The organism is [Actinomadura] parvosata subsp. kistnae (assembly GCF_900323885.1).
Lineage (GTDB): Bacteria > Actinomycetota > Actinomycetes > Streptosporangiales > Streptosporangiaceae > Nonomuraea > Nonomuraea composti.
Genome location: NZ_OOHJ01000018.1, coordinates 3,523,206 through 3,577,311, shown reverse-complemented (window position 1 = coordinate 3,577,311; position 54,106 = coordinate 3,523,206). Strand labels below are relative to the sequence as shown.

Here is a 54,106-nt window from a genome sequence, read left to right as displayed (position 1 = left end):
CGGCTGGTGGGCGGTGAGCCGGGCATACGACTGCGCACCGCACCGCCGCATGACGGAGCACGGTCAGATGGTCCCGACGGCTCTCGGCAATCCATCGGCGGCGTCGACCACGCGCTATGGGCTGGGAACGCGGTGGAAGCCTCAATGCTGTCGGCTGAACGACGAGCCCGACCGGCGGTGGACCTCGCCCGAGCCCACGCACAACGCCGCCAGGTAGACGAAGCGGTCGCTCGACTGCTGGAGGCCGAGAACATCGCTGCCGAGCAAATCCGCAACCACCGCGTCGTGCGGCAACTCGTCTTCGACCTACTGACCATGCAGGAACCGGCATCCCCTGACCTGCGGGAGCTGACCGAAAGCGTCGGAAGCAAGCAGGACTATGCCATATGAGCCGGGTAATCGAGCTCCCAAGCGGCGCAGCGGGGTTTGAGCTGGGGGTTTGGGGGCCCCCAATGTCACAGCCCGAACCCCAAGGCACGAAGCGCCTCATAGGAGGACCGAGCTTTGGGACTGGGAGCTTGGGGGCGGTACCCCCCAATGTCACTGCCTGAGCTGCCCGCGCGAAGCGCTCCTCTTGCGAAGACCATGCCCCTTGGACGCCGAAAGGCCCCTGAGGGCGGTTCGCCTGTTCAAGGGCCTTCTGGTTGTAGAGCCGACGAGGGGAATCGAACCCCTGACCTTCTGTTTACAAGTGAGCCGAAGATCGTCCATAGCAGTCCACAGATGACATCTCACCCAACTCAGCGGCCTGGTCATACTGATCACCTTCTATCGCTGTCCATGGCCGTCCACGCAAGGTGTTAGCACGTCCATTAGCAAGATCACGTCGTGGTAACTGGTGCCTCCACGCTGCTGCGAGATCCTTCGTGTCCCGGAGGACACCCCACGATGCCTCCGGCCTACCCGTCCCTGCCAAGCGTCATCTCACCTGTACGAACGGCAAGGGAGGAGCTGCAGCAGGTTGGGGCGCGTCACCGCATCCACGCCCGATCGAAGAAAATCGTCCTCCGACGGCGGCAGGGTGATGTCGAGGCCCGGCGTGTCGCCCAGTCCGGCGGACACCCAACTATCTGTAACCGTCTTCCGCTAAAGGCGTGCGGCAGCTATCCGGCTACACGGCGGAGCCAGCCTCCGGTTCGGAGATCCGCGAAGCCACAAAGTCGGTGAAGCGGCCCGTGTCCGCGAAGTAGTTCGGGTACGCGTCTCGCAGCTGGCTGATCCGCGCGATGTTGATGAGGACCGCGTCTAGGTTGTCGTCGTCCTGGGCTTCCAACTCGGTCAGCCGCGCCTCGGCCTCGGCCAGCGTCTCGTGGACCGTCACCGTCAGGAGGCCTTCACGCCGCCGGAGTTCTAGCGTTAGGGTGTTGCGGCGGTCCGTCTTGGCGTGCTCGCCAACGATCGAGGCGTAGCCGCGCAGCCGATCTAGGACGCCAACGTTGGCCTCTAGCCGCCGCAACTCGTCGGCTAGTTCCTGGGCCGACCCTTGGGCGCCAGGCACCAGGGCAGTCTTCTCCTCGTAAGCCATGAGAGAGCCGACCAGGACGAAGAACCGGAGCACATCTGGGTCGCCCTTGCCGTACTTCAACTCGCTTCCCGAGAACAGGTCCATCGTCTCGACGGCGGTCGCCCAGGCGTGCTGTAGCAGTGTGCGCACCTGCAGTTCGATCCGGAGGCCCTGGTACTCCTTCTTTGAGGCCCCGTACTCGTACACCAGGTGAATACCCCGATAGCCAGAGTCGCGCGGTCCCGGGTCATCGCGCAGGTAGTCATAGACGCGCTTGACGCGGTTCTTGCTCCTCGGCAGGTCACGCAGAACGGTAACTAACTCCTCGACTTCAGCAACACTCTCGAGAACGACGCGGCATCCTCCAAGGTCTTGCATGGTCGTAACGCTCATCGTGGGGTGGCGCCTGAGTTTGTCGAGGATGGTAGGAAGTCGCTTGCGCCGCTCAGCGACGACGGCGTTCGGGTTCACGTTGAGCGCGCGCTGCCGCACGGTCACGGTCACGGCATTCAGGGGGAAGGCATGCGCGAGGCGGTAATTACTCAGGATGTTTCGCGCCGCCCGGATCTCTTCGGGTGTGCCCGTTCCCTTGCCGATCGTCCGACTCGCCCGCTGGACCGCCTTGTTGGAGTGCTCTGGGATCACCCACGTCTTCATGGCGTGACCGTACCCGACCCTGCCGACGCCCGCTGACATCAACCAGATCCAGAGGAACATGCGCATTGTTTGAGGCACATACGTGCCGAGCCCCGCGAACCAACGAGTGTCACTTGGTGAGGCGTGACCTGCCCACCGTCACGGCAGCCCGACCTTCCGCCTCTCAGGCGCCCTGCTCGGGCGACGGAGGCCGAGGTCAGGCGCGTGTGGACGGTGACGCAAATGCGCCGTTGTGTGGAGACGTTGCTGTCAGTGCTGCTGTCACCTCAACCAAGGCCACCCGGTGGCAAGGCCCGACGGAGGAGGGCCTTGCCCGCGATCGCCCCAGCCCGTCCGACGGGTACCGAAGTCAGCGATCGTCACGGCCCTAGCTGTCCGCATGCTGGCCCTACAGGTCATGCGGACGCCAACTGGTCGACGCGAAGCCTAGTCATCACTCGTGAAGGAGTCGCCCGGATGCTCCCAAGACGTACCGTTACAATCGACACTTGCAGCAGCCGCCTCTTGCCAGGCTGCGGGCACTCGGCGGTAAACTAAGAACTCTATGACGGTGAACAGCGCACCACCACCTTCGAATCCATCTTCGACACCCGAAGACGCGCTGCTCCGTATAAGTAAAGCGGATAAAAAGACGCTTGGGCTTTTCATCGAAGGCGTCGGTCTAATAAGTCGCACTGCGCGGCCGATAGATGAGCTCAAGCAGCAGGCTTGTGCAGACCGCCTAAAGCTTGCCACGAGATTTCTAGACAGCGGCAACAAGTTACTTAAAATGAGACCCGCCGAATACAGAAGCGCAATCAGTCGATTCTATTACGCCATGTATCACGCGGCACGAGCTGTTGTATATTTTTCGCATGGTGGAGACGATCATGAGTCGCATTCAAAGCTGCCTACGATGCTTCCGAACGATTTCATCGATGCAGCCCTGTGGGGGAATGCCCTCAAAGATGCCCGCAACCATCGGAATGCTGCCGACTATGATCCATACCCACTAAATAGTAAATCTTTGCGCCTGGTCGCCTTGGATCTTGCAGCGGAGGCCCCTCGTTTTTTGACACAATCAAGGCAGTACTTGCATTCGAAGGGCTGTGGTTATCTATGACCGCCCAAAGCATCTCCGATGTACCATCATTCATTCGTCGCGAATTCCGCGACCGAGGCAACATAAAGGTGCTTGACGTCGAAATACGCCCCTATCCAGACGAAATCAACTATATCGTCTTCGTAGAGGCGTCCGACCTTCCCAGCGCTGCACAGATAGGCAATGACCTCGATAGTGAGATAACCACTAGCGAAGTCAGGGCCTTTATAATCGTAAGAAAGGCGCCGCCGGAACTCGTAGACAAGTCCTCAGATCCGATTGTCAATGGCGTTCAGGACGAGCGCGCCTCCGAGCTGACTCGGCTGACTAGCGCCCGATCACGAGTGTCGGAAGCCCAACCCAGCTTGTCATATATTCGTGACGCGCACATCAACCTCGCTGCCATTACCACGCCCAGGCACCACCTCATCTTCGGAAGGCGAGGAGCAGGAAAGACGGCGCTCCTTGTCGAGGCACGAAGCACTCTCCCCGATGACAGCGTCATCTCATGCTGGGTTAACGTGCAAACTCTTCGAAATGAGGAGCCGAACCGCGTTTTCCTACACATGATTGAAGAAGTGCTCACGGCCGTTGTGAGCCGACAGCAGCAGGTTAGAGCGCAATCTTCTATCTCAGTAGCTGCGGTGAAGCTGTATGAACGAGTAGGGCAAATGCTGGCCCTACCTGAGAATGAGGAATCTTCCGTTGTGCGACTCATTCCTGAGATTCAGCGCACAATCAAACGGTTTCTCTCGATAAATGGCCTCCGCCTTTTCATCTTCGTGGATGACTTTTACTACATCACACGTGGTCAGCAGCCGAAGCTACTCGACATGCTTCATGGGTGTATCCGCGACTGCGATGCATGGCTCAAAATTGCCTCGATCCGGCATCTAACGAGGTGGTATCAATCGTCTCCCCCGCTGGGGCTGCAGACCATGCACGATGCGGATCTTCTCGACCTTGACGTCACTCTGCAAGATCCCGAATGGGCGAAGAAGTTTCTCGAAAACATCCTACTTCAGTATGCGAAGCATGTAGGGGTCCCAGCTCTCTCCAGGCTATTTCATGCCGCAGCGCTTGATCGGCTTGTTCTCGCATCTGGTGCAGTGCCGCGGGATTATCTAATCCTTGCCGGAAGCTCCATCGAGAAAGCCAAAAGGCGCCCAAACGCCAAACTGGTAGGCGTGCAGGATGTAAATCAAGCTGCCGGCGATGCAGCTCAGGTAAAGGTTCAAGAACTTGAAGAAGACATGGCGTCGAATGTACAATCGGCCGCCCGCACCCTAGAAGCGCTCAGAATTGTGCGCTCCTTCTGTCTTGACGAAACCAGTCACACTTATTTCCTCATCAGCTACCGAGAAAAGGAAGAATTCGCGGATCGCTACAACGTGCTGACTGATCTTCTGGATCTCCGACTTATTCACCTAGTCGATGGTGGCGTTTCCGATGCTCACGCAGCGGGTCACCGACTAGAAGCCTTTATGCTGGATCTAAGCCAGTTCTCCGGGTCGCGTCTCAAGCAGGGTATTCGCGTCCTCGATTTCGCCAACGGTCGTATGCTATCTCGGAAAACAAAGGGCGCTAAGGTCGGAGGCTCAGACAAATCCGGCGATACGCCTCTGAAGCTGATTGCCATCCTTCGGACGGCGCCGAAGTTTGGCTTGGAGCGGCTCGCTCACCTCGTCCAAAAGTAGCCCTGCCATCACCATCGAGGCACCCCATCGAACGTCTGATGGGTGGAGGACGTGCGTGGGTGGCGCTGGTCGCGACCGGCCGAAGAGCCGCAGCGCGGCCAGCGACCGCCCGACGCGCGGCAGGCCGCCGTAGGCGGGCTGCCGCTGAAGACGTAGAGAAGTTCTCATTCAGGCTGTGCTGCCGCGTTGTTGATCTTGCGCAGTTCTACCGCGCTCGACCTTGAAGGAGCGCCTGCCACAAGGCGTCACCGTCTCGGATGCGCATGCGATGGGTCTGCTCAAGCCACGCGTTGACCACGCCTGGGAGCTGACGCATCAAAGCCGCTACGTCGAACTGACGGAGCTGCTGCGTGGGCTCGTCCCGACGCTGGAGAACGCGGTGCGGTCCGCGCCCGCCGAGCGCCAAGCCGACTTGTTCGAGCTGCTGGCCATCACCTACCAGGCGCGTTCGGCCTCGTTGGCGAAACTGGGTGAGCCAGAGGCGGCATGGATCGCAGCCGATCGGGCCATCAGCGCGGCCGAGCGTGCCGGTAACCCGTTGATGATGGCGGCCGGGGCATTCAGGCTCAACTTCGTGTTCCTGAACGCGCGTCACTTCGACCAGGTGGAGGAGACAGCGCGGACTGCTGCCGAGGCGCTGTGGTTCCTGACCGATCAGGGCAACGTGGAAGCGATGTCGCTGTGGGGCGGACTGACGTTGCAGCGGGTGACGGCGGCCTCACAGCTCAATCGGGCCGATGTCGCCTACGAGCACCTGTCCCGAGCCCGCGAGATGGCCATGCGAGTCGGTAAGGGCCGCAACGACTACAACACCGAGTTCGGGCCGACCAACGTGGCGCTACATGAGGTGGCCGTGGCGGTGGAAGTTGGCGACGCCGGCCACGCACTGCGGGCCGGAAGCGCGGTGGACACCTCCGCACTGTCAGCCGAACGACGGGCACGACTCGTCGTCGACCTCGCCCGAGCCCACGCCCAACGCCGCCAGGTAGACGAAGCGGTCGCCCGACTGCTGGAGGCCGAGAACATCACCCCTGAGCAGATTCGCAACCATCGCGTGGTGCGGCAACTTGTCTCCGACCTGTTGACGATGCAGGACCTGGCATCGAATGAGCTGCGGGAGCTCGCCGAACGCGTCGGAAGCTAGCAGGGTTACCTATATGAGCCGAGTAATCAGGCCAACCAAGCGGCGAAGCGGGGTTTGAGCTGGGGGTGTGGGGGCCGCGCCCCCAATGTCACAGCCCGAACCCCCAAGGCGCGAAGCGCCTCCCACGAGAGGACCGCGCCTTTGGACTGGGGGCTTGGGGGGCCGTGCCCCCCAATGTCACCGCCTGAGCTTCCCCGCGCGAAGCGCTCCTCTTGCGATGACCACGCCTTGAAAGCCGAAAGGCCCCTGAGGGCTGTTCAGGGGCCTTCTGGTTGCAGAGCCGACGAGGGGAATCGAACCCCTGACCTTCTGTTTACAAGACAGATGCTCTGCCGATTGAGCTACGTCGGCACGGCCTACCAGTGTAGACGCTAGAGACGCCTGTGACGAGCGGCTTCATACAGCGCCACCCCGGCCGCCACCCCCGCGTTGAGCGATTCGGCGGCGGCGCGCATGGGGATGCGGGCGAGGACGTCGCAATGCTCGCGTACGAGCCGCGAAAGCCCCTTTCCTTCGGAGCCGACGACGATGACGAGGGGCTCGGTGAGGAGTTCGACGTCGGAGATGTCGGTGTCGCCGGTGCCGTCGAGGCCGATGATGAACAGGCCGGCTTCGCGGTATTCGCGCAGGGCGGCGGTGAGGTTGGCGGCGCGGGCGACGCGGAGGTTGGCGAGGGTGCCGGCCGAGGTCTTCCAGGCGCCGCCGGTGACGCCGGCGGAGCGGCGGGACGGGATGAGCAGGCCGTGGGCGCCGAACGCGGTGGCGGAGCGGGCGATGGCGCCGAGGTTGCGCGGGTCGGTGACGGAGTCGAGGGCGACGATCAGCGGGACCTCGGCGGCCTCGTGGGCGAGCTCCACGAGCTCGGACGGGTGCGCGTAGTCGTAGGCCGGGATCTGCAGGGCGATGCCCTGGTGGACGCCGCCTTCGGTGAGGCGGTCGAGCTTGTCGCGGCTGACTTCGAGCAGGGCGATGCCGCGCTCGGCTGCGATCTTGATGGAGTCGCGGACGCGGTCGTCGTTGTCGATGCGCTGGGCGATGTAGAGGGCGCTGGCCGGGACTCCGGCGTGCAGGGCCTCCAGGACGGGGTTGCGGCCGCCGATGTGCTCGGGGGCGTCTTCGGAGCGGCGCTGCTGCCTGGCGGGCGCGGGGCGGCGGGTGCCGCTCTGCTCCTCGCGGGCGATGCGCTCGGCGCGTGCCTTGTCCTTGTACCAGTGCCGCATTTCGGCGGGCGGTGTCGCGCCCCGGCCTTCGAGTGACCGGCGCTTCTGCCCCCCGGTGCCTTTGGACGGGCCCTTTTTCTTCGCGGGCCTGCCCGATGCCCTGCCGCCTGCTGCCATGTGTTCAAGGGTACTGGGGCCGCCGGTCAGCTCTGCCCAATCCGGATTCAACAAATGTCGCGTCAAGTCCGTCTCTGGGGTGACGTACGACGGGAAAGGCGATGACAGGTGGATGACGACTCCCGGTTCACGGAGTTCGTCGCCGAGCGGGCCAACGCGTTACTGCGCTACGGCTTCGCGCTCAGCGGCAACCCGCATGACGCGGCCGACCTGACGCAGGAGGCGCTGGTCAGGCTGCACCGGGCCTGGCCGAGGGTGCGCAGGAAGGAGGATCCGGAGCGGTACACGAAGGTCATCATGGCGCGGCTGCACATCAGCGTCTGGCGGCGCCGCCGGCGCGAGCAGCTCGCGTGGGCGCTGCCGGAAACGCCCCTGCACGACGTGCTGCCGTCCGACGGCGACCAGGAGCTGTGGCAGGCGCTTTCGGGGCTGCCGCGCAAGCAGCGGGCCGTGCTGGTCCTGCGCTTCTACGAGCAGCTTCCCGACGCGGAGATCGCGGACGTCCTCGGCATCTCCCAGGGGACGGTACGCAGTCACGCCTCGCTCGGCCTGGCCAGGCTGAGAACCCTGATCCCCCACCGTTCGCCCGCCGAAGGGAGCGCCTCATGAGCAACGATCTGGAATCCGACCTGGCCAGGGTCATCGGCCGCGCGGCCGAGGGCGCGCCGCAGGCCCCGAGCGACCTGCCCGCGCGCGTCGTGATCCGCTCGCGCCGCCGCAGGTCCCGCACGCTGGCGGCGGCGACGGCGGCGGCGGTGGTGGTCGTGGTGGCGGGCGGGGGCGCCCTGTCGGTACGGGGCCTCCAGGGCGCTCCGGAGGTGGCCGTGAATCCGGCGCCGGTCACCCCCACGACACGGCAGCAGGCGACGATCCCCGGCCCCGTCGAGCAGGTCTGGCCGGACGCCGTCTGGAAGATCCCGGCAAAGCTGAAGGAAGGAGGCCGCAAGCTCCGCCCGGTCATCTTCATCGACGACCGCACGTTGCTGCTGGAGACGTGGGCGAGCCACGAGAAGGCCGACGCCCTGTACGCGTACGATCTGGACACGAATCAGATCCGCAAGATCACCGACATCCGCACCCCGAAGGGCGTGTTCGCCTCGGCGTTCACGGCCGGAGCGGGCCGGATCTTCTGGCAGACGATCGAGGACACGCGGACGAGGCTCTGGTCGGTGCCGGTCGAAGGCGGCGAGCCCATGGAAATCCCCACCGACGCCCCGATCAGGAAGGGTGCGGACAAGCTGGTGGTGACCGGCGACCGCCTGGCCTTCTCGGTCTTTCAGGGCGGCGGCGTCTTCACCGTCCCCCTGGAAGGAGGCGCCGTGACCCCGGTGCAGAACGCCGGCGAGCACCACATCCTGACCTGGCCGTGGGTGGGCATGCCCGGCGAGTACACGCCCGACAACGAGCCCAGCTTCAAGGAGCTCTACAACGTCGAGAACGGCGACATGAGCATGGCCCTCGTCCGCCCCGGCGACGAGTACGTCAGATGCGGCGTGACCACCTGCGTCGGCGTCGGGGCGGACAGGAAACCGTTCGTCCGCCTGCGCGACGGCTCTCAGGAGCGCGAGCTGCCGGAGACCGCGATGCACGGCCTGTCGATGGACCGCTTCATGACGGTGAGCCTGCCCACGCGAGGTCAGGCCCTGGTCGACCTGGTGACCGGGAAGTCGGGCGACCTGGGCCTGCGTCCCGACGCCAAGGGCACGATGACGAGCGTCCAGCCGGGCATCACGAACGACCGGCTGGTCTGGTACGACCTCAAGGGCCGGCTCGTGATCATCGACCTGGCCCGGATCACGAGAGGTTAGCGGCTGAGCTCCCGCTCGACCTGGGCCCGGATCGCGGGACGTCAGCGGCTGAGCTCCCAGCGGGCGCCGTGGGGCGTGTCCTCGACGGTGATGCCGGCGGCGGCGAGCTGGTTCCTGATGGCGTCGGCGGCCGCGTAGTCCTTGCGTTCCCTGGCGGCCTTGCGCTGCTCCAGCGCCACCGCCACCAGCGCGTCGACGACCGGCGTGAGGTCGGAGCCGGCGCCGCGCCACTGCGGGGAGCGGGGGTCGAGGCCCAGGACGTCGAGCATGTTCTGGGTCTCGGCCAGCAGCCGGGCCACGGCCTCCTTGTCGCCGCGCGACAGCGCGACGTTGCCCTCGCGCACGACCTCGTGCACGACGGCCAGCGCCTGCGGCGTGCCGAGGTCGTCGTCGAGCGCGTCGGCGAACGCCTGCGGCAGCGGCGCGTCGGCGTCGACGTCGTGGATGACCTCGGCGGCGCGCGTCACGAACCCCTCGATGCGCTGGTACGCGGCGGCGGCCTCCAGCAGCGCCTCCTCGGAGTACTCGATGGAGGAGCGGTAGTGGGGGCCGGCGAGGTAGTAGCGCAGCTCCACGGGCCGGACCTTCTGCACCATCTCGGGGATCAGCAGCGAGTTGCCGAGCGACTTGCTCATCTTCTCGGCGCCGATCTTGAGCATGCCGTTGTGCATCCAGTATTGAGCGAAGCCGTCGCCGGCCGCCTGCGACTGGGCGATCTCGTTCTCGTGGTGCGGGAAGATCAGGTCGATGCCGCCGCCGTGGATGTCGAACGTCGGGCCCAGGTACTTCGTGGCCATGGCCGAGCACTCAAGGTGCCAGCCGGGCCGCCCGGGGCCCCACGGCGTGGGCCAGGTGGGCTCGCCGGGCTTGGCGCCCTTCCACAGGGCGAAGTCGCGCGGGTCGCGCTTGCACGACTCGTCGTCGGTGTCGGCGGCGGGCCGCATGTTCTCCAGCTTCTGGTTGGAGAGGGAGCCGTAGCGGTCGGCGTAGGACTGCACGTCGAAGTAGACGTCGCCGCCGGACGCGTACGCGTGCCCGCGCTCGATCAGCCGCTCCATCAGCGTGATCATCTCGGGGACGTGCCCCGTGGCGCGCGGCTCGACGGTCGGCGGCAGGCAGCCCAGCGTGTCGTAGGCCCAGGTGAAGGCGCGCTGGTTGCGCTCGGCCACGACGAACCAGGGCACGCTCTCCTCGGCGGACACCCTGATGATCTTGTCGTCGATGTCGGTGACGTTGCGGCAGAACCGCACGTCGTAGCCGGAGCGCGCCATCCAGCGCCGGAGCACGTCGAAGTTGACGCCGGAGCGGATGTGGCCGATGTGCGGCGGAGCCTGCACGGTGGCCCCACACAGGTAAATCGACGCCCGGCCGGCTTCGACCGGAACGAATTCACGGATGGCGCGCGTGCTGGTGTCGTAGATGTGCAGGCTCACGAAGGCAAGGCTAACGCCTCCGCGCCGTTACCACCCCTATAAATCAGGTCCGCAAGAACACCCGGTCCGGAGAGATCCGAACGATAAGTCGCTCAGTGCCCGGTTTGTCCTCCCAGGAGGTGCCCTGGTACTTCTGCGAGAGCTCCTCGATGAGCGCGCCCTCGGGGTCGGGCGTCATGGTCACCCGGCCGCGCACCTCGACATACCGGTTCGGGTCGTCCGGGTCCATCACCAGGAGGCTGACCCGCGGGTCCCGCTCGAAGTTGCGCGGCTTCCTGCGCCCCTTCACGGTCGAGAACAGGATCTCGTCGCCGTCCGTACGCACCCACACCACCGAGGACTGCGGCCCGCCATCGGGGTTGAGGCTCGTCACCGTGGCGTGATTGGGCGCGTCCAGGAGTTTCCGGACATCTTCCGTCAGCAGTGGCATGCTCGAGTCTCCCTTGATCGGTCTGCGCCCATCATTGTTCTGTAGGCTCGAAACCGCCATGGACGTGACTCCCCCCTCTACGCTTCGCCGCCTGGGCATCGCCCTGGCCGGGCTCGCGGTCGCCGCACTCGCCGGGGCCGCGTGCGCGCTGTCGTTCGACGACCTGCGCGCGCTGGCCCTCACCGGCGAGGCCAGGCCCGACCTCGCCTTCCTCTACCCGGCGGCCTTCGACGCGCTCCTGCTGATCGCGCTGCTCGGCGTGCTGCTGCTGCGCCCGGCCCGGATGCTGGTCCGCGTGCAGGCGGCGTTCGTGCTGGTCCTGCTGATCGCCGCGGCCGCCGCGGTGAACGTGGCCGGCGCGGTGCGCTTCACGTTCGGCGTGCGGGAGACGGCCGTGGGCGTCGCCCTGGCGCCGTGGGTCATGCTGGCGCTGGCGCTGTGGTTGTGGTTGCTGCTCATCAAGCACGTACGCGGGCCGGAGCGCGCCCCCGACGACGACCGTACGGCGGAGCGCGACATCGTGCCCTTCCACGGCCCGGAGGCGGCTCCGCCGCTGGAGGCCGAGGCGTCCGTGCCTCCCGTCCTGGAGCCCACGCCGCTGGTCGGCCCCACAGCCGCCCCTGAGACCCCTCCGGTCTCGGCCCGGGTCTCCGAGTGGCCGATGCGCGAAGAGGAGCTCCGGCAGGCGTCTGAGCCCGTACAGAAGGAGTTAGAGCCGGAGCTCGCCCCCGAGCCCGAGCCGGAGCCTGCCCCTGAGCCCGAGCCCGAGCGTGACCCTGAGCCAGAGCCTGAGCCGCTGAAGCGCCCGGTCCGCTGGGGCGACCGCGTCAAGCCCACCGACGTGCTGGTCCACCCCCGCCCTGAAGAACAGGAAGAGGACGAGCAGGACGATCAGGACGCCGACACCCAGCCGCACCCCGTCATCGAGGACGAGCCGGAGCGTCAGGAGGAGATGGAGGACACCGCCCCGCACCCGGTGATCCACGACGACACCCCGGCCCCGTCCGGCCGCCTGAGGAGCACTCCGCGCCCGCCCGAGGGCTGATCCCGGGCATGGGCGGGCCCGCCCGGAAGCGTTTCCGGGCGGGCCGATGTATCCCGCCTTGCGCCGGCTGTCAGACGCGGGATCCGCGCTTGAGCCCGGCGACCAGGCCAACGCCGACGACGGCGAGCACCACCTGCATCACCAGCTCGATCCAGTCGATGCCGGGTGTCGTCTCCACGCCCAGCACCTGCGCGAGCAGCGTGCCCACCAGGGCCGCGACGATACCGACGACGATGGTGAGGATCCACCCGATGGCCTGCCTGCCGGGAAGCAGCAGGCGACCGATTGCGCCAATCACGGCGCCGATCACGATGGCGCCAAGGATGGATTCGATGGTCATGATGTGAAACCTCCCCATGAGGGTGAGCGGTTCATCCTCACGGGGAGGTGGCTACCCGATCTACGGCGATTATGCATCGCCTTGACGAAGCCCCAGGTCAGGTCATAGTTCGGCCGCTTCTGCCACCGCCGCGGCCCATGCCCATCCGGGTCACGAGCAGCACGCCGATGACGGCCAGGGCGAGCTGGAGTATGTGCTCGATCCAGTCGATCCCTCGTGTGTCGGCCCAGCCGAACGCATGGGCGATCAGCGTGCCCAGCAGCGCGGCCACGATGCCCACGATGAGGGTCAGGCCGATGGACATGTTCTGCCTGCCGGGCACCAGCAGCCTGGCCAGCGCACCGACGATGGCGCCGATGACTACTGCGGAAACAATCGCGCCGATCATGTGTAGCTCCCCCCGAGACGTTCACATGTCTTGGGGGGACACATACCCCCTGAGCAGGCAAACTACCCAAGGGGAAGGCGGCGGTCCGTACCGCGCCAGTGACGAACCGCCGCCTCCGAACGGAGCGGGCCAGGCGCGACCCGCCGAGGACACCCTCACGCGTCCCTACGTTATGACGCGGGAAGCTCAGGAAAGGTTGACGACCAGCGCCGTCGCGATGGCCGCGATGCCCTCGCCGCGCCCGGTCAGCCCGAGTCCGTCGGTGGTGGTGGCGGACACGCTGACCGGCGCTCCCGCCGCGGTGCTGAGTGCCTTCTCGGCCTCTTCGCGGCGCGGCGCCAGCTTGGGCCGGTTGCCGACGACCTGGACGGCGATGTTGCCGATCTCGAAGCCGGCCGCGCGCACCTGGCGCGCGGTCTCCTCCAGGAGAGCGGCACCCGAGGCGCCGGCCCAGCGGGGATCCGCGGTGCCGAACAGCCGCCCCAGATCGCCCAGCCCGGCCGCCGACAGCAGCGCGTCGCAGGCCGCGTGCGCGGCGGCGTCGCCGTCGGAGTGGCCTTCGAGGCCGGTCTCTCCCGGCCAGTGCAGGCCCGCGAGGTTGAGCTCGCGGCCTGACTCACTCGATGAGAACGGGTGGACGTCGACTCCGACGCCCACCCGTGGAAGATTCGTCTTCAGGAGTTGAGAACCTCGTCGAGCAGGGCCTCGGCCTTGTCCTCATTGGTCTTCTCGGCCAGAGCCAGCTCGCTGACCAGGATCTGACGAGCCTTGGCGAGCATGCGCTTCTCGCCCGCGGACAGGCCGCGCTCGCGGTCCCTCCGCCACAGGTCCCGAACCACCTCGGCGACCTTGTTCACATCCCCGGAGGCGAGCTTCTCCAGATTGGCCTTGTAGCGACGAGACCAGTTGGTCGGCTCCTCGGTGTGCGGCATCCGAAGGACGTCGAAAACCCGCTCAAGGCCTTCCTGGCCCACAACATCGCGCACGCCGACGAGTTCTGCGTTTTCAGCTGGCACCTGGACGGTAAGGTCGCCCTTGTCGACCTTGAGCACCAGGTAGGTCTTTTCCTCACCCTTGATGGATCGCGTCGTGATTGCTTCGATCCGAGCAGCCCCATGGTGGGGGTAGACGACAGTGTCGCCGACCTGGAAAGTCATGTGACAAGTACCCCTTCCGCTGTACTCCAGGGTACCACGCATCCACAGCCTCCCGGAACAGTGAAATCCTCATAACTGCAGGTCAAAGCCGCATATTGGGGCTTGACAAGCGCTCAACTCTATGAATCGCATTTCCGGACATAGCGAATGACCTGCGGGGGTGTGGATATGACCTTGCATTGGGGTGGATATGGTGGGCGCTGCAACATCACGCACGCGCGACACCTGCGCAAGACCAAGGAGTACCCGCCCGTGACCAGCCGTCGCTGGATTGCTGTAGCCGCCGCCTTCTTGGCAGCCCCCGCGCTCGCGGGCTGCGCGGCCGGTTTCGACGCCACCACCAACAAGGCCTACGCCCCCAACGAAGCACAAGTGCTGATCGATAAGGGCGCATACGGCAAGAGCGACATTCACATCCCGCAGGCGTTCATCCTCGGCCCCGACTCCGGAGCGCAGCTCCCCTGGCGCGGATCCGCCCCCATCTACCTCAACATCCTCAACACCGCGGGCACTCCCGACACCCTCCAGGCGGTCTCCGCGGGCAACATGGGCACGGTCAAGGTCGCGGCCCCGATCCAGCTCCCGAGCAACACGCTCGTCAACACCGGCAAGCCCAGCCCCCAGCTCATGCTCGAGGCGATCCCCAAGAGCCTCAGGGGCGGCGAGACCATCAAGCTGGACCTCCAGTTCGCCAACGCCGGGGTCGTGTCCATGAACGTGCCTGTGGTGACGCGCAGCCGCGAGTTCAAGGACTACCCGCCGGCCCCGGGCGCCACCGCGGCTCCCACGCCCACCCCGACCCCGTCCGCCACCGCGGCCGAAGAGGGTCACTGACGACATGAGAGAACCCCGGCGCCTCCATCGAGACGCCGGGGTTCTTCGCTTTCGCGCACTCCTCGACGGAGCTTTCGGTCACTCCTCGACGGCGTCGAACTTGTAGCCCAGGCCGCGCACGGTCAGGATGCAGCGCGGGTTCGACGGGTCGGACTCGATCTTGGCGCGCAGGCGCTTGACGTGCACGTCCAGCGTCTTGGTGTCGCCCACGTAGTCGGCGCCCCAGACGCGGTCGATGAGCTGGCCCCTGGTGAGCACCCGCCCCGCGTTGCGCAGCAGCACCTCCAGCAGCTCGAACTCCTTCAGCGGCAGCTGCACCTGCTCGCCCCGCACCGCCACCACGTGCCGGTCGACGTCCATGCGCACCGGGCCGACCGCCAGCACGGCCGTCTCCAGCTCCTCCACCACGTCGCCCTGGCGGCGCAGCACCGCGCGGATGCGGGCCACCAGCTCGCGCGAGGAGAACGGCTTGGTGACGTAGTCGTCGGCGCCCAGCTCCAGGCCCACGACCTTGTCGATCTCGCTGTCCTTGGCCGTCAGCATGATGACCGGCACCTTGGAGCGCTGCCGCAGCGAGCGGCACACCTCCGTGCCGGGCAGACCGGGCAGCATCAGGTCGAGCAGCACCAGATCGGCGCCGTTGCGGTCGAACGTGTCGAGCGCCTCGGGCCCGGTCGCCGCGACGGACACCTCGAAGCCCTCCTTGCGCAGCATGTAGGACAAGGCGTCGGAGAAGGACTCCTCGTCTTCGACGACGAGCACTCGGGTCATTTGGCTGCCTCCAGGGGAATCGAGGGTGGTACTGCCACCGCCGTGCCGCCGAAGGCGGGCAGGCGGAGGGTGAAGGTGGAGCCGGACCCTTCCTTGCTCCAGACGGACACCTCGCCGGCGTGCGCGGCGGCGACGTGCTTGACGATGGCCAGGCCGAGGCCGGTGCCGCCGGTGGCGCGCGACCGGGCCGCGTCCACGCGGAAGAACCGCTCGAAGATGCGCTCCAGCGCCTCCTCGGGGATGCCGATGCCCTGGTCGCTGACGCTGATCTCGACGGAGTCGCCCGCGGGCCGCACGCTGACGACGACCCTCGTGTGCTCGGGGCTGTAGGCGACCGCGTTGTCGATGAGGTTGCGCAGGGCCGTGACGAGCAGCTCGTCGTCGCCCCAGATCCGCAGGCCCTCGGTGCCGCCGGTGACCAGCGCGATGTCCTTGGCGGACGCTCTGGTGTTGCAGTACTCGATGGCGTCGTGGATGGCCTCGTCGATCGAGACCTGACCCGGCGTCGGGATGGGCTCGGCGCCCTGGATCCGGCTGAGCGTGATCAGGTCCTGGATGAGGTAGTTGAGCCGGGCCGCCTCGTGCTGCATGCGCCCGGCGAAGCGGCTGACCGCCTCGGGGTCGTCGGCGGCGTCCTGGATGGTCTCGGCCAGCAGGCTCATGGCGCCCACCGGGGTCTTCAGCTCGTGGCTGACGTTGGCGACGAAGTCGCGGCGCACGGCCTCGACCCGGCGCCGCTCGGTCTGGTCCTCCGCCAGCACCAGCACCTGGCCGTAGGAGCCGAGGGGCGCGACGCGGACGGCGAAGTTGGTGGTCTCCTGGCCGAACTTGTGGCCGGCGACGTCGATCTCGCTCTCGCGGATCTCGCCGTCGCGGCGTACCTGCCTCGCCAGGGCGAGCAGCTCCGCGGCCATCAGGCGATCGCCCTTGACCAGCCCGAACGCGCGTGCGGCCGAGCTGGCGCGCAGCACGCGGTCGTGGGCGTCAAGGACCACGGCGGACGAGGGCAGCACGGCCAGCACCGACGCGACGCCCTGCGGCAGCGCGGCACCGGTCTCCACGCCGTCCGCGGCGGCGGCACGGTTGGGGGCCTCGATCTGGTTGCGGTAGAACAGCACCGCCAGCGCGCCCACCACGAACCCGGCCAGGGCCGCGAAGCTCATGGCCATCTCACTCATGCCTCCGATGGTAGGTGGCCTTCCTGCACGGACAGACCCCCTCATCAGGGGATGAACGGCTCTTTCCTGGAAAGTTCATCTTGCTGTAGGGGTTCGTTCATCGACCGGGCCGTACGGTGACGACATGCGCGACGCGTACCATGAAGAACTTGATGCACTGACTGACAAGCTGGTGGAGATGACCCGGCTTGTCCGCTCGGCGATCTCCCGTGCCACCACGGCCCTCCTCGACTCCGACCTCCAGCTCGCCGAGAGCGTCATCACGCGGGACGAGGAAGTCAACTCGGTGTTCGCCGACATCGAGACGACCATCTTCGAGCTGATGGCCCGGCAGCAGCCGGTCGCGGTGGACCTGCGGATGGTCATCACGGCGCTGCGCATGGGCACCGACCTGGAGCGCATGGGCGACCTGGCGGTGCACGTCGCCAAGGTGGCCCGCCTGCGCCACCCCGACTCCGCGATCCCGCCGGAGCTGCGCTCCACCATCCTGGAGATGGGCCAGATCGCCGAGAACCTGGTCACCAAGGCCGGGAGCTGCGTGGCGTCGCGTGACGTGGACTCGGCGATGGAGCTCGAACAGGACGACGACGCGATGGACCGCCTGCATCGCAAGCTGTTCAGGAGCATCCTGGCCAAGGACTGGCAGCACGGCGTGGAGCCGGCCATCGACATCACGCTGGTCGGGCGCTACTACGAGCGGTACGCCGACCACGCGGTACGGGTCGCCCAGGACGTCGTCTACCTCGTCACCGGCACCCGCCCGAGCTGACGGCCGGCCGAGCTGGGCGAAGGAGGCTCCCTCCGCCCAGCTCTCCAACCGGTCTGCCCGTGGGAGATGCTAGGGCCGCGCCCGCCGGACGCACGCCACTTCGCCGAAGCCCGGATCACTATGGGTGCTTAATTCCCGCTTGGCGGCCAGGTCGGCCACTGGGGCGGCGGCGGAGGGTCCAGCCGCGCCCCGTACCGCTCGGCCCGCTCGTGGCAGTCGGGGCACAGCGGCTCGTCCCTCGACCGGGCCACCGCCTCCGGCGTGGCCGGGCGCATGGTGCCCAGGGCGGTGAAGCCCGGCGGGAACCCCGTCTGAGGGTCGATCAGGAAGGTGACGACCTCCTTCGGGTCGAAGGTGAACTCGCGTTTACAGACGAAACAACGGCCTGTCGCCGTCTCCCGCTCCTGCGGCATGGTGTCCTCCTGAGCGTGCGCGCCGTTCCATCCTGGCCGATGGATCGATCAGGAATCGAGAAGCGGCGCCTGCCCGGTCCCGCCTAGCGTGACCGCCATGGACATCTCCATCCATTCGAGTTTCCTGCCGCACGACGACCCGGACGCCGCCCTGGCGTTCTACCGCGACGTCCTCGGCTTCGAGGTCCGCGACGACGCCGGCTACGACGGGATGCGCTGGATCAGGGTCGGCCCCCCGAACCAGCCCGGCACCTCCGTCGTCCTGCAGCCGCCGGCCGCCGACCCGGGCGTCACCGACGACGAGCGCCGCGTCATCGCCGAGATGATGGCCAAGGGCACCTACGCCGGCATCAACCTCGCGACCACCGACCTCGACGGCCTCTTCGAGCGGCTGCAGGCCGCCGACGCCGAGATCGTCCAGGAGCCGATCGAGCAGCCGTACGGGGTGCGTGACTGCGCCGTGCGCGACCCGGCGGGCAACCTGATCCGCATCCAGGAAGTGCCGTCGGCCTAGGAGGCTCCTCATGAGATCGAGCAAGTGGGTGCGGCAGAGTCACCGCTGGCTGTCGGTCGCGTTCACGGTGACCGTGCTCGCCGCCATGGTCGCCGTCTCGCGGGAGGAGCCCGCGATGTGGGTGGTCTACCTGCCGCTGTTCCCGCTCGTCCTGCAGTTCCTCACCGGATTGTTCCTGTTCGTGCTGCCGTACGCGTCGAAGCGGCGAGCCGCCCGCGAGACCTGAAGGGGCCGCCCCCGCGTCAGGCCGGCCTGCGCCAGGGTACGAAGGCGTGCGGGAGGCCGTCGAGCGCGGGGGCGAGCTCGGGGTGGTGGCGCAGCAGGACCTCGGTCATGCCGGTCCGGTCGATCCAGTCCAGCCCTTCCGGGCTGTAGACCTCGGGGGTGAACAGGTCGGTGAAGAACGGGTCGCTCTTGAGCCTGCGGGACGCCATGAGCACGAACACGCGGAAGGCCGTGTCGGACATCGCGAAGCCGGGCGGTTTGGGCTCGGCGAGCAGGCCGACGGTGACGTCCACCCGCTCCGGGTCGCCGTCGTAGACCTCCTCGATCTCGCGCGCCCACCCCGGATCGTCCGACAGCCGCGCGAAGTCGGTGACCGGGCGTTTGCGCAGCATGCGGCGGAAGTCGTTGTAGCGGGGGACGCCGCGCTCGCGGTCGCGCAGCAGGTCGAGGGTGCCGATGTCGATGCGCTCGCCGCTGGTGCGCACCAGGTCGCGCATCGAGCGCGGATGGTTGTGCAGGGTCAGCGCCCCCGGGTTCATGGCGCCGAAGGAGTAGAGCCAGTCGGACATGCCGTGCCGGTCGACGGCGGCGCGGGTGTGCTGCCCCTGGATCGGGAGCAGCTCCTCGACGGTGATCAGGCTGCCGTCGCGGTGGGAGCGCACCGGGTAGTCGTCGCGGATCAGCGGGTGGAACCGGTAGGAGGCGACGAACTCCTCCGTCATCGAGTACGGGGCGGCGTGGTGGTTCATGGGTGAGCCGAGGATGCCGGAGACGACCTCGCCCCGCCCGACCCGGCCGTAGCGGCGGCGGAAGCCGGGGCCCAGCAGGCCCGCCCAGTTGGCGTTCATGGCCAGGCGGACGGCGCGGTTGCCGAGGATGGCCGGCGTCCACTCGACCGTGTGGATCCGCGCCATGACGGCGACGTTGACCAGGCGGGCCGTGTGGAAGAGCCGCTCGTCGTCCCACGACGGGTACGCCGCGCGCAGCCTGCCGCAGATCGCGTTGTGCTCCTTGACGAACAGCGTGTGCAGCAGCGCCAGGCCGACCCAGTAGTTGTCGTTGAACCCGGTCAGGTCGATCCCGGCCAGGCCCGGGGCGGTCTCCTCCGGCAGCCGGCCGTCGTGGAGGAGCATCCGGCCGTCCTCGCCGGTGCGCAGCGCGCGGCAGTGCCGCTCCGAGCTGCCGTAGAGCTGCGAGCCGTCCCACCAGTGGGTGACGGTGTTCTCGTAGGTGGGCGGGGCGTCCGGCTCGGTGTGGGGGGTGGGGTCGGGGCGGCTCCTTCGTACGCACATGTCCGGCTCGTACCAGTGGTCGCCGTCGGGGATCGGCACCCTCATGGGCTCGGTCAGGCGGTTGTCGCCGTGGCTGAACCAGTCGTGGTTCTGGAACTGGATCCAGGCGGCGGCCAGCATGTTCAGCGACGTGGCCGGGATGAGGTCGTGCCTGGTCAGCAGGCGGTTGGCGACGTCGCGCGGGTTGGGCGACAGCAGCCCCTCGGGATGCGTCATGGGCAGCGGGGCGTTGCGGTCGAAGCGGGTGCCGGCCCGGCCCATGTCGGCGTCGCCCGGGTCGTAGCCGGAGCCGTCGTAGCTGCGGTGGCGCGGGCGGGGCCCGGAGATCCGTGGCCGTTCGCCGCCCGCCGGGCGGGTGTCGTACAGGTTGTGCCGGCGCAGCGCCGCCCGCATCCTGGCCAGCGCCGCGAGCTGGAGCGGGAACGGCAGCTCGTGCCACTCCGGCGCGGACAGGCCGCCGATCCTTGCCTGGGACATGGCCGATCACCGCCTTTCACGGTCTTCACTGATAGTAACTCTTTAACTACAATTTGTGATATCCCCAAGGTCTGGAGGCCGGGCGATGGGTCAGCCGCCGCACGCGAGCCGGATGGAGAGCCTGGCGTTCTCCGTGCTCTACACGCTGCCGGAGTTCGCTCGCGGCGTGGTCATCCGCAGGCCCGCCATGGTCGGGCTGATGGCCCGGCTCCGCACGTACGACGCGGCGCAGCGCTTCTGCATGCGGCTGCGCGTGCGTCACGGCGGCCGGTCCGTGTACGTGCGGAGCCTGCGCGGGAAGGTGCTCCTGCTGCTCTCGCAGGGGGACGTCGAGCGCGTGCTGAGCGGCAGCGACGAGGTCTTCTCCCTGCGGACGAAGGAGAAGGCACGCGGCTTCTCGCCCTCCCAGCCCGACAGCCTGCTGCTCTCACGCGGGGAGGCGCGGCTCGACCGGCACCGGTTCAACGACGCGGTGCTCCAGCCCGGCACGGTGCCGCACAGCCTCGCCCCGCGGGTCGAGCGGGTGGTCTCCGAAGAGCTCGACGGGATCTTCGGCCGGGAGCCGGGCGCGGTGGACTGGGGGCGGCTGCGTGCCGGCCACTCCCGGGCGGTCCTGCGGCTGACGCTCGGGGACGCGGCCCGTGACGACGTACGGATCCTGGACGCCCTGAACGCGTTGCGCCGCGAGGGCAACTGGCTCGGCCTGCGGCCGTGGAGGAACGGGAGGGTGCGCAGGCTGCGGCGGGTCATGATGACGGGCATCGAGCGCCACCTGGCGGCGGCGGGCGGGGAGAGCCTGGCGGAGACGGGCGAAGGGAGCTTGGGCGGTTCGGCGGAGACGGGCGAAGGGAGCCTGGCCGGGCTGGCCGCGAGCGCGCCCGCGACTGCGGGCACCTGTCCGGCCGGGCAGGTGCCGCACTGGCTGATGGCCCTGGAGGTGCTCGGCACGACGGTGTTCGGCCCGACCCTGGCGCTGCTCGCCGGCCACCCCGAGCACTACGAGCGGGCGCGGCCGAGGCGCTCGACCCCGCCGGCGACCGCGCGTTCCTGCGCGCCTGCCTGTACGAGGCGCTGCGCCTGTGGCCGATCGTGCCCACGATGCCCCGGGTCGTCACCGCACCCGTCGCCTGGCACGGAGCCACGCTCCCGGCCGGCACCGATCTCGTGATCCCGGTCGGCCTCCACACCCGCAACCCGCAGATCGACTACGCCGACGCCTTCACCCCCGAGGCGTGGCTCGACGGGCGGGCCGCCGCCGACTGGTGGATCGTGCCGTTCTCGGCCGGGCCCGGCCGCTGCCCGGGGAGCGATTTCGGCGGCACGGTCGGGGCCGCCGCGCTGGCCGCCCTGCTGCGCCAGTACGACTTCCGCCCGGTCGCCCCGCGCCTGGGCCCCGGCCGCCCGCTGCCCAAGGCTCTCGACCCCTTCACCCTGCGGCTGTACGCCGCGCCGGCGATGCGCTGACCGCTCTTGTATCGGGGCCGGGTGGCGCGGTAGAAACGTCCGAACCCGTTCTGCATGCCTCGACCCCAGCCCCTCCCCATCCGAGAGAGCGCTCTCTCGGATGGGTTTCTCCATGGAAGGGACGGCCCGCCATGACGACGACCCAGCCCCCAGGCGGCCGGGCGCCGCGCTACGGCCGCGCGCTGTTGACCGCCCTGTTGACCGCCCTGTTGGCCGCCACCGTTCTGTCACCCTTATCGGCGGCCCCCGCCTCCGCCAGCACCGCACCGGACCTCGGCCCGAACGTCACCGTCTTCGACCCGAGCATGCCGGTCGCCGACATCCAGGCCACCCTCGACGCCGCCCACGCCGCCCAGGTCGACGACGAGATGGGCACCAACCGCCACGCCTACCTGTTCAAACCCGGCACGTACGGCACCGCCGAGCAGCCGCTCCAGATCAAGGTCGGCTACTACACCGAGATCGCCGGCCTCGGCGCCTCCCCCACCGACGTCGTCATCAACGGCAAGGTCGAGGTCTACAACCGCTGCCTCGCCGACGGCGGCACGAGCAACTGCCTCGCGCTCGTCAACTTCTGGCGCACGCTGTCCAACCTGTCCATCACCATCAACGCCGCCGGCCAGGACGGCTGCCGCTCCTCCGCGAACTTCTGGGCCGTCTCCCAAGCGGTCTCCCTTCGCCGGCTCAACGTCACCGGCGGCACCCTCTCCCTGATGGACTACTGCACCGCCGGCCCCCAGTACGCCAGCGGCGGCTTCATCGCCGACTCCCGCCTCCCGTCCGTCACGAACGGCTCCCAGCAGCAGTGGCTGACCCGCAACAGCGAGGTCGCCGGCTGGTCGAACGGCGTCTGGAACCAGGTCTTCTCCGGCGTCGTCGGCGCCCCGGCCGAGACCGGCTTCCCCAGCCCGCCGTACACCACCCTCGACACCACCCCCGTCAGCCGCGAGAAGCCCTACCTGTACACCGACGCGCGCGGCAGGTACACCGTCCGCGTGCCCGCCGCCAGGAGGGACACCCGCGGCGTCACCTGGTCCGACGGCCTCACCCCCGGCCGCAGCGTGCCTCTCACCGACTTCTACGTCGCCAAGCCGTCCGACTCCGTGCAGGACATCAACCGGCAGCTCGCCCGCGGCAAGAACCTGCTGCTCACCCCCGGCGTGTACGACGTCGCCCGCAGCATCGAGGTCAAGCGGCCCGGCACCGTCGTCCTCGGCCTCGGCCACGCCACCCTCACCGCCGCCCGCGGCGCCGTCCCGCTCGACGTGGCCGACGTGCCCGGCGTCGTCGTCGCCGGCGTCACCATCGACGCCGGGCCCGACAAGTCGCCCGTGCTGCTGCGCGTCGGCAAGCGCCACGGGCAGCACCACGGCTCGCCCGACAACCCGACGACCCTGTCCGACGTGTACTTCCGCGTCGGCGGCCCGCACCCCGGCAGCACGGACGTCGCCCTCGAAGTCAACAGCGACCACGTGCTCATCGACCACACCTGGGTGTGGCGGGCCGACCACGGCGTCGAAGGGCTCAACGACACCCAGCGCTGGAACACCAACCTGGGCCGCAACGGCGCCCTCATCAACGGCGACCACGTCACCGCGACCGGCCTGTTCGTCGAGCACTTCCAGCAGTACAACACGATCTGGAACGGCGACGACGGCACCACCATCCTCTACCAGAACGAGCTCCCCTACGACCCGCCCACCCAGGCCGACTGGATGAACGGCGCCGTCGAGGGCTGGGCCGGCTACAAGGTCGGCGACCGCGTCCGCCGGCACCGGCTGTACGGGGGCGGCGTGTACGTGTTCAACCAGAACAACCCGCAGATCCACACGGAGAACGGGTTCGAGGTGCCGCGGCGGGCGGGGGTGCGCCTGCACCACATCATGACCGTCAACCTCAGCGCCGGCGTCATCGACCACGTCGTCAACGGCACCGGCGACGCCGCCGACACCACCAAGGTCGGCACCCCCATCTACATCACGGACTACCCGACCCCATAGGACCGCGCCGCCGGCCTTTACTGCGAGGCCGATCCTGCGGCGGGCCGGCCTTGGCTGCGGGGCCGGCCCTGTGGGGGCCGGCCTTTGTCGCGAGGCCGGCCCGCCTCATGACTGGCTCTCCTGCCACCGCCGGAAGATCGCCGGGTTCCGGCGCACGTCCCATCGGGCGAGCATCGACTCGCTGCCCACCTCGATCTCGGCCACGACCAGCTCCGGCACCGCCCGTCCGCCCGGCTCGGCGACGATCCGGCCGTCCGGGGCGATGACGCGAGTCGCCCCGACCCCCTCCCGCCCCGGCGCCGTCCCGGCCACGTCCGCCGCCTGCCGGTTCAAGCCTCCCCGGCCTGCCGGGCGAGGGCCGCCTCGCGTTCGAGCGCGATGTCCCGGAGGAGCGCCGTGTCCTGGTAGAACGACCGCTTCTTGGTGATCTTGCCATGGATCACGTCGACCAGCTCCAGAACGGTCATCCGCCACGGATTGCCGTGCACGTCGGTGCCGCTGTTGGTCGCCACGACGACCACGCGGGTGGGGCCGTCGGCGATGAGCTCGTCGATGCTGATGGCCCGGATGTCCAGCCCGGTCAGCTCGTGCATCCGGTGCCGCGCCGGCCCGATGGCGGCGCCCCTGTGGACGCCGCTGTCGGGATGCCCCCAGTTGAGCTCGACCTCCTGCTCGTCGGCCAGCTCCTTGATCGTGGCGAAGTCCGGGCCGCCGGGCACGCGGAGCACGGCTTCGTAGAAGCGGCGGACCACCTCCTTGTTCAGCTCGGACTGGGCGGGGCTCTCACTGAACAATGGACGTTCCTTTCTGCCGTGGATTCGGGACGCGGTCTCGCGCGCCCGTCGCGTACCGACCGGACCTGAGGCGGAGTGTCAGGGTGTCGGGGCGCCGAACCAGCGGGTCGCGGCCTCCTGGAACGCCTCCCGATCGGGGTCATGGTCACCTGCCCAGGCGACGACGCCGTCCGGCCGGACCAGCAGGGCGCCGAACCCGAGGTCGTCGCTCGCCGGCCCGCCCGCGTACCGGATCCGCCCCTTCCAGCTCAGCGCCGCGTCGTGCAGGAGCTGCCGGCTGGTGAAGTCGAGCGCGACGCCCTGCCCGTCCTGAAGCAGGTCCCCGAGCCGGGTGCCGTCGGCCAGCCGGAAGTCGGGGGCGGTGTGACCGATGAGGGGCTGGTCGCTGCCCAGGTCGTAGCGGTGGAACAGCCCGGACGTGCTGCGGAACACGTGGGTGGTCCCGTCGCGGGTGGTGAGCAGATCGTGGATCAGGCGGCGCAGGGCGGGGGTGTTGGGGCCGGGGTTCATGGTGGCGACCTGGGCGCGGGACCAGTCGAGTATGGCCGCGCCGACGGGGTGGCGTTCGGTGGTGTACGTGTCGAGCAGGCCGGCGGGCGCGGTGCCGTGGATGGTGGCGGCGAGTTTCCAGCCGAGGTTCATGGCGTCGCCGATGCCGAGGTTGAGGCCCTGGCCGCCGAGCGGGGAGTGGATGTGGGCGGCGTCGCCGGCGAGCAGGACGCGGCCGTCGCGGTAGGTCGTGGCCTGCATCGCGCGGTCGGTGAAGCTGGAGGCGAGGTGGACCTCGGTGAGGGTCGCGTCGGTGCCGGAGACGCGGCGCAGGACGGTCTGGAGGTGCTCGCGGGTCAGCGGCTGGGAGCGGTCGAAGGCGCCGCCGTCGAAGTCCATCATGCCGAGGTATCCCTCGAAGGGCGCGCGCATGTACATGCCGGTCGGCGTCCAGGTGAAGCCCATGTCCAGCTCGTGCGGGTCGGCGAAGGTGACGCGGGCGGAGTACCCGGTGAACAGCGGCTCGGTGCCGACGAAGTCGAAGCCGCCGAGGTTGCGTACCGTGCTGCGTCCGCCGTCGCAGCCCACGAGCCAGCGCGCCCGGTGCTCGCGCCCGCCGGCCCGCGCCACGACGGTGTCTCCGTCCTGTGTCACAGCCTCGACGGGAGCGCCGCGCAGGATCCGCACGCCGAGCCTGGCCGCCCGCGCGGCCAGGACCGTCCCGACCGCGTCGATGCTGGTCATGATGGCCTCCATCGCGGGGCTGGGCAGCCGGAACGGGAGAGCGCCGGTGTCGATGTGGGCCGGGTCGAGCAGCATGCCCGCGAAGTGAGTGACGCCCCGGGGAGCGGGCGCCTCCCGCACCTCGGGCGCCGCGCCCACCTGCTCCTTGTCGGCGCCCGATGCTTGCAGCAGCTCGTCGAGCATCCCGCGGCGATAGAACGCCTCGACCGATCCGACGTTCAGGCCCCGAAGCCCCAGCGGCAGCTCCTTCCACGGCGAGGTCTCCTCCGCGTCCCGCTCCAGCACGAGGACGGAGCAGTCCGCCAATGCGAGCTCCCCGGCCAGGAACAACCCCACCGGCCCCGCCCCCACGATCACCACGTCATACACGTCGAGCCTCCTTCACTCAGGACGACCGCCGGAACGGCCTTATGGAGCACCGCTCCATCAATGGAACAGTACTCCATACTGGAACGTCGCTCCAAGCCATGCCAGAATGTCGGCCATGGCCACCAGGACCCGCCCATCCCAGCGACGCAGGCAGATGCTCACCCGGGAACGCATCGTCGAGACCGCCGTCGAGCTGCTGGACTCGTCGGGAGACGGCGCCCTGACGGTCCGCGCGCTGACGACCCGCCTGGGCACCGGCCCGGGCGCGATCTACTGGCACATCGGCAACATGGACGAGCTCCTGGTCGCCGCGGCCGACGCCGTCATCACCGCCGCCCTGACCACGCCTCGCGATGAAGCGGCAACCACCGAACCCAACGAAGCGGCAACCACCCATCCCGACCGAGCCGCAACCACCCAACCCGACCGAGCCGCGGCCACACCTCAGGACGAGATCCGCGCCATCGCCCTCGGCCTGTTCGACGCGGTCGCCGAGCACCCCTGGCTCGCCGCCCAGCTCGCCCTGCAGATCACCCGCAACCCCTGGGGCCCGGTCACGCTGCGGATCTTCGAAAGCATCGGCCGCCCCGTCAGCACCCTCGGCGTCCCCGAAGCCGACTGGTTCACCACGACCTCGACCCTGGTCCACTACCTCCTCGGCGCGACCGCCCAGACCTCACAGAGCGACGAAACCGCCACCCGGACCGAAGCCGGCCGGGCCGAGTTCCTCGCCACCGCCTCCAAGGCCTGGCGCGATCTCGACCCGGACGAGTACCCGTTCATGCGCGCCATCGCCGACCAGATGCGCGAGCACGACGACCGCGAGCAGTTCCTCACCGGCATCAACCTCGTGCTCACCGGCATCACCACCCTCCATCAGCCGCCCATTGACCCCTGAACGACAGAGGCCGCCTCAGCGGTGCCGGACCCACACGTTCGGCTCCGCGAGCACACCGACATCCCGCTCCCGGTCCACCTCGACGGGAGCCAGCGCGCCTGCCACCACATAAGGACCCGAGTCGGGAAGAGGCATCCCGGCCCACTCCTCCCACTCCGCGACAGAGCCACACATGACCATGGACCGCTCCGCCGGGCCCAGCAGGCGAGCACCCATCCGGCGGTGCGTACGCAGCCACGGATCCAGCGGCAAGCCGTCCGGCCGCGTCCAGGCCATGAAGCGCGCCATCGGCGTCAGCGGGTACCGCGCCTTGAGCGCGGGCCGCACCGGCACGATCACCCGCACCAGCCCCGCCCGCACGCCCGCGTCGGCAAGCTGCCGCACCATGGCCGCCGCCACCCCCTGCCCCTGCAAGTCGGACCGCACCTGAGCCGCGCCGATGACCAGGGTGTCCGCTTCCCCGCCCGCTTCACGCAGCTCGACCGCTTGTCGCAGCGCGTCATCGTAACCACCCGGCAGGCCGCCGACGCTGCCGTCCCACCGCAGGGCAACACCCCACCCCCCGGCCGCTATCCGGCCGTCGTCATCGAGGAGCAGCAGACTCAGCTGCCTGAAGTACTCCCGTACGCGATCGAGGTACTGGTCGGCGACCGGGTCATGAAAGATGAACTCCGGCCAGTCGGCGCTGAAGATCGTGTCCGCCTGCTCGTGCAGGTCCGGCCGGTCAGCGAAGACAACGGGGCTGAGATCCACACTCGTCGAGCCTAGGCAACGCCACCCGCAGGACTCACGTGGGCACGTTCCGAAGCCGCCCGCATGATCGTCCAGCCGCGTCCCGCGGAGTGAGGCCTGGTGCGGCTGTTCGCCCAGCACCGGTCCTCCTGCTCAGGTGAAGTGCCCCGTTCGGTGGAGGCGGCGGCAGCGCGGCACACTGAGCCGAGCTGAGCTGAGCCGAGCTGGTCTGGGACCGGGATGCCGGGCTTGCGCAGCCTGCGCCTGGTTGCCAGCCGTCGCCGGCGGGAGCACACTGACGACGGCAGACGGCGCGGAGTCCGGCTTTGTCCCAGGAGGCCGCGCTGAGCACGGCTCCCGAATTCACCGGCGTGGGGCGGCTCTCATGAGCGATTCCGACGTGCTCGTCCTCTCTGACGTGCTCGTCCTCGCCGACACCGCCGACCAGATCTACACCCGCCATCCGGGCGGCGACTTCCCCACCCGACTCCACCGTCCAGCGGTGCCTTGAGCACGGGCCACGGCACCACGATCAGCCGCAAACAACCGCAACTGGGAGAGCCGCGACAGAACCCCTGGCGAGACCGTCCTCAAGGAGGCCGCGATGAGCACCGCAGATGCACGCCTCGGCAGCGCCGATCAGAGGATCGAGGTGGTGGTCGTCCCCGTCTCGGACGTCGAACGGGCCAAGGAGTTCTACGGCCGGCTCGGCTGGCGTTCGGACGCCGTGCCGGCGTGGGCTCCTCCGGGCGGGGTGCAGCTCACGCCGCCCGGCTCGGCCTGCTCGGTGCAGTTCGGCGAGCACCTCACCCCGGCACCGCCCGGCTCGGCCACGGCCATCCTGGTCGTCTCCGACATCGAGGCCGCCAGAGACGCCCTGCTCGCGGCGGGTGTCGAGGTGGACGAGATCTTCCACATCGGCCCGCAGGGCAGGATCCCCGGCCTGGATCCCGGCCGCGGCAGCTACCGCTCGCAAGCCTCGTTCAGGGACCCCGACGGCAACACCTGGCGGCTGCAGGAGATCACCTCCCGGCTCCCCGGCCGCGTCGACCCCGCCCCGGCCTCGTACAGCTCCGTCACCGAACTCGCGAGCGCCCTGCGCAGAGCCGAGACCGCCCACGGCGAGCACGAGAAACGCACCGGCGAACCGGACGCCGACTGGCCCACCTGGTACGCCACCTACATGATCGCCGAACAGGCCGGCACTGAGCTTCCGACCTGAGCCCTCACCCCGGGGCCCACCTCTGCGATGGCGGGACGGGGCCCCGGCCCGGCACGTTCGAGCGACGGACGGACCCCGGGCCAGCACGTCCGAGCGGCACACAGCTCCCGGGCCAGCACGTTCGAGCGACGGACGGCTCCCGGGCCAGCACGTTCGAGCGGCACACGGGCCTCGGTCAGCGCGTTCACGACCCTCGCCGAGAAACGCGCCAGCCCAGAGCCGCCCCCCCCCGCGAGCACAAGACACCCCAGACCGATAAGGACATGACGCCCACCAGCAGATGTCCCCCGAACGGAGGTCGGCACCCCGAGCCCGAACGGAGGCCGGCCCCCGAGCAGAGGACGCGCCGCCTGCCGATGTGGTCACGATGCCGCCAGAAGATCGCGCCAGTCGGGTGCCGGCGCCGCTGCCGGACCTGACGAAGGAGGGAACATGTCCGACGAAACCGGCCATGATCGCCGTCGCTTCTTGCGCAACGCGGCGATGACCGTCGCCGCCGCTGAACTTGCCGCCATCGAACTCACCACCACCGCCGCCTCGGCGAGCGTGGCGTCCAGCACGAGCACGAGCACCAACGGGAGCACGAAGGCAGACGTGAGCACGAAGGCAGACGTGAGCACAAAGGCAGACGTGAGCACGACCGTGAAGGCACGCGCGGGTGCGGGCGCGGGCGCGGGCGTGAAGGTGGACGACCCTGGCGTGCGCCCATTCCGCGTCAGTGTCCCGGGCAGGGAGCTCGCGAAACTCCGCCGTCGTCTGACGGCGACTCGCTGGCCCGACCGGGAGACCGTGGCCGACACCTCCCAAGGCGTACCTCTCGCCCTCATGCGAGAGGTCACGTCCTACTGGGCCAGGCAGTACGACTGGCGCAAGGGCGAGGCGAAACTGAACGCCCTGCCCCAGTTCGTGACCCAGGTCGACGGGCTGGACATCCACTTCGTCCACGTCCGATCGAAACACGCGAACGCGTTGCCTCTGATCGTCACCCACGGGTGGCCCGGCTCGGTGTTCGAGCAGCTGAAGATCATCAAGCCGCTGACCGACCCCACGGCGTACGGTGCGAGCGCCGCGGACGCCTTCCACCTGGTGATCCCCTCGGTGCCGGGCTACGGGTTCTCCGAGCGGCCCGCCGAGACCGGCTGGGGCCCCGTCCGCATCGCGAAGGCGTGGGTGACGCTGATGAAGCGCCTCGGGTATCCGCGCTTCGTGGCCGCCGGCGGCGACATCGGGGCCGCGATCAACCTGGCGATGGCGCGCGAGGCACCGCCGGAGCTGCTCGGCGTGCACACCAACCTGCCCGGGACCGTGCCGCCCGACATCGCGCGGGCCATGCAGCTCGGCGACCCGCCGCCGCCTGGTCTCTCCGCGGACGAGCGACGCGCGTACGTGCAGCTGGCCACCCTGACCGCGAAACACTTCGCCTACTACGGCATGATGAACACCCGCCCCCAGACTCTGTACGGCATGGCCGATTCGCCGGTCAGCCTGGCGTCCTGGCTGCTCGACCACGGCGACGGCGCCGACCAGCCCGCGGCGGCCATCGTCTCCGCCCTTCGCGGCAACCACGAGCACCTGACCAGGGACGACGTGCTGGACAACGTCACGATCTACTGGCTGACCAACACCGGCGTGTCGGCGAGCCGCTTCTACTGGGAGAACACGATCCGCATCACCAACGCCGCCGACATCTCCGCCCCGTTCGCCGTCAGCGTCTTTCCTGGCGAGGTCTATCAGGCCCCGCGCAGTTGGACGGAGCAGGCGTACCACAACCTCGTCTACTTCCATGAGGCGGCCGAGGGCGGCCACTTCGCGGCTTGGGAGCAGCCGGGCTTGTACGCCGCCGAGGTGCGGGCGGGGCTTCGGCCACTGCGTACATCCTGATTCGCCTGCCTTGTCAGGCGGCCAGGTGTCCGGCGACCTGGGGCTTCTGTGCGACGTCGTGCCTTCACGCATGGGGCATGCGCCGCCCTCGCCCCGCCGCCCGAAAAGCAGTGGACAGCGTCGATAGCGTGCTGGGCATGCAGAGCGTTGATGTGCAGCAGTTCATCGCCGACGGCTTCGTCAAGGTGGAGCAGGTAGTGCCGCGCGAGGTCGGGGACGAGGCCAGGGCCTTGCTGTGGCAGCGCATCGGCCTGTCACCTGATGATCCCTCCGGATGGACACAACCGGTCGTGTGGACGGCCGATCTGACCGGTGAGGGGCCGTTCGGGGAGTTCGTGAACAGCCCGCGACTGCACGCGGCACTCGATGCCGTCGCCGGGCCGGGAGGCTGGCAGCGGCGCGGCAGCGTGGGCAACATGCCGATCCGCTTCCCCCGGGTGCCTCCAGCCGAGGATCGCGGGTGGCATGTCGACGCCAACACCCAGCGTCCGGACGGCACCTGGGGAGTGAGCGGGCGTCCTGCCACGCTCCTGCTGCTGGTGTTGTTCTCCGAGGTCGGTCCGGATGACGCTCCGACCAGGATTCGCGTCGGATCGCAGCGGGATCTGGCCAAGGTGCTCACCGAGGAGGTGCGCGACCCCATGCAGATGGGGCCGCTCTTCGACGAGACGGGCCAGGATCGGCCGGTGGCGCTGGCCACGGGTAGTCCGGGGGATGCGTACGTGGTGCATCCGTTCGCCGTGCACGCCGCCCAGGAGCACCTCGGCACCGAGCCCCGGTTCATGGCGCAGGCGCCGGTCATGCTGACCACGCCGCTGGCGCCAGGCAACGGGGCGACGGCGCTCGCCCGCGCGATCGACTGGTAACCAACGGAACGAGCTCGTGGCCGATGGTGCTCCCATCGGCCACGGATAGATTGATGGCGAGCGGTCGAGGCCAGTGACGCTTCACCTCTACCGCTCCCATCGGCCACGGACGGATCGATGGCGAGCGGTCGAGCCGGCGATGCTTGGCCTCTACCGCTCCCCTTTGCCACGAGTGGACCAACGGCAAATGGTTGAGGTTGGCGAGGATTCGCCTCGACGCCGGGGATCGGGTGCCTGATGCTCATCTCAGCTCGCCAGCCCCTCCGCGCCGCCGCGCCAAGACGGGAACGGTCGCAGGCCGGCGGCTGCTTCGTATGCGGCGGCCGACAGGAGGCGGGTCGAGTCGAGGGTGGGGAGCGGTGAGTGTTCGGGGGCGATGAGGAGGGGGATCTCGGTGCAGACCAGAGCCACGGCATCGCAGCCCCGGGCGGCCAGCCGTTCGATGATCTTGATGTAGGCGGCGCGTGAGTCCTCGGTGAACACACCGTTGACCAGCTCGTCGAAGATGATCCTGTTGACCACCTCACGCTCGCCGGGGTCTGGTATCTCGGCGGCAATTCCCCGGGCGCCGAGCGCGCGGGGATACACCGGGCCCTCCATCGTGTAGGAGGTGCCCAGCACGCCCACGCGAGTGCGGCCGTCTCGGGCGGCCTGCTCGGCCACCACCTCGGCGATGTGCAGGCCGGGGAGGGCGAGGGCTGGGCCTGGACGTTCGAGCGCGAGGTGGGCGGTGTTGTCGGGACAGATGAAGAACTCCGCGCCGGCTCGGCTGAGGCGGTCCACGCTCACGGCGAGCGTCTTGCGCACCGTGTCGTGATCGCCCGCGTCCCAGGCCGCCATGCTGCGGCCGAACGGGATGTAGTCGAGGGTCACGTCGGGGTGGTCATGCTCGCCGAGCCGCCGGAATCCCTCCTGGCAGAAGGACAGGAAGCTCAGCGCGGCGCCTTCGGTGCTGTGCGCGAGGATGCCCAGATGGTGCATGTGTGCGGGCGGGGTGACGGCTCGGGCGTGCGTAGGCAGGGCGGCCGACTGGCCATGCGTAGGCCGGGCCGCCGACTGGCCATGTGTAGGCCGGGCCGCCGACTGGTCATGCGTCGGTAGGGCGGCCGGCTCGTCATAGGCCGGTAGGGCGGCCGGCTCGTCATAGGCCGGTAGGGCGGCCGGCTCGTCATAGGCCGGTAGGGCGGCCGGCTCGTCATAGGCCGGTAGGGCGGCCGGCTGGTCATGGGCAGGCAGGGTGGCGGGCCGGCCGTGCTCGGAGGTGTCGTGGTCGATGGCGTCGGGCGGTCGCGCCTGCCGTTCCGGGTCGCGCATGTGTCCCTCCGCTGTTCGGTATGTCGGTACGCTTGACCGCTATGATGAACAACGAGTGGGTGTTCGTCAAATCGAACGACTGGCAGTGTGGAGCGAACAGTGGCCGAGAACAGACCTCCCTTCGACCGGATGGCGGCGGCCATCAGGCGTGAACGTGAGCGGGCCGGGATGTCGCTGAGCGAGCTGGCGAAACGCTCGGGACTGGCCAAGTCCACGCTGTCCCAGCTCGAAGCGGGCACCGGGAACCCGAGCCTGGAGACGCTATGGGCGCTGGGAGTCACGTTGGGCGTGCCGTTCAGCCGGCTGGTGGATCCACCGCGACCGGCGGTGCGGCTGATCCGCGCCGGCGAGGGGCCGGCCGCCCACTCCGGCCAGGCCAACTACACCGCCACCCTGCTCGCCTCCAGCCCACCGGGGGCGCGGCGCGATCTCTACAGGATCGAGGCGCAGCCGGGCGAGTCGCGGCGATCGGAGCCGCACATGCCGGGCACGGTCGAGCATCTCGTGATCGGGGCGGGGCGGGCGCTGGCGGGGCCGGTGGACGAGCCGGTGGAGTTGGGGCCTGGGGATTATCTGGCTTATCCGGGTGATGCGGCGCACGTCTTCACTGCGCTTGATCCTGATACGAGTGGGGTGATCGTGATGGAGCACGTCTGAGCCGGGGAGACGATCTCAGAGGGACATTGGGAAGGCACCGACTGTTTGCCAGAGCAGGATGGGCGGGCCGCTTCCGGTCCCACCGATGTGTTCTCACACATCACGAGCTCGGGCGCGCGCTCATAGCAGGAGAGGTGGGTCCAGTTCTGGTGGAGCCAGATGCCCCATCGGGTTTGGGGGCTGGGTCAGGCTCGCGCTCAGGACTGGCTCTTGCGGGTGGTCGAGGGCCGGGGAGCGCGAGGGGCCGGCAGGACCCTCGCTGGGGGTGTGGGGGCGGGCCCCCACAGAGCGCTGTCTGAAGCCCTGCGCGCGGAGCGCCCCTTGTGAAGACCGAGCAGTTGGAGCTGGGGTGTGGGGGGCCGTGCCCCCCACACAGCGCTGACTGAAGCCCCGCGCGCGGAGCGTCCCCAGTGAAGACCGAGCAATTGGGTGTTGTTAGCGGCCCTGGTTGGCTACGGCTTCGATGGCGGCCTTGGCGGCCTCCGGGTCCAGGTACGTGCCGCCGCGGACCGTTGGACGGTAGTCGGTGTCGAGGTCGTACAGGAGGGGGATGCCGGTCGGGATGTTGAGGCCGGCGATGTCGTCGTCGCTGATGCCGTCGAGGTGCTTGACCAGGGCGCGCAGGGAGTTGCCGTGGGCGGCGACGAGGACGGTGCGGCCGGCCGCGAGGTCGGGGACGATCTCGTCGTACCAGTACGGGAGCATGCGCTCCACCACGTCCTTCAGGCATTCCGTGCGGGGCATGAGCTCCGGCGGGAGGAGGGCGTAGCGGGGGTCGCCGGCCTGGGAGTATTCGTCGTCGTCGGCGATAGGGGGCGGCGGGACGTCGTACGAGCGCCGCCACAGCATGAACTGCTCGTTGCCGAACTCCTCCCTGGTCTGGGCCTTGTTCTTGCCCTGGAGGGCGCCGTAGTGGCGCTCGTTGAGCCGCCAGCTGCGCTTCACCGGGAGCCAGAGCAGGTCCGCTTCCGCCAACGCCAGCTGGGCCGTCTGGATGGCCCTGGTGAGGAGGCTGGTGTGGACGACGTCCGGGCGCAGCCCGGCTTCCTGGAGGAGCTTGCCGCCGCGGCGGGCCTCGTCCTCGCCCTTGGCCGAGAGGCTCACGTCCACCCAGCCGGTGAACAGGCCCTTCGCGTTCCAGTCACTCTCGCCGTGCCTTAGCAGCACCAAAGTCGCCATGGGGCCAATCCTATGGTTTGGACGCAACCGCGGGTGCGGGCCTCGCCCCTGAGGGGTGGGTGGCTGGTATTGGCGGGAATGCTGGTGTGGGTCCCCGCCTCGGATAAGTGCAGCCGGCGTGCCTTCTTCCGTGCTACGGGGCATGCGGGCGCGATTTCTTCGCGCCATGAGGAGGCATGGGAGGCAGGAGGTGAAGGGCTACGGGGACATTGAGGGACGGAGGGTGAAGATCGCGAGGGTCCGGGGCGAGCAAGCATCGCCGATGCGGACGGGGAAGACCCCGAGGGACGAGGCGGGCAAGCATCGCCGGCGCCGAAGGGGAAGACCCCGAGGGTCCGGGGCAGGCAAGCATCGCCGATGCGGACGGGGAAGATCCCGAGGGCCGAGGCGGCAAGCATCGCCGGTGCCGAAGGGGAAGATCCCGAGAGTGGAGGCGGGCGGGCATCGCGGGGGCGGAAGGGGAAGATCGCGAGGGTCGGGGACGGGAGGAGGATCGCGGGGGGCGGCGGGGAGAAGAGCACAAAGATGGAGGAGGAAGGACCGTGAGGGCGTCGGGGTGCGGAGAGGGGAAGAGCTCCGAGGGCGTCGGTCGAAGTAGAGGGGACGAGGGGTCGGAAAACGATCGGTCTGAACGTTAGGAGGCGTCCGGGTCGGCGAAGCGGGCGAACGCCTGGAGGTTCGCGAGGGATTCCCCCCGCTTGGCCCGCCAGGCCCATTCCCGCCGTATCGACGAGGCGAAGCCCAGCTCCAGCGCCCGGTCGAACCATTCGTCCGAGTACGTGAGCACGCACCCCAGCAGCCGGTCGATCTCCTCCTCGGTCACGGCGGTCAGCGGCATGCGTCCCACCAGGTAGACGTCGCCCACGGGATCGAGGGAGAAGGACACTCCGTACATGGAGCCGTTCTTGCCGAGGAGCCAGCGGTAGAACTCGGTGTGGTTCTCGTCGGGCTGGCGGCAGAAGAAGGCTTCGACGTGCAGGACGCGCTCGCCCACGATGAGCCAGGTCATGGTGGCGAGCTTGTGCTGTCCGGGCAGTTTGGCGAGGAACGCTCCGGGCCGCGGCTCGTCGTAGGAGACGTCCGCGGCCTTGAGCGCGGCTTCGACGACATCGCGCATGCCGACCACAATAGGAGACCGGGCCACGGGTCAGGAGACGGCCACGGGTCAGGAGACGGCCACGGGCACCTGGTGGAGGTGGGCGAGGGCGCCGGCGTACACCTGGACGAGCTGGGAGGCGGTGGCCTGCCAGCCGAAGGCGGTGGCGTGGGCGCGGGCGCCCTGGGAGAGCTGGTCGCGCCAGCGGGGCTCGGTGATGAAGCGGCGCAGCACCTGGGCCCATTGGGCGGGGTCGTGGCCGTTGACGAGCAGGCCGGAGACGCCGTCGCGGACGGCGGTGCGCAGCCCGCCGACGGCGGCTGCGGCGACGGGGGTGCCGCACGCCTGTGATTCGAGTGCGACGAGGCCGAACGACTCGCTGTAGGAGGGGACGACGGTGACGTCCGCGGCGCGGTACCAGTCGGCCAGCTCTTCCTGGGGGGCGGGGGGTACGAGGCGGACGACGTCGGGGATGCCGAGTTCGGCGGCGAGGTCGGTGAGCAGGGAGGGGCGGGCCAGGCCGTTGCCTGAGGGGCCGCCGACGCAGGCGACGACGAGGCGGGAGCGCAGCGAGGGGTCGTCGATGAGCATCCTGGAGGCGGCGCGGAGCAGCACGTCGGGGGCTTTGAGCGGCTGGATGCGGCCGACGAACAGCAGGACGTGGGCGTCCTGGGGCAGGCCGAGCCGGTGGCGGGCGGCGCCTTGGGAGGCGGGCTGGAAGAGGGTGAGGTTGACGCCGGGGTTGACGACGGCGACGCGTTGCTCGGGGGCGCCGTACAGGTCGATGAGCTCGCGGGCCTCGTCGGCGGTGTTGGCGACGAGGCGGTCGGCGATGTCGACGACCTGCTGCTCGCCGACCACGCGTGCCTGGGGCTCCGGCTTGTCGCCCTGGGCGAGGAGGAGGTTCTTGACCTTGGCCATGGTGTGCATGGTGTGGACGAGGGGGACGCCCCAGCGTTCCTTGGCCAGCCAGCCGACCTGGCCGGACAGCCAGTAGTGGGAGTGGATGACGTCGTAGCGGCCGGGGTCGTACATGGCCTCGGTGCGCAGGACCTCCGAGAGGAACGCGCAGAGCTGGGCGGGCAGGTCGGCGCGGTCCATCTCCTCGTACGGCCCGGCGGTGAGGTGGCGGACGAGGACGCCGGGGGCGAGCTCGGCCACGGGTGGCAGGTCGCGGGCGGTGGCCCGGGTGAAGATCTCCACCTCCACCCCGAGCTGGGCCAGGCGTTTGGCGGACTCGACGATGTACACGTTCATGCCGCCGGCGTCGCCCGTCCCGGGCTGGTCCAGCGGTGACGTGTGCATGCTGATGGTCGCGACCCGGCTGACCCGTCGTCGCCTCACCCGGCTTCACCTCCGAAACGAACCCCGAAACGAACCCCGAAACGAACTCCGAAGAGAGCCCCGAGGAGAACTCCCAAGAAGACCTCGAAGTGCCTCACTCGACACCACCTCCAGACGGAATACAACTATCCCGATTTTTTCGACATTCCCGACAGAAGGTCACAACCAGGGGTACGAGGGCGCACCTCCTAGGATGTGGAGCATGCGGAAGACGGCTGTGGTGACCGGTGCGAGCAGCGGGATCGGAGAGGCGACCGCGCGGCGCCTCGCCGCCGAGGGATACGACGTCGTCGCGGGCGCCCGGCGCCGCGACCGGCTGGGCAAGCTGGCCGCGGAGGTGCCCTCGATCACGCCGGTGACGCTGGATGTGACCTCTCAGGAGTCGGTGGACGCCCTGGCCGCCGGCCTTGAGCGTTGTGACGTGCTGGTCAACAACGCCGGCGGCGCGCTGGGCCTGGAGCAGGTGGCCGATGCCCGGCTGGACGACTGGCAGCGGATGTACGACGTGAACGTGCTCGGCTCCCTACGCATGACCCAGGCGTTGATCCCCAAACTCGTCGAGTCGGGCGACGGCGTGCTGGTGATGCTGACCTCGACGGCCGGCCACGGCGCGTACGAGGGCGGGGGCGGCTACGTCGCGGCCAAGCACGCCCAGCGCACCATGGCCGAGACCCTGCGCCTTGAGCTGGTGGGGCAGCCGGTGCGGATCGTCGAGATCGCGCCGGGGATGGTGCAGACGGAGGGGTTCGCGGTCACCCGGTTCCGCGGCGACGAGGAGGCGGCGGCCCGCGTGTACGAGGGCGTGCCGGGCCCGCTGACGGCCGACGACGTCGCCGACGCGATCGCCTGGGCCGTGACGCGCCCCGCCCACGTGAACATCGACCGCATGGTCATCCGCCCCCGTGCCCAGGCCGCGCAGCACAAGGTGCACCGCGTCAGTGGCTAGACCGGTCGGGTCGATTACCCGGGGCACGACCGGCCACAACCGGCTGCGGCGCTGCGACCGCTGGATCGCCGCCGTGCACGGCCCGCTGCTGCGCGGCGAGGCCCGGCCGCTGGTGGTGGACCTCGGCTACGGCGCCTCGCACACGACGACGCTGGAGCTGTTCACCCGGTTGCGCCGGGTGTCGCCGGGGGTGGAGGTCGTGGGCATCGAGATCGACCCGGCCAGGGTGGCGCTCGCCAAGCCGTACGAGCGGGAGGGGCTGAGCTTCCGGCTCGGCGGCTTCGAGCTGCCGGTCCCGCGCCCGCCGGCGCTGGTGCGGGCCTTCAACGTGCTGCGTCAGTACGGCGAGGACGAGGCGTGGCGCTACTGGGAGGCGCTGACGGGCCGGCTGGCCCCGCACGGCGTGCTGGTGGAGGGCACCTGCTCGGAGAACGGGCGGCGGGCGGTCTGGGTGGGGCTCACCCGGGAGGGGCCGCGGACCATCACGTTCTCCGCCCGGTTCGGGGCTTTCGAGCGGCCTTCCGACCTGGCCGACCGGCTGCCGAAGACCCTCATTCACCGGAACGTGCCGGGTGAGCGGATTCATGCGTTCCTGAGCGACTTCGACCGCGCCTGGGCGGTCAGCGCCCCGTATGGGGCGCACGGGCGGCGGCAGCGGTGGCTGGCCGCGATCGGCGTGCTGGCCAGGACCTGGCCGATCCCGGCGCATCCGCCGCTGGGCGGACCGGCCCGGTGGCGGCTCGGCGAGCTCACCCTCCCGTGGGCAGCCGTGGCTCCTCAATAAGTGGTCTATTTCGCTCACTCGATCTCCGTTATATGGTCACAGTGCGATCCGACTCGTTCAAGTTCGGTCGCAACCTGTCGGGGGAAGTCGGGCACGGTCCTCGTCAAGGAGCCGAGATGAGCAGATTCTCAGGCTGGACCCGCCGCCTCGCCGCGGTCCTGGTCCTCTCAGGAGCAGTCGTCGCCTTACCCGTCCAGGAGGCGCTGGCCGCGCCCCCGCTCACCACCCCGTGGACCGCCGAGGTCACGCCGGACAACGCGCTGCCGGAGTACCCGAGGCCCCAGCTCGTCCGTCCGGACTGGCAGAGCCTCAACGGCCTGTGGCAGTTCGCCCCGACCGGCTCCCTCACCACGCCACCGACGGGGCAGAACCTCGCCGAGCAGGTGCTGGTCCCGTACCCGATCGAATCCGGACTTTCGCGGATCCAGCGGCACGAGGACCGCATGTGGTACCGCAGGACGTTCACCGTGCCCGCCGGCTGGTCGGGCCGGCGCGTGCGGCTCAACTTCGGCGCGGTCAGCTGGGAGACGCGGGTGTGGGTGAACGGCACCGCGGTCGGCACCCACACCGGCGGCTACGACCCGTTCAGCCTCGACATCACCCCGGCCCTGCGCGGCGGCTCGAACGAGCTCATCGTCGGCGTGTACGCTCCCGTGGACGCGGCCGGCGCCCCCATCGGCAAGCAGCGCCGCTCCCCCGGCGGCATCTTCTACACCGCGCACTCCGGCATCTGGCAGACCGTCTGGATGGAGCCGGTCAACGCCGCGAGCATCACCCGCCTCGACACCACCCCCGACGTCGCGGCGGGGCAGCTCGACCTGGTCGTGCAGGCGTCCGGCGCCTCGGGGCAGCAGGTGCGGGCCGAGGTCATGACCGGCGGCAACGTGGTCGGCACCGCCACCGGCGCGATCGGCGCCCATCTGCGGGTCCCGGTCCCGAACGCCCGCCTGTGGACCCCCGACGACCCCTTCCTGTACGACCTGCGCGTCACGCTGACCGGCACCGGCGGCGGCGACGTCGTGACCGGCTACTTCGGCATGAGGTCGGTGGGCAAGGCGATGGTCGGCGGCGTGCTGCGCCCCACGCTGAACGGCCGGTTCGTCTTCCAGCTCGGCACCCTCGACCAGGGCTACTGGCCCGACGGCATCTCCACCGCCCCCACGGACGCGGCCCTGCGCTTCGACCTGGAGCAGCAGAAGGCGCTCGGCTTCAACACGGTGCGCAAGCACGTCAAGGTCGAGCCGGCCCGCTGGTACTACTGGGCCGACCGGCTCGGCCTCATGGTCTGGCAGGACATGCCGTCGATGCGCACCGGCGTCACCCCGTCCGCCTCCGACCGCGCCAACTTCGAGAGCGAGCTGCGCCGCGTGGTGGACCACCTGCGCGGGTTCACCTCGATCGTGCAGTGGGTGCCGTTCAACGAGGGCTGGGGCGAGTACGACCCCGCCCGCATCGCCGACCTGGTCAAGAGCTGGGACCCGAGCCGCCTGGTCAACAACAACTCCGGCTCCAACTGCTGCGGCTTCGACGGCGGCAACGGCGACGTCGTGGACGACCACATCTACGTCGGCCCCGGCACGCCGCAGCGGCCCAGCGCGAGCAGGGTGGCGGTGCTCGGCGAGTTCGGCGGGCTCGGCCTGCTCAGCCCCGGTCACCAGTGGCCCGGCACCGGCTTCGCGTACGAGATGACCGCGAACGCGACCGCGCTGACCGACCGCTACGTCTCCATCAACGAGCAGCTCAAGCCGCTCATCGTGGACAACGGCCTGTCCGCCGCCGTCTACACCCAGCCGACCGACGTGGAGAACGAGGTCAACGGCCTATGGACGTACGACCGCCGGGTGCTGAAGGTCGACGCCGGCCGCGTCCGCACGGTCAACCTCTCGGTGATCAGGTCCGCGACCGGCCTGACGGCGGGCGGCCTCGTCTCGCTGCGCGTCACCACCCCCGGCCACACCGGCCGCTTCCTGCGCCACCAGGACGGCCTGGCCCGCACCGACGTCGTCACCGCGGGCAGCGCGGACACGCTGAAGCTGGACGCCACGTTCCGGGTGCGCCAGGGCCTGGCGAACGCCACGTGCTTCTCCTTCGAGTCACGCAACTTCCCCGGCCACTACCTGCGGCACGCCGATTCCCGGGTACGCAAGGACGCCCGCGACGGCACGGCCCTGTTCGACCAGGACGCCACGTTCTGCGCCCGCGCGCCGCAGGCCGGCACCGGCGTGTCCCTGGAGGCGCTCAACCAGCCCGGCGCCTACCTGCGCCACTACAACGACGCCGTCTACATCGCGCGCAGCGGCGGCCCCAACGCCTGGGACACCGCCACGTCGTTCGCCGCCGACGTCACCTGGCTGCCCGACACGCCGTGGTGGCGCAGCGGCGCCGACCTGACCGTGGGGGCGGCGCAGTCGCTGCGGGTCACCACGCCCGGCTACACCGACCGCTACCTGCGCCACCAGGACGGCCTGGCCCGCACGGACGTGGTGACCGCCGCGAGCGCGCAGCTCCTCAAGGAGGACGCCACGTTCTACGTGCGGCGCGGGCTGGCGGAGGGCAGCTGCTACTCCTTCGAGTCACGCAACTTCCCCGGCCACTACCTGCGGCACGCCGACTTCCGGGTACGCAAGGACGCCCGCGACGGCACGACCCTGTTCGACCAGGACGCCACGTTCTGCGCCCAGCCGCCCAGGGCCGGGGGCACCGGGGTGACGCTGGCGTCGTACAACATCGCCGGCCACGCCGTCAGGCACTACGCCGAGGCCGTCCACATCGCGGTGCCGGGCGGCGCGCACGCCTTCGACGCCGCCGCGAGCTACGACCAGGACGTCACCTGGGCCGTCGCGCCACCCTGGGCGCCCTGACCTGACCCGGTTCGAGGCGCGCCCCGACATTCAGAGGCGCGCCTCGAACGTGGCGTACGCGGCCGCGTCGAACAGCACGAACCGCACCTCGGTCACGGCCGTGTCGGCCTGCCTGACCGCCTCCAGGGCGATCCGGGCGGCGTCGTCCATCGGCCAGCCGTAGATGCCGGTCGAGATCGCGGGGAACGCCACCGAGGCGGCGCCCAGCGTGTCGGCGACGCGCAGCGACTCGGTGTAGCAGGAGGCCAGCAGCGCCGAGCGGTCCTCCGACCTGGAGTGGACGGGGCCGACCGTGTGGATGACCCACCGGGCGGGCAGCCGGCCGGCCGTCGTGGCCACGGCCCGGCCGGTCGGCAGGCCCTTGCCGTACTGGCCGGCGCGCAGCTTCCTGCACTCCTCAAGGATCTCGGGGCCGCCCCTGCGGTGGATGGCGCCGTCGACGCCGCCGCCTCCCATGAGGGAGGAGTTGGCGGCGTTGACGATGGCGTCGGCCCGCTGCTGGGTGATGTCTCCTTGGACGAGCGTGAGCTTCACCCTGCCAGGTTGCCAGGCCGTGACCTCATTTGCCCGTCAGGCACTGGGTGATGACGGAGACGTCGTCGCCCTTGCCGCTGTGGTTGGTGAACATCATCTGCCACTTGTTGCCGGCGGCCAGGCTCTCGACGATCGAGGCGTTCACGTGCGTCCCGTGCCAGTCGTAGCCGCCGGAGATCGGGACGCTGCCCGCCGGGCAGGACCCGCCCGTCACGCGGACGGAGTGGTGCGCGTGCACGTACACCTCCGGTCCGCGCTTGGCCATGAGCTTCAGCGTGGGCGCGGGCCCGTGCGGGCCGACCGGCCCCCGGTCGCCCTTCGGGCCGGTCTTGCCGATGGGGCCCGTCTTTCCCATGGGGCCCGTCTTTCCTGTCGGTCCCATCGGCCCTGCCGGGCCCGCCGGACCTCTGGGTCCCGCCTTCCCGGTCGCTCCCGTCTTCCCTGTCGGCCCTACGGGACCTGCCGGGCCGGCCGGGCCCCTGGGGCCGGCCTTCCCGGTCGACCCGGTACGCCCCACCGGTCCCGCCGGACCCGCCGGGCCTCTGGGGCCCGCCGGTCCTCTGTTTCCGATGGGTCCCGCCGATCCCGTGTCACCCTTCGGGCCTTGTGGCCCGGTCGCTCCTCGGGGGCCTACGGCACCCGTCCTGCCCACGGGGCCGGCGGGCCCGGTTCTTCCGATCGGGCCCGCAGGCCCTCTCGCGCCGGTCGCCCCGGTCCGTCCTGCCGGTCCCGTCCTGCCCACGGGTCCGGCAGGGCCGGCGACGCCTCTGGGGCCGGTCGGCCCCCGCTCGCCGGTGGCCCCGTTGCGGCCGGGGATGCCCTGCGGACCCGGAGGGCCCTGCACTCCGGGTACGCCCTGGAGCCCTTGAGCACCGTCACGGCCGGGAGGCCCCTGCGGGCCGGTGGCTCCGGGCGGGCCTGGGTCGCCCTTCGGGCCAGGCGCGCCCGCCGCGCCCGGGTCCCCTTTCAGCCCGGGAGGTCCCGGGTCCCCCTTCGGCCCGGTGGGTCCGGGCGGGCCCGGATCGCCCTTCAGTCCGATGCCGCCGGGCGGCCCCGGATCGCCCTTCGGCCCCACCGCACCGCGCGGCCCTGGATCGCCCTTCGGGCCGGCCGGGCCTGGATCACCCTTCGGCCCGGGCACGCCGGGCGGGCCAGGGTCGCCCTTCCATCCGGGCGGGCCTGGATCGCCCTTGGGGCCGGCCGGGCCGGGCGGCCCTGGATCGCCCTTCCAGCCGCGCGCCCCAGGATCGCCCTTCGGGCCCGGCGCCCCGGCCGGGCCGGGGTCGCCTTTGGGTCCAGCAGGGCCGGGCGGGCCTGGGTCGCCCGGCCGGCCCGTCCGCCCCGGGTCCCCCTTGGGGCCCGTCGCACCGGGATCGCCCTTGCGTCCCGGCGGGCCCGGCTCACCGCGCGGGCCGCGCTCGCCCTCGCGCCCGGGGTCGCCCGGCCTTCCAGGAGGGCCCGCCTCTCCGGCCGGGCCCGGATAACCTCGTGGCCCTTGCGGCCCGACCTTGCCCGGCGCTCCCGGCTTTCCCGGCATGCCGGGCCTTCCGGGCGCGCCGGTCTTTCCGGGCGGCCCCATCTTCCCGGGCGGTCCGGGCTTCCCTGTGGGCCCGATTTTTCCAGGAGGTCCCATCTTCCCAGGCGGGCCCATTTTTCCGGGCGGGCCCATTTTCCCGGGTGGGCCCGGCTTCCCGGCCGGGCCCGGCTTTCCAGGAGGCCCGGCGGGCCCGCGCGCGCCTCTCGGCCCGGGCTTGCCCGGATGCGGCGGATGGGGATGCGGATGCCCGGTCTCGTCACCCTGCGCCGGCTGGTCGGCGGCGGCCACCGGCGTACCGGCGTCAGGAACCGGATCCACGTGCGGCGTCAGCAACCGGACGGTCCCCCGCAATCCGCCCTCCGGCACGGGATGCACCGCCCGAGCGCGGAAAGGCGCGTCAAGAAATCCCCGGGTCGTCCGCCCGGAGGACACCGCGCCGGCCATCAGCACGGCCGCATCACAAGCGGAATCCGGCAGGGCACAATGAATTCCGGTAATTCCCGCCGACAGCACAAGGGCACGTGTCAGCGCATTGATCCTCATACTGGCCATGCTCACAAACAGCGGCATAGACGGACAACCGACACGAGTCTGCAACGACTTCAAGAAGCACTCAAGAAACGCCCGAAAGCGCCGCCTCCATACAAGGTCATCACATTGCCGCTTTACCCGCCCGGATAAAACTCCATAAAAAACTCCCATCCCTACAAATCGGACAGCGACCCCGCGGTGACACCTCGCAATCGCCCGCCCCGTTTGCCAGCTCGACGCGTTGTAGAGCTACCCTGAAGGACGTGAAGGGTCTCGGCGAGCTTGAACGCAGCATCATGGACATCCTCTGGGCGGAGAGCAACGCGCTGACCGCCCGCGAGGTCGGCAGGCTGATTGCCGACCGCGACCTGGCCCCCACCACGGTCATGACCGTTCTCGACCGCCTCACCCGCAAGGGCTTCCTCGAGCGCACCCGCGACGGGCGCGCATGGCGGTACCAACCGGCGGAAAGCCGCGACGCGTACATCGCGGAGCTTATGCTGGAGGCGTTGGACCTGACGGGCGACCGCTCCGCCGCCCTGACCCGCTTCGCCCAGGCCGTGTCGGGCACGGAGGCGGAGATCCTGCGCAGAGCCCTTACGGAGCTGGAGGAAGAGTGATCACGGCAGCGGCGCTGGCAGCGCTCGCCACGGCGTGCGCGGTTGGCTCCTGGCGTTTCACGACGGCCCGGTGGACCTCACGGGCCCCCCGGCTGGCCATCATTCTCTGGCAGTCACTCGGCGTGTGCTGGGGGCTGGCCACCACGGGCGCGATGCTCGCCTTCGCCGTGCAGCCGTACGACGCGGGGGTGCTGCCCGGTCTGATCGCGTTCGCGCAGGGCGAGACGCCCGCGCAGGCGTGGGACCCGCTGCACGTGCTGGCCCTGATCGCGGGGCTGACCGCGCTGGCGGTGCTGATCGCGGTGCTGCTCACCGCGGGCGTGCAGGCGTTGCGCGCCCGCCGCAGGCACCGCATGCTGCTCGCGCTGATCTCCCACGACGACCCGGGCGTGCCCGGCGTGCGGGTGCTGGCGCATCCCAGCGCCGCCGCCTATTGCGTGCCGGGCCTGCGCTCGCAGGTCGTGGTCAGCGAGGGCGCGCTCAAGCTGCTGTCGGAGGACGAGCTGACCGCCGTCCTCGCGCACGAGGCCGCTCACGTACGCGAGCGCCACGACCTGGTGCTGCTGCCGTTCGCCGCGCTGCGCCGGGCGCTGCCGTGGTCGAAGGTGGTGGCCGACGCGCAGGCGCAGGTCGAGCTGCTGGTCGAGATGGCGGCCGACGACCGGGCCCGGCGCTACTGCTCGCCGCGGCGGCTGGCCACGGCGCTGCTCAGGTTCGGCAGCGCGGGGGCCATGCCGACGCCGCACGGCATGCTCGGCGTGCACGTCCAGAACGTCATGGCCAGGGTCGATCGCCTGATCAAGCCGGCTCCCGAGCTGGCCGCGTCGGTGCGCTACGGCTTCATCGCGCTTTCTGTGACGTTGGTCACCGCTGCCCCGTTCCTGTGGGTTATCCAGCTCTGATGCTTGCTGGCGTTAACCGCCCCGTTTGCAATTGCAAGCACCACGGGGCAGACTACAGGTATGGCACTACCCAAAGTCGGCTCGATCGGTGAATACATCCGCGAGCAGCGGCAGCAGGCGAAGATCTCGCTGCGCCAGCTCGCCGCGGCGGCAGGGGTCTCCAACCCCTACCTGAGCCAGATCGAGCGCGGCCTGCGCAAGCCGAGCGCGGAGATCCTCAACCAGATCGCCAAGGGTCTGCGGATCTCCTCGCAGGCGCTCTACGTGCAGGCGGGTCTCATCGAGGACCGCGAGCCGCCCAGCGACGTGATCACCGCGATCAGGGCCGACGCGCATCTCAGCGAGCGGCAACGCCAAGTGCTGATCGACATTTACGAGTCGTTCCGCAAGGAGAAGCACGCCGAGGACGAGCAGACCTCCCAGAATGCCCGCCCCCGGCATGACTCCGATCCGGACGACGGGCCGCTGCCCGAGGAGTTTCTCGCCGCTCTTGAGCCCTATGCGGCGACCTCACGCAACGGAGACGTCACCCAGGAAACCAAGGAAGGTTAACCCATGACGCTGGCCACCGAGGTCAAGAAGCTCACCGAGTCCAAGCCGTTCTACGCCGTCGCCGGCGTCGGCGACTACGCCGTCGAGAAGCTGCGCGAGCTGCCCGAGCAGCTCCAGAAGCTGCAGTCGCGCCGCTCCGACCTCGCCAAGGACCTGCCGGTCAAGGCCCGCGAGTACGCCGACAAGGCCGAGGGCTTCGCCCGCGACCTGCCCGAGAAGGCCCGCGAGTACGCCGACCAGCTCACGCTCAAGGCCACCGAGGTCTACGAGGACTTCGCCACGCGCGGCCGCAAGGTCGTCAGCCAGGCGAGCGGCACCGCCGCCCTCGAGCTCGAAGAGGTGTCGGAGGCCGCCGAGCCGCCCGTCGCCGAGCCGGTCAAGAAGCCCCGCACCCCCAAGGCCAAGGCCTGACCCACACCGGTGGCCCGTCTCCCTGCCGGGAGGCGGGCCATTTCGTTCAGGGGTGCCCGCATGTCGGGGGCGCCTATTAGGCTGAAGCCGATTCCCTAGCGGTGTTGGGCGGAGACGACGACATGAGCATGATCAACGGCCTTTTCAACCTCCTCTTCGTGGTGCTCTCCGTGGCCATCCTCGGCATGTCGATCTACGCGCTGGTGCACGCGCTGCGGGTGCCGCCCAACGCGTTCGTCGCGGCGGGCAAGCTGAAGAAGAACCTGTGGCTGCTGATCCTCGGCCTGGCCACGCTGTTCTCGGCCGGTGGGGCGCTGACCTACCTCCAGGCTTTCATGCTGGTCGGCGGCGGCGCGTTCCTCGGCGTCAACTTCGGGCTGTTCTCGATCGCGGCCGTCATCGCGGCCACGATCTACATCGTCGACGTCAAGCCCGCCGTCAAGGGCATGGGCGGTCGCGGCAACAACGGCCCGTACGGCCCCTGGTAGGTCAGCCCAGCTGGGCCGCCAGCCAGGTGGCCAGGCTCCGGTGCCCGGCGAGCGTCGGATGCACGCCGTCGGGCAGGATCGCCTCCTCGGGCCAGCTCACGCGCATGGGGTCGAGGAAGGTCACCTTCCCCGCCCTGGCCGCCTGCGCCACCGCGTCGCGCACCGCGTACGCCTTCCTGGGCGGCTCCTTGAGCCACAGCGGGCCGATCACCACCGTCCTGGTGCGCGGCCAGTGCGCGCGCACCTCGGCCAGCAGGCTCGCGGCCGCCCCGCGCACCTGCTCGGGGCTCCAGCGCCGGTCGTTGTGGCCGCCCGCGATGACGAGCAGGTCGGGGGCCGGACGCCAGGCCAGCTCCTCCTCGTACGAGCGCTGGAACGTGCGGCCCGCCCGCCCCTCGTTGCAGAAGCCCGTGCCGGCCGCGCCCGCGATGATCGGCTGCCCGCCCAGCAGCCGGGCCGCCTGCGTGGCGTACGACCGCCAGGGCGGCACCGGCCCCGACCCGACGGTGAAGCTGTCGCCCACGAACATCATCACCGGCGCCCGCTCCCTGACGGCCGGCGGCGCTTTCGCCGCGGACGCGCACGAGGGCAGCCCCAGCACCGCGACGACCGCCAGGACGCGTCTCATCAGGCCACGCATGACCACCTCAGGGCACTAGGCTGCCGATATGAGCACCGATCTCCACGGACGTACCCAAAGGTTGGAGCTGTCCGACCAGACCCTGCGCGACTTCGAGGCCGTCGTCCTGGACGCCACGCCGGAGGGGATCGTGCTGAGCAGGTCGGCATTCTATCCAGGCGGGGGCGGCCAGCCGGCCGATCACGGAGTTCTGCTCTGGCAGGGCGTGGAGACGCGCATCGTGGGCGTGCGCAAGGGCGACGACCTGTACCTCATCCCGGCGGAGGGCGACCCGATCCCGCCGGTCGGCACCGTGGTCGAGGGCGCGGTGGCCGACGCGCGCCGCTCGGCCCTCATGCGCACGCACTCGGGCCTGCATGTGCTGTGCGGGGTCGTCTTCCGCGACTACGGCTGCCTGGTCACCGGCGGCAACATGGACGAGCTCAGCGCCCGCATGGACTTCAACCTGCCCGAGGTGCCGCCCGGCTTCAAGGAGGCCGTGGAGGACGCCTGCAACGCCGAGATCGTGGCCGACCGGCGCATCGACGTGAAGGTGCTGCCGCGCTCGGAGGCGTTCGCCATCCCCGACATCATCCGCACGGCCACGAACCTGGTGCCGGAGACCGTCCAGGACGTGCGCATCGTCGACATCGTCGGCCTCGACACGCAGGCCGACGGCGGCACGCACGTGGCCTCGACCAAGCAGATCGGGCGGATCAAGGTCGCCAAGATCGAGAGCAAGGGCCGCGGCTTCCGCCGCCTGCGCATCCAGATCTCCGACTAGACGTTCCGCGCGTCCAGATCTTCGGCCAGCCTCCGCGCGTCCGGATCTCCGGCTAGCGGCCCTCGATCAGCCCGGTCAGGCCGTCGAGCAGCGACTGCAGGCCGAACGTGAAGAGCCGGTCGAGGTCGAGGTCGAAGTCGCCGCCCAGCTCGCCGATCATCCGGGCGAAGGCGGGGTTCGTGGCCATGATGCGGCTCATGAACTCCTCCTGCCCGCTCAGCCACTCCTCGTCCGTGATGCCGGTGCTCGCCCTGGCGCGCTGCTCCAGCTCGATGTGAGCGGCGATGCCCTGGACGAAGCTGTAGATGAGGATCGTCACGTACATCCGGGTCGTGGCGTCGAGGCCGGTCTCCTGCAGCGCCTCCAGGGCGAGCTCGGAGTGCTGGAGCAGGGCTTCCGAGGGCACCGGCCGGGTCAGCGGCGTCGCCCCGGCCATCCATGGGTGCGCCCGGTAGGCGGCCCACTGCGCCCGCGCCGACGCCTCCAGCCGCGCCCGCCACCCCTCGGGACGCTGGGCGGGCAGCGGGAACTCGGCGAACGCCGCGTCCACCATGAGCATGACCAGGTCGTCCTTGCCGCCCACGTGCCGGTAGAGGGACATGGTGGCCGCTCCGAGCCGCCCGGCGACGGCGCGCATCGTCAGCTCCGACAGCCCTTCCGCGTCGGCGATCTCGATGGCCGCGCGGACGATGCGGCGCCGCGTCAGCTCGTGCTCGGGCGACGCCCCTGGCCGGGGTTTGGCCGGGGTGCCGGGCCGCTCCGCCACCACCGTGCCCACGCGCGGCTCGGCCACCACGACGCCCTCGCGGGCCAGCAGCGCCAGCGCCTTGGCGGCGGTGGCCAGGGCGACGTTCCAGTCGCGGGCGAGCTGCCGGGTGGAGGGCACCCGCTCGCCGGGGCGGAGCCGGCCGTCGGTGACGCGCTGCTTGATGTCTGCGGCGATGCGGGCGTGGGGCGGGGCTTCCATGCGTCCTCCTGTACTAGTACAGATCCTCCCACTATACCGTTGCCACCTGCTGTATGTACCCCGTACATTCAGTTCTGCGTACAACGTCAACACACACGGGAGACATCATGAAGGTTCTGGTCTCGGGCGCGAGCGTCGGCGGCCCCGTCCTGGCGTACTGGCTGGGCCGGCACGGCTTCGACGTCACGGTGGTCGAGCGGGCGCCGGCGCCCCGCAAGGGCGGGCAGGCGATCGACATCAGAGGCGCCGCGCTGACCGTGGTCGAGCGCATGGGCGTGCTGGAGCAGATCCGCGCGCTGCGCACCACCATGCGCGGCATGAGCATGGTGGACGGCGACGGCAACGAGATCATGCGCAACGAGGAGGCCACGCTCAGCGGCGGCCGCTTCGACAGCCCCGACATCGAGATCATGCGGGACGACCTCAACCGCGTCCTCATGGAAGCCACGAACGCCCGCTACGTCTACGGCGACTCGATCGCCACGCTCGGCGACGACGGCGCCGTCACGTTCGAGGGCGGGTGGAGCGAGCGCTACGACTACGTCATCGGCGCTGACGGCCTGCACTCCAACGTGCGCCGGCTCGCCTTCGGCCCCGAGCGGGAGTTCCTGCACCACCTCGGCACCTACGTCTCCATCTACACCGCCGACAACTTCCTCGGCCTCGACCACTGGCAGACCTGGTTCAACGCGGGCGAGGCGGGCGGCGCGCTGTTCAGCGACCGCGAGCCGGCCGAGATGCGGGTCAACCTCGGCTTCAGGGCCGGCGTGATCGACTACGACCACCGCGACGTCGAGCAGCAGAAGCGGCTCGTCCAGGAGCACTGCTCCGAGGTCTGGCAGGCGCCCAGGCTGCTGGAGGCCATGTGGAAGGCCGACGACTTCTACTTCGACGCCATGGCCCAGGTGAAAATGGAGCACTGGACGAAGGGGCGGGTCGCGCTGGTGGGCGACGCCGGTTACTGCGCCTCGCCGCTGTCCGGGCAGGGCACGAGCCTGGCGCTGGTCGGCGCGTACGTGCTGGCGCAGGAGCTCGGCGCCGAGCCGGAGGGCGCCTTCGAGCGGTACGAGCGGCGCATGCGCCCCTTCGTCGAGGCCAACCAGGCGCTCGCGCACGAGAACCCCGGCCAGGGCGCCGCGCCGGAGAGCATCCAGCGTGCGGCGAACAGCATCACACTCACCTGACCAGGTACGAACCGATACGATTTGCCGCCATGGGTATCAGACTCACGATGGCCGCCCTGGCGGCCACCGCTCTGACGTTGGCCGCGACCCCCGCCGCCCTCGCAGCGGAGGCCGGGATGACGGACGAGGTCACGATGACCCTCGGCAAGGACGGCACCCTGCACGTGGTCGAGAAGATCAGCGGGGCGTCGGGGCAGGCCAAGCGCACGTTCATCACGCGGACGCGCTACGACGACGGCAACGACCGCCTCTATCGGATCTCGAACGTCAAGGGTGGCACCCTGTCCGGCGACGTGCTCACCGTGACGGGCCCCACCGTCGAGTACGACGTCAAGGGGGCCGTGACCCCGTCGGGCGGCATCGAGGAGCTGCGCTGGTTCGCCGTGAACGGCTGGAACCAGCCGGTCGCCAAGGCCACGGTCAAGGTGAGCGGCCCCGGGCAGGTCCAGAACCTGTCCTGCTTCGCCGGCGCGCTCACCTCGGCCATCGGCTGCACCTCCGCCTCCATGGACCACGCCGCCACCCAGGCCGACTTCGAGCAGGAGGACATCGCCCCCGACCAGGCCCTCACCGTCATCGTCGGATACCCGAAGGGCTCCACCAGCGGCAAGCCCATCCTCGACAAGCGCTTCTCCCTGTCGGCCGCGTTCACCCTCGACACCGTCACCGGCGGCGCCCTCGCCGGGCTGCTCGTGCTGCTGCTCGGCGGCGTCGGCCTGCTCTACTGGACGCGCGGGCGCGACGCCCGGGTCGCCGGCCACGAGAGCGGCAAGGTCGATCCCGTACAGAACGGGCACTTCAGCCCGCCCGACGGGGTGCGGCCCGGCCAGATCGGCACGCTGGTCGACGAGCAGGCCGACGTCATCGACGTCACCGCCACCATCGTCGACCTCGCCGTGCGCGGCTACCTGCGCATCGACGAGCAGCCCAGGCAGACCTACGACGCCCCCGACTGGATGCTCGTCCGGCTGCCGAACGCGCCCGTCAACGCGCTCCTGCCGTACGAGCTGGCGCTCTACCAGGCCATCTTCGACGGGCGGGACGCCGTGCTGCTGTCGCAGCTGTCCGGCTCGTTCGCGGCCCACCTCGGCAAGGTGCGCGACGCGCTCTACGCGGACGTGGTGCGGCAGGGCTGGTTCGCCCGCCGCCCCGACACCGAGCGCACCCGATGGACCACCATCGGCATCGTGCTGGTCGGCGTGGGGCTGCTCGCCACCGTGGGGCTGGCCTGGTTCACCACGTACGGGCTGCTCGGCCTGGCCGTGGTCATCGCGGGCGGCGCGCTGGCCGTCGGCGGCCAGTACATGCCGGCCAAGACCGCCAAGGGCTCGGCGGCGCTCGCGCACACGATGGGGTTCCGCCAGTACCTGTTCTCCGGCGAGCTGGGGGACGTGCCCGAGCAGCACCGGGTCGAGCTGTTCTCCCGCTACCTGCCCTACGCCGTGATCTTCGACGGGGTGGAGCACTGGTCGCGCGTCGTCGCCTCCGTCACGGGCAACGGGCACCAGGCCGACAACCTGTACTGGTACCACGGGCCGGCCGAGTGGGACCTGTCGAAGTTCGCCGGCTCGATGCGCACGTTCACCACGACGACGTCCGGCGCCATCTCCGCCACCCGCCAGTTCCGCTCCCTCTAGAAGAACCGCTCCGCGAACGCCTCCAGCTCCGCGCGCTGATCGTCCGGCTCGACGGACGAGGGGCTGACGACCAGCCGCGTCACCCCGCGCGCGGCCAGCTCCTCGACCCGCCCGTCCGGCATGTCGATCGCCCCGAAGCGGGTGTACTCCAGCGCGTCCGGGTCCCGGCCCGCCCCGGCGGCGGTGGCGCGGGCCAGCTCCCACAGCTCGGCCACCTCCTCCGGACGCAGCCGGCCGCCGGGGAAGAAGCCGTCGCCGCGCAGGCCCGCCCGGCGCGCCGCCGCCCGGCTCGACCCGCCGACGTGGATGGGCAGCCCCGTGCTCTCGTACGGCTTCGGATAGCTGACCAGGCCCTCCAGCTCGAAGAACTCCCCCGCATAGCGCACGCCGTCCTCGTCGCCCGCCCAGAGCAGCCGCAGCACGTCGATCGCCTCGTCGGCCCGCCGCCCCCGGGTCGCGAAGTCGACCCCCATCGCCGCCGCCTCCCCCGGCAGGGCGCCGAGCCCCACGGTGAGCAGCCGCATCCGGCCCTTGGACAGCACGTCGATGGTGGCCAGCCGCTTGGCCAGCGTCACGGGATGGTGGTAGGGCAGCAGCAGGACGCCGGTGCCGAGCAGGATCCGCTCCGTGCGGGCGGCGACGAACGTCAGGGTGTCGAGGGGGTCGGCGTACGGCAGCGCCGGCGGCAGCTCGAAGGAGCCGACCCGGGCGCCCCGGTAGAGCACGACGTGCTCGGGAACGTACAGCGACTCGAACCCGCACTCCTCGGCCAGCCGCGCGAACGCCACGAGGTGATCGGGGTCGACCCCGTAGTGCGGCGTGCTGTAACTGATGCCGAATCTCATGCCCGCCACGCTAGAACCTTGACGCTGACGTCAAGGTAGCCTTTGAACAGATTGTTCAACACGTCCTGTTGACAACACACCCTTTCTGCACCATCGTGATCACATGCCTTCCGACGCCGACCTCTTCAACCCACCGCAGCCCGAGCAGGCCAGGGCGCAGCGCGTCTACGCGTCCCTGCACCGCATCGCCGAGCGGCACGCGGCCACCGACGAGCAGCGCCGGCGCCAGGTCCACCCGTCGGCGCTCGCGCCGCACGAGGCCGTCCGGCTCGTGACGTTCCTCCTCAGCGGGGCCGCGCCGCTCGACGACGGCGAAGCGGCCGTCGACCACGCCGACATCACCGCCGCCCTCACCCTCGTC

General features: G+C 69.8%; 59 protein-coding genes and 1 tRNA gene (1 of these 60 running past the window's edge). 32 read left to right on the top strand and 28 right to left on the bottom strand.

The window, feature by feature from the left end:
- Positions 1-144 precede the first annotated feature (144 nt).
- On the top strand, positions 145-390 hold the full coding sequence (locus KIS93_RS37015) for a carbonic anhydrase (protein WP_230465624.1): 246 nt from the start codon (positions 145-147) through the stop codon (positions 388-390).
- A gap of 534 nt (positions 391-924) precedes the next feature.
- On the opposite strand, the gene KIS93_RS37010 is transcribed toward KIS93_RS37015, so the two are convergent.
- Complete coding sequence (locus KIS93_RS37010) at positions 925-1,062, bottom strand: hypothetical protein (protein ID WP_155128634.1); 138 nt, start codon at positions 1,060-1,062, stop codon at positions 925-927.
- A 49-nt stretch (positions 1,063-1,111) separates the two neighbouring features.
- Positions 1,112-2,161: a RelA/SpoT domain-containing protein gene (locus KIS93_RS37005; protein ID WP_080047292.1), complete on the bottom strand. Its 1,050-nt coding sequence runs from the start codon at positions 2,159-2,161 to the stop codon at positions 1,112-1,114.
- 544 nt (positions 2,162-2,705) lie between these two features.
- On the opposite strand from KIS93_RS37005, the gene KIS93_RS37000 reads away from it, so the two are divergent.
- From KIS93_RS37000 to KIS93_RS36990, 3 genes are all read left to right on the top strand, one after another.
- On the top strand, positions 2,706-3,263 hold the full coding sequence (locus KIS93_RS37000) for a HEPN domain-containing protein (RefSeq protein WP_080043315.1): 558 nt from the start codon (positions 2,706-2,708) through the stop codon (positions 3,261-3,263).
- Complete coding sequence (locus KIS93_RS36995) at positions 3,260-4,939, top strand: hypothetical protein (protein ID WP_155128636.1); 1,680 nt, start codon at positions 3,260-3,262, stop codon at positions 4,937-4,939. The genes KIS93_RS37000 and KIS93_RS36995 overlap by 4 nt, the downstream gene beginning before the upstream one ends.
- A 220-nt stretch (positions 4,940-5,159) precedes the next feature.
- Positions 5,160-6,083: a transcriptional regulator gene (locus KIS93_RS36990; protein WP_230465625.1), complete on the top strand. Its 924-nt coding sequence runs from the start codon at positions 5,160-5,162 to the stop codon at positions 6,081-6,083.
- A 278-nt stretch (positions 6,084-6,361) separates the two neighbouring features.
- On the opposite strand, the gene KIS93_RS36985 is transcribed toward KIS93_RS36990, so the two are convergent.
- Both KIS93_RS36985 and rlmB read right to left on the bottom strand, forming a co-directional pair.
- Positions 6,362-6,434: transfer RNA gene (locus KIS93_RS36985), tRNA-Thr, on the bottom strand.
- Between the two features lie 20 nt (positions 6,435-6,454).
- On the bottom strand, positions 6,455-7,420 hold the full coding sequence (rlmB, locus tag KIS93_RS36980) for a 23S rRNA (guanosine(2251)-2'-O)-methyltransferase RlmB (protein WP_080043316.1): 966 nt from the start codon (positions 7,418-7,420) through the stop codon (positions 6,455-6,457).
- Between the two features lie 108 nt (positions 7,421-7,528).
- Here rlmB and KIS93_RS36975 point away from each other — a divergent pair, with 108 nt between their 5' ends.
- Entirely contained in the window at positions 7,529-8,029 is a 501-nt protein-coding gene (locus KIS93_RS36975) for a SigE family RNA polymerase sigma factor (protein ID WP_080043317.1), read from the top strand.
- Positions 8,026-9,228, top strand: coding sequence for a TolB family protein (locus KIS93_RS36970; protein ID WP_155128638.1), 1,203 nt, complete (start codon positions 8,026-8,028; stop codon positions 9,226-9,228). Before KIS93_RS36975 ends, KIS93_RS36970 begins: the two co-directional genes overlap by 4 nt.
- Before the next feature lie 41 nt (positions 9,229-9,269).
- Here KIS93_RS36970 and cysS read toward each other — a convergent pair whose 3' ends face one another.
- Positions 9,270-10,661 carry a cysteine--tRNA ligase gene (gene cysS, locus KIS93_RS36965; protein ID WP_080043318.1) on the bottom strand — a complete coding sequence of 464 codons (1,392 nt, stop codon included), beginning with the start codon at positions 10,659-10,661 and terminating at the stop codon, positions 9,270-9,272.
- Positions 10,662-10,704: 43 nt separating this feature from the next.
- Complete coding sequence (locus KIS93_RS36960; protein WP_080043319.1) at positions 10,705-11,091, bottom strand: PPOX class F420-dependent oxidoreductase; 387 nt, start codon at positions 11,089-11,091, stop codon at positions 10,705-10,707.
- Between the two features lie 58 nt (positions 11,092-11,149).
- Between KIS93_RS36960 and KIS93_RS36955 the strand changes: the two genes are divergently transcribed.
- On the top strand, positions 11,150-12,136 hold the full coding sequence (locus KIS93_RS36955; RefSeq protein ID WP_080043320.1) for a DUF2637 domain-containing protein: 987 nt from the start codon (positions 11,150-11,152) through the stop codon (positions 12,134-12,136).
- Between the two features lie 70 nt (positions 12,137-12,206).
- Here KIS93_RS36955 and KIS93_RS36950 read toward each other — a convergent pair whose 3' ends face one another.
- The 4 genes from KIS93_RS36950 to KIS93_RS36935 all read right to left on the bottom strand — a co-directional run bounded on the left by KIS93_RS36950 (position 12,207) and on the right by KIS93_RS36935 (position 14,021).
- Positions 12,207-12,476, bottom strand: coding sequence for a GlsB/YeaQ/YmgE family stress response membrane protein (locus KIS93_RS36950; protein WP_080043321.1), 270 nt, complete (start codon positions 12,474-12,476; stop codon positions 12,207-12,209).
- Between the two features lie 97 nt (positions 12,477-12,573).
- Entirely contained in the window at positions 12,574-12,864 is a 291-nt protein-coding gene (locus KIS93_RS36945) for a GlsB/YeaQ/YmgE family stress response membrane protein (protein WP_080043322.1), read from the bottom strand.
- Positions 12,865-13,050: 186 nt separating this feature from the next.
- The gene (gene ispF, locus KIS93_RS36940; protein ID WP_080043323.1) at positions 13,051-13,521 is read right to left on the bottom strand and encodes a 2-C-methyl-D-erythritol 2,4-cyclodiphosphate synthase; all 471 of its coding nucleotides are present in this window, start codon (positions 13,519-13,521) and stop codon (positions 13,051-13,053) included.
- 17 nt (positions 13,522-13,538) lie between these two features.
- On the bottom strand, positions 13,539-14,021 hold the full coding sequence (locus tag KIS93_RS36935) for a CarD family transcriptional regulator (protein WP_020544658.1): 483 nt from the start codon (positions 14,019-14,021) through the stop codon (positions 13,539-13,541).
- Positions 14,022-14,189: 168 nt separating this feature from the next.
- Between KIS93_RS36935 and KIS93_RS36930 the strand changes: the two genes are divergently transcribed.
- Positions 14,190-14,855: a copper chaperone PCu(A)C gene (locus tag KIS93_RS36930; RefSeq protein WP_240973085.1), complete on the top strand. Its 666-nt coding sequence runs from the start codon at positions 14,190-14,192 to the stop codon at positions 14,853-14,855.
- Positions 14,856-14,933: 78 nt separating this feature from the next.
- Here the strand turns inward: KIS93_RS36930 and KIS93_RS36925 are convergent, their stop codons facing one another.
- Together KIS93_RS36925 and KIS93_RS36920 are read right to left on the bottom strand one after the other, a co-directional pair.
- Positions 14,934-15,626 (bottom strand): response regulator transcription factor, encoded by a 693-nt coding sequence (locus tag KIS93_RS36925; RefSeq protein ID WP_080043325.1) that lies wholly within the window; start codon positions 15,624-15,626, stop codon positions 14,934-14,936.
- Positions 15,623-16,795 (bottom strand): sensor histidine kinase, encoded by a 1,173-nt coding sequence (locus KIS93_RS36920; protein WP_080043326.1) that lies wholly within the window; start codon positions 16,793-16,795, stop codon positions 15,623-15,625. Before KIS93_RS36920 ends, KIS93_RS36925 begins: the two co-directional genes overlap by 4 nt.
- 133 nt (positions 16,796-16,928) lie before the next feature.
- On the opposite strand from KIS93_RS36920, the gene phoU reads away from it, so the two are divergent.
- Complete coding sequence (gene phoU, locus KIS93_RS36915; RefSeq protein WP_080043327.1) at positions 16,929-17,573, top strand: phosphate signaling complex protein PhoU; 645 nt, start codon at positions 16,929-16,931, stop codon at positions 17,571-17,573.
- A 128-nt stretch (positions 17,574-17,701) separates the two neighbouring features.
- Here phoU and KIS93_RS36910 read toward each other — a convergent pair whose 3' ends face one another.
- Positions 17,702-17,986, bottom strand: a complete 285-nt coding sequence (locus tag KIS93_RS36910) for a hypothetical protein (RefSeq protein ID WP_080043328.1) — start codon at positions 17,984-17,986, stop codon at positions 17,702-17,704.
- 97 nt (positions 17,987-18,083) lie between these two features.
- Here KIS93_RS36910 and KIS93_RS36905 point away from each other — a divergent pair, with 97 nt between their 5' ends.
- On the top strand, positions 18,084-18,500 hold the full coding sequence (locus KIS93_RS36905; RefSeq protein ID WP_080047293.1) for a VOC family protein: 417 nt from the start codon (positions 18,084-18,086) through the stop codon (positions 18,498-18,500).
- A gap of 10 nt (positions 18,501-18,510) precedes the next feature.
- Entirely contained in the window at positions 18,511-18,726 is a 216-nt protein-coding gene (locus tag KIS93_RS36900; RefSeq protein ID WP_080043329.1) for a hypothetical protein, read from the top strand.
- A 16-nt stretch (positions 18,727-18,742) separates the two neighbouring features.
- Here KIS93_RS36900 and KIS93_RS36895 read toward each other — a convergent pair whose 3' ends face one another.
- Positions 18,743-20,494, bottom strand: a complete 1,752-nt coding sequence (locus KIS93_RS36895) for a peroxidase family protein (RefSeq protein WP_186404617.1) — start codon at positions 20,492-20,494, stop codon at positions 18,743-18,745.
- A gap of 85 nt (positions 20,495-20,579) precedes the next feature.
- On the opposite strand from KIS93_RS36895, the gene KIS93_RS65975 reads away from it, so the two are divergent.
- The 3 genes from KIS93_RS65975 (at position 20,580) to KIS93_RS36880 (ending at position 23,958) form a co-directional block, all read left to right on the top strand.
- Positions 20,580-21,662: a cytochrome P450 family protein gene (locus KIS93_RS65975; protein ID WP_246005399.1), complete on the top strand. Its 1,083-nt coding sequence runs from the start codon at positions 20,580-20,582 to the stop codon at positions 21,660-21,662.
- Entirely contained in the window at positions 21,593-21,958 is a 366-nt protein-coding gene (locus KIS93_RS65970; protein ID WP_246005398.1) for a cytochrome P450, read from the top strand. The genes KIS93_RS65975 and KIS93_RS65970 overlap by 70 nt, the downstream gene beginning before the upstream one ends.
- A gap of 131 nt (positions 21,959-22,089) precedes the next feature.
- Complete coding sequence (locus KIS93_RS36880) at positions 22,090-23,958, top strand: adenylyl cyclase (protein WP_080043331.1); 1,869 nt, start codon at positions 22,090-22,092, stop codon at positions 23,956-23,958.
- 105 nt (positions 23,959-24,063) lie between these two features.
- Here KIS93_RS36880 and KIS93_RS36875 read toward each other — a convergent pair whose 3' ends face one another.
- The 3 genes from KIS93_RS36875 to KIS93_RS36865 all read right to left on the bottom strand — a co-directional run bounded on the left by KIS93_RS36875 (position 24,064) and on the right by KIS93_RS36865 (position 26,354).
- Positions 24,064-24,291, bottom strand: a complete 228-nt coding sequence (locus KIS93_RS36875; protein ID WP_080043332.1) for a hypothetical protein — start codon at positions 24,289-24,291, stop codon at positions 24,064-24,066.
- Complete coding sequence (locus KIS93_RS36870) at positions 24,288-24,752, bottom strand: nuclear transport factor 2 family protein (protein WP_080043333.1); 465 nt, start codon at positions 24,750-24,752, stop codon at positions 24,288-24,290. The genes KIS93_RS36875 and KIS93_RS36870 overlap by 4 nt, the downstream gene beginning before the upstream one ends.
- A gap of 78 nt (positions 24,753-24,830) precedes the next feature.
- Positions 24,831-26,354 (bottom strand): FAD-dependent monooxygenase, encoded by a 1,524-nt coding sequence (locus tag KIS93_RS36865; protein ID WP_080043334.1) that lies wholly within the window; start codon positions 26,352-26,354, stop codon positions 24,831-24,833.
- Between the two features lie 115 nt (positions 26,355-26,469).
- On the opposite strand from KIS93_RS36865, the gene KIS93_RS36860 reads away from it, so the two are divergent.
- A complete protein-coding gene (locus tag KIS93_RS36860; protein ID WP_080047295.1) occupies positions 26,470-27,252 on the top strand; it encodes a TetR/AcrR family transcriptional regulator in 783 nt (260 codons plus the stop codon).
- 15 nt (positions 27,253-27,267) lie between these two features.
- On the opposite strand, the gene KIS93_RS36855 is transcribed toward KIS93_RS36860, so the two are convergent.
- Complete coding sequence (locus KIS93_RS36855) at positions 27,268-28,005, bottom strand: hypothetical protein (protein WP_080043335.1); 738 nt, start codon at positions 28,003-28,005, stop codon at positions 27,268-27,270.
- A gap of 364 nt (positions 28,006-28,369) precedes the next feature.
- Between KIS93_RS36855 and KIS93_RS67725 the strand changes: the two genes are divergently transcribed.
- Together KIS93_RS67725 and KIS93_RS36850 are read left to right on the top strand one after the other, a co-directional pair.
- Complete coding sequence (locus KIS93_RS67725; RefSeq protein ID WP_268966902.1) at positions 28,370-28,495, top strand: hypothetical protein; 126 nt, start codon at positions 28,370-28,372, stop codon at positions 28,493-28,495.
- Between the two features lie 93 nt (positions 28,496-28,588).
- Entirely contained in the window at positions 28,589-29,206 is a 618-nt protein-coding gene (locus KIS93_RS36850) for a VOC family protein (protein WP_080043336.1), read from the top strand.
- A gap of 362 nt (positions 29,207-29,568) precedes the next feature.
- On the opposite strand, the gene KIS93_RS63710 is transcribed toward KIS93_RS36850, so the two are convergent.
- Positions 29,569-29,844, bottom strand: a complete 276-nt coding sequence (locus tag KIS93_RS63710) for a hypothetical protein (RefSeq protein WP_222107713.1) — start codon at positions 29,842-29,844, stop codon at positions 29,569-29,571.
- Here KIS93_RS63710 and KIS93_RS36845 point away from each other — a divergent pair.
- A complete protein-coding gene (locus KIS93_RS36845) occupies positions 29,837-31,087 on the top strand; it encodes an epoxide hydrolase family protein (RefSeq protein WP_222107712.1) in 1,251 nt (416 codons plus the stop codon). The two genes, KIS93_RS63710 and KIS93_RS36845, sit on opposite strands and share 8 nt — an antisense overlap.
- Positions 31,088-31,224: 137 nt before the next feature.
- Positions 31,225-31,953, top strand: a complete 729-nt coding sequence (locus KIS93_RS36840) for a phytanoyl-CoA dioxygenase family protein (protein ID WP_080047296.1) — start codon at positions 31,225-31,227, stop codon at positions 31,951-31,953.
- A gap of 246 nt (positions 31,954-32,199) precedes the next feature.
- Here KIS93_RS36840 and KIS93_RS36835 read toward each other — a convergent pair whose 3' ends face one another.
- On the bottom strand, positions 32,200-33,267 hold the full coding sequence (locus tag KIS93_RS36835; RefSeq protein WP_230465627.1) for an aspartate/glutamate racemase family protein: 1,068 nt from the start codon (positions 33,265-33,267) through the stop codon (positions 32,200-32,202).
- Between the two features lie 129 nt (positions 33,268-33,396).
- Here KIS93_RS36835 and KIS93_RS36830 point away from each other — a divergent pair, with 129 nt between their 5' ends.
- Positions 33,397-33,924, top strand: a complete 528-nt coding sequence (locus tag KIS93_RS36830; protein ID WP_186404614.1) for a helix-turn-helix domain-containing protein — start codon at positions 33,397-33,399, stop codon at positions 33,922-33,924.
- A 435-nt stretch (positions 33,925-34,359) separates the two neighbouring features.
- On the opposite strand, the gene KIS93_RS36825 is transcribed toward KIS93_RS36830, so the two are convergent.
- The 3 genes from KIS93_RS36825 to mshA form a co-directional block, all read right to left on the bottom strand.
- A complete protein-coding gene (locus tag KIS93_RS36825) occupies positions 34,360-35,103 on the bottom strand; it encodes a phosphoglyceromutase (protein ID WP_080043340.1) in 744 nt (247 codons plus the stop codon).
- A 634-nt stretch (positions 35,104-35,737) separates the two neighbouring features.
- Entirely contained in the window at positions 35,738-36,220 is a 483-nt protein-coding gene (locus tag KIS93_RS36820; RefSeq protein WP_080047297.1) for a type III secretion system chaperone family protein, read from the bottom strand.
- 48 nt (positions 36,221-36,268) lie between these two features.
- Entirely contained in the window at positions 36,269-37,543 is a 1,275-nt protein-coding gene (mshA, locus tag KIS93_RS36815) for a D-inositol-3-phosphate glycosyltransferase (protein ID WP_268966903.1), read from the bottom strand.
- A gap of 202 nt (positions 37,544-37,745) precedes the next feature.
- Here mshA and KIS93_RS36810 point away from each other — a divergent pair, with 202 nt between their 5' ends.
- From KIS93_RS36810 to KIS93_RS36800, 3 genes are all read left to right on the top strand, one after another.
- Complete coding sequence (locus KIS93_RS36810) at positions 37,746-38,489, top strand: SDR family NAD(P)-dependent oxidoreductase (protein WP_080043342.1); 744 nt, start codon at positions 37,746-37,748, stop codon at positions 38,487-38,489.
- A complete protein-coding gene (locus KIS93_RS36805) occupies positions 38,482-39,273 on the top strand; it encodes an SAM-dependent methyltransferase (RefSeq protein ID WP_080043343.1) in 792 nt (263 codons plus the stop codon). The genes KIS93_RS36810 and KIS93_RS36805 overlap by 8 nt, the downstream gene beginning before the upstream one ends.
- Before the next feature lie 116 nt (positions 39,274-39,389).
- The gene (locus KIS93_RS36800; protein WP_080043344.1) at positions 39,390-42,134 is read left to right on the top strand and encodes an AbfB domain-containing protein; all 2,745 of its coding nucleotides are present in this window, start codon (positions 39,390-39,392) and stop codon (positions 42,132-42,134) included.
- Between the two features lie 30 nt (positions 42,135-42,164).
- Here KIS93_RS36800 and KIS93_RS36795 read toward each other — a convergent pair whose 3' ends face one another.
- A complete protein-coding gene (locus KIS93_RS36795; protein ID WP_080043345.1) occupies positions 42,165-42,668 on the bottom strand; it encodes an O-acetyl-ADP-ribose deacetylase in 504 nt (167 codons plus the stop codon).
- A gap of 25 nt (positions 42,669-42,693) precedes the next feature.
- Positions 42,694-43,023 (bottom strand): hypothetical protein, encoded by a 330-nt coding sequence (locus KIS93_RS67720; RefSeq protein ID WP_222107711.1) that lies wholly within the window; start codon positions 43,021-43,023, stop codon positions 42,694-42,696.
- A gap of 1,976 nt (positions 43,024-44,999) precedes the next feature.
- On the opposite strand from KIS93_RS67720, the gene KIS93_RS36785 reads away from it, so the two are divergent.
- The 5 genes from KIS93_RS36785 (at position 45,000) to KIS93_RS36765 (ending at position 47,709) form a co-directional block, all read left to right on the top strand.
- Positions 45,000-45,356, top strand: a complete 357-nt coding sequence (locus KIS93_RS36785) for a BlaI/MecI/CopY family transcriptional regulator (RefSeq protein ID WP_080043346.1) — start codon at positions 45,000-45,002, stop codon at positions 45,354-45,356.
- Positions 45,353-46,258 (top strand): M56 family metallopeptidase, encoded by a 906-nt coding sequence (locus tag KIS93_RS36780; RefSeq protein WP_080043347.1) that lies wholly within the window; start codon positions 45,353-45,355, stop codon positions 46,256-46,258. The genes KIS93_RS36785 and KIS93_RS36780 overlap by 4 nt, the downstream gene beginning before the upstream one ends.
- 60 nt (positions 46,259-46,318) lie before the next feature.
- Positions 46,319-46,810 carry a helix-turn-helix domain-containing protein gene (locus KIS93_RS36775; protein WP_080043348.1) on the top strand — a complete coding sequence of 164 codons (492 nt, stop codon included), beginning with the start codon at positions 46,319-46,321 and terminating at the stop codon, positions 46,808-46,810.
- A gap of 3 nt (positions 46,811-46,813) precedes the next feature.
- Positions 46,814-47,221, top strand: coding sequence for a hypothetical protein (locus tag KIS93_RS36770; RefSeq protein ID WP_080043349.1), 408 nt, complete (start codon positions 46,814-46,816; stop codon positions 47,219-47,221).
- Positions 47,222-47,343: 122 nt separating this feature from the next.
- The gene (locus KIS93_RS36765; RefSeq protein WP_080043350.1) at positions 47,344-47,709 is read left to right on the top strand and encodes a DUF2516 family protein; all 366 of its coding nucleotides are present in this window, start codon (positions 47,344-47,346) and stop codon (positions 47,707-47,709) included.
- 1 nt (position 47,710) lies between these two features.
- Here the strand turns inward: KIS93_RS36765 and KIS93_RS36760 are convergent, their stop codons facing one another.
- Positions 47,711-48,337: an SGNH/GDSL hydrolase family protein gene (locus KIS93_RS36760; protein WP_080047299.1), complete on the bottom strand. Its 627-nt coding sequence runs from the start codon at positions 48,335-48,337 to the stop codon at positions 47,711-47,713.
- Positions 48,338-48,377: 40 nt separating this feature from the next.
- On the opposite strand from KIS93_RS36760, the gene KIS93_RS36755 reads away from it, so the two are divergent.
- Positions 48,378-49,112: an alanyl-tRNA editing protein gene (locus tag KIS93_RS36755; RefSeq protein ID WP_080043351.1), complete on the top strand. Its 735-nt coding sequence runs from the start codon at positions 48,378-48,380 to the stop codon at positions 49,110-49,112.
- A 52-nt stretch (positions 49,113-49,164) separates the two neighbouring features.
- Here the strand turns inward: KIS93_RS36755 and KIS93_RS36750 are convergent, their stop codons facing one another.
- The gene (locus KIS93_RS36750) at positions 49,165-50,079 is read right to left on the bottom strand and encodes a TetR/AcrR family transcriptional regulator C-terminal domain-containing protein (protein WP_080043352.1); all 915 of its coding nucleotides are present in this window, start codon (positions 50,077-50,079) and stop codon (positions 49,165-49,167) included.
- Between the two features lie 107 nt (positions 50,080-50,186).
- On the opposite strand from KIS93_RS36750, the gene KIS93_RS36745 reads away from it, so the two are divergent.
- Together KIS93_RS36745 and KIS93_RS36740 are read left to right on the top strand one after the other, a co-directional pair.
- Positions 50,187-51,263, top strand: coding sequence for an FAD-dependent monooxygenase (locus KIS93_RS36745; protein ID WP_080043353.1), 1,077 nt, complete (start codon positions 50,187-50,189; stop codon positions 51,261-51,263).
- A 29-nt stretch (positions 51,264-51,292) separates the two neighbouring features.
- Positions 51,293-52,900, top strand: a complete 1,608-nt coding sequence (locus KIS93_RS36740; protein ID WP_230465628.1) for a DUF2207 domain-containing protein — start codon at positions 51,293-51,295, stop codon at positions 52,898-52,900.
- Here the strand turns inward: KIS93_RS36740 and KIS93_RS36735 are convergent.
- Positions 52,897-53,745 carry a TIGR03619 family F420-dependent LLM class oxidoreductase gene (locus KIS93_RS36735; RefSeq protein ID WP_080043355.1) on the bottom strand — a complete coding sequence of 283 codons (849 nt, stop codon included), beginning with the start codon at positions 53,743-53,745 and terminating at the stop codon, positions 52,897-52,899. The two genes, KIS93_RS36740 and KIS93_RS36735, sit on opposite strands and share 4 nt — an antisense overlap.
- 103 nt (positions 53,746-53,848) lie before the next feature.
- On the opposite strand from KIS93_RS36735, the gene KIS93_RS36730 reads away from it, so the two are divergent.
- On the top strand, positions 53,849-54,106 hold the 5' portion of the coding sequence (locus KIS93_RS36730; protein ID WP_080043356.1) for a DNA-binding protein. It continues 180 nt past the right edge of the window; 258 of the gene's 438 nt are visible here — the first part of the coding sequence; it begins with the start codon at positions 53,849-53,851; its stop codon lies off the right edge, out of view.

What these genes read in the sequence shown, in the direction of transcription:
- KIS93_RS37015 (WP_230465624.1), top strand. Translation starts at nt 145, where the DNA reads ATGCTGTCGGCTGAACGACGAGCCCGACCGGCGGTGGACCTCGCCCGA.
- KIS93_RS37005 (WP_080047292.1), bottom strand. Translation starts at nt 2,161, where the DNA reads ATGAAGACGTGGGTGATCCCAGAGCACTCCAACAAGGCGGTCCAGCGG.
- KIS93_RS37000 (WP_080043315.1), top strand. Translation starts at nt 2,706, where the DNA reads ATGACGGTGAACAGCGCACCACCACCTTCGAATCCATCTTCGACACCC.
- KIS93_RS36995 (WP_155128636.1), top strand. Translation starts at nt 3,260, where the DNA reads ATGACCGCCCAAAGCATCTCCGATGTACCATCATTCATTCGTCGCGAA.
- rlmB (WP_080043316.1), bottom strand. Translation starts at nt 7,420, where the DNA reads ATGGCAGCAGGCGGCAGGGCATCGGGCAGGCCCGCGAAGAAAAAGGGC.
- KIS93_RS36970 (WP_155128638.1), top strand. Translation starts at nt 8,026, where the DNA reads ATGAGCAACGATCTGGAATCCGACCTGGCCAGGGTCATCGGCCGCGCG.
- KIS93_RS36960 (WP_080043319.1), bottom strand. Translation starts at nt 11,091, where the DNA reads ATGCCACTGCTGACGGAAGATGTCCGGAAACTCCTGGACGCGCCCAAT.
- KIS93_RS36955 (WP_080043320.1), top strand. Translation starts at nt 11,150, where the DNA reads ATGGACGTGACTCCCCCCTCTACGCTTCGCCGCCTGGGCATCGCCCTG.
- KIS93_RS36950 (WP_080043321.1), bottom strand. Translation starts at nt 12,476, where the DNA reads ATGACCATCGAATCCATCCTTGGCGCCATCGTGATCGGCGCCGTGATT.
- KIS93_RS36945 (WP_080043322.1), bottom strand. Translation starts at nt 12,864, where the DNA reads ATGATCGGCGCGATTGTTTCCGCAGTAGTCATCGGCGCCATCGTCGGT.
- KIS93_RS36935 (WP_020544658.1), bottom strand. Translation starts at nt 14,021, where the DNA reads ATGACTTTCCAGGTCGGCGACACTGTCGTCTACCCCCACCATGGGGCT.
- KIS93_RS36930 (WP_240973085.1), top strand. Translation starts at nt 14,190, where the DNA reads ATGACCTTGCATTGGGGTGGATATGGTGGGCGCTGCAACATCACGCAC.
- KIS93_RS36925 (WP_080043325.1), bottom strand. Translation starts at nt 15,626, where the DNA reads ATGACCCGAGTGCTCGTCGTCGAAGACGAGGAGTCCTTCTCCGACGCC.
- KIS93_RS36920 (WP_080043326.1), bottom strand. Translation starts at nt 16,795, where the DNA reads ATGGCCATGAGCTTCGCGGCCCTGGCCGGGTTCGTGGTGGGCGCGCTG.
- phoU (WP_080043327.1), top strand. Translation starts at nt 16,929, where the DNA reads ATGCGCGACGCGTACCATGAAGAACTTGATGCACTGACTGACAAGCTG.
- KIS93_RS36910 (WP_080043328.1), bottom strand. Translation starts at nt 17,986, where the DNA reads ATGCCGCAGGAGCGGGAGACGGCGACAGGCCGTTGTTTCGTCTGTAAA.
- KIS93_RS36905 (WP_080047293.1), top strand. Translation starts at nt 18,084, where the DNA reads ATGGACATCTCCATCCATTCGAGTTTCCTGCCGCACGACGACCCGGAC.
- KIS93_RS36900 (WP_080043329.1), top strand. Translation starts at nt 18,511, where the DNA reads ATGAGATCGAGCAAGTGGGTGCGGCAGAGTCACCGCTGGCTGTCGGTC.
- KIS93_RS36895 (WP_186404617.1), bottom strand. Translation starts at nt 20,494, where the DNA reads ATGTCCCAGGCAAGGATCGGCGGCCTGTCCGCGCCGGAGTGGCACGAG.
- KIS93_RS65975 (WP_246005399.1), top strand. Translation starts at nt 20,580, where the DNA reads ATGGGTCAGCCGCCGCACGCGAGCCGGATGGAGAGCCTGGCGTTCTCC.
- KIS93_RS65970 (WP_246005398.1), top strand. Translation starts at nt 21,593, where the DNA reads ATGCCCCGGGTCGTCACCGCACCCGTCGCCTGGCACGGAGCCACGCTC.
- KIS93_RS36880 (WP_080043331.1), top strand. Translation starts at nt 22,090, where the DNA reads ATGACGACGACCCAGCCCCCAGGCGGCCGGGCGCCGCGCTACGGCCGC.
- KIS93_RS36860 (WP_080047295.1), top strand. Translation starts at nt 26,470, where the DNA reads ATGGCCACCAGGACCCGCCCATCCCAGCGACGCAGGCAGATGCTCACC.
- KIS93_RS67725 (WP_268966902.1), top strand. Translation starts at nt 28,370, where the DNA reads ATGAGCGATTCCGACGTGCTCGTCCTCTCTGACGTGCTCGTCCTCGCC.
- KIS93_RS36850 (WP_080043336.1), top strand. Translation starts at nt 28,589, where the DNA reads ATGAGCACCGCAGATGCACGCCTCGGCAGCGCCGATCAGAGGATCGAG.
- KIS93_RS36840 (WP_080047296.1), top strand. Translation starts at nt 31,225, where the DNA reads ATGCAGAGCGTTGATGTGCAGCAGTTCATCGCCGACGGCTTCGTCAAG.
- KIS93_RS36835 (WP_230465627.1), bottom strand. Translation starts at nt 33,267, where the DNA reads ATGCGCGACCCGGAACGGCAGGCGCGACCGCCCGACGCCATCGACCAC.
- KIS93_RS36830 (WP_186404614.1), top strand. Translation starts at nt 33,397, where the DNA reads ATGGCGGCGGCCATCAGGCGTGAACGTGAGCGGGCCGGGATGTCGCTG.
- KIS93_RS36825 (WP_080043340.1), bottom strand. Translation starts at nt 35,103, where the DNA reads ATGGCGACTTTGGTGCTGCTAAGGCACGGCGAGAGTGACTGGAACGCG.
- KIS93_RS36820 (WP_080047297.1), bottom strand. Translation starts at nt 36,220, where the DNA reads ATGCGCGATGTCGTCGAAGCCGCGCTCAAGGCCGCGGACGTCTCCTAC.
- KIS93_RS36810 (WP_080043342.1), top strand. Translation starts at nt 37,746, where the DNA reads ATGCGGAAGACGGCTGTGGTGACCGGTGCGAGCAGCGGGATCGGAGAG.
- KIS93_RS36800 (WP_080043344.1), top strand. Translation starts at nt 39,390, where the DNA reads ATGAGCAGATTCTCAGGCTGGACCCGCCGCCTCGCCGCGGTCCTGGTC.
- KIS93_RS67720 (WP_222107711.1), bottom strand. Translation starts at nt 43,023, where the DNA reads ATGGGAAAGACGGGCCCCATCGGCAAGACCGGCCCGAAGGGCGACCGG.
- KIS93_RS36775 (WP_080043348.1), top strand. Translation starts at nt 46,319, where the DNA reads ATGGCACTACCCAAAGTCGGCTCGATCGGTGAATACATCCGCGAGCAG.
- KIS93_RS36770 (WP_080043349.1), top strand. Translation starts at nt 46,814, where the DNA reads ATGACGCTGGCCACCGAGGTCAAGAAGCTCACCGAGTCCAAGCCGTTC.
- KIS93_RS36765 (WP_080043350.1), top strand. Translation starts at nt 47,344, where the DNA reads ATGAGCATGATCAACGGCCTTTTCAACCTCCTCTTCGTGGTGCTCTCC.
- KIS93_RS36760 (WP_080047299.1), bottom strand. Translation starts at nt 48,337, where the DNA reads ATGAGACGCGTCCTGGCGGTCGTCGCGGTGCTGGGGCTGCCCTCGTGC.
- KIS93_RS36755 (WP_080043351.1), top strand. Translation starts at nt 48,378, where the DNA reads ATGAGCACCGATCTCCACGGACGTACCCAAAGGTTGGAGCTGTCCGAC.
- KIS93_RS36750 (WP_080043352.1), bottom strand. Translation starts at nt 50,079, where the DNA reads ATGGAAGCCCCGCCCCACGCCCGCATCGCCGCAGACATCAAGCAGCGC.
- KIS93_RS36745 (WP_080043353.1), top strand. Translation starts at nt 50,187, where the DNA reads ATGAAGGTTCTGGTCTCGGGCGCGAGCGTCGGCGGCCCCGTCCTGGCG.
- KIS93_RS36740 (WP_230465628.1), top strand. Translation starts at nt 51,293, where the DNA reads ATGGGTATCAGACTCACGATGGCCGCCCTGGCGGCCACCGCTCTGACG.
- KIS93_RS36735 (WP_080043355.1), bottom strand. Translation starts at nt 53,745, where the DNA reads ATGAGATTCGGCATCAGTTACAGCACGCCGCACTACGGGGTCGACCCC.